54 protein-coding genes and 1 pseudogene are annotated in these 49867 nt (G+C 33.2%); 25 read left to right on the plus strand and 30 right to left on the minus strand.

The features are described from left to right. Positions 1-425: 425 nt before the first annotated feature. From B0A67_RS15965 to B0A67_RS15975, 3 genes and pseudogenes are all read right to left on the minus strand, one after another. Positions 426-831: pseudogene (locus B0A67_RS15965) on the minus strand (helix-turn-helix domain-containing protein). A gap of 99 nt (positions 832-930) precedes the next feature. After that, entirely contained in the window at positions 931-1419 is a 489-nt protein-coding gene (locus B0A67_RS15970; protein ID WP_072963241.1) for a hypothetical protein, read from the minus strand. Between the two features lie 189 nt (positions 1420-1608). Then, a complete protein-coding gene (locus B0A67_RS15975; protein ID WP_072963244.1) occupies positions 1609-2436 on the minus strand; it encodes a carboxylesterase family protein in 828 nt (275 codons plus the stop codon). A 349-nt stretch (positions 2437-2785) separates the two neighbouring features. On the opposite strand from B0A67_RS15975, the gene B0A67_RS15980 reads away from it, so the two are divergent. Further along, positions 2786-3991 (plus strand): PQQ-binding-like beta-propeller repeat protein, encoded by a 1206-nt coding sequence (locus B0A67_RS15980; protein ID WP_072963246.1) that lies wholly within the window; start codon positions 2786-2788, stop codon positions 3989-3991. 86 nt (positions 3992-4077) lie between these two features. Here B0A67_RS15980 and B0A67_RS15985 read toward each other — a convergent pair whose 3' ends face one another. Beyond that, on the minus strand, positions 4078-4641 hold the full coding sequence (locus tag B0A67_RS15985; protein ID WP_072963249.1) for an adenylate kinase family protein: 564 nt from the start codon (positions 4639-4641) through the stop codon (positions 4078-4080). Positions 4642-4904: 263 nt separating this feature from the next. Here B0A67_RS15985 and lepB point away from each other — a divergent pair, with 263 nt between their 5' ends. Further along, the gene (gene lepB / locus B0A67_RS15990; RefSeq protein ID WP_072963253.1) at positions 4905-6512 is read left to right on the plus strand and encodes a signal peptidase I; all 1608 of its coding nucleotides are present in this window, start codon (positions 4905-4907) and stop codon (positions 6510-6512) included. Between the two features lie 110 nt (positions 6513-6622). Here lepB and B0A67_RS15995 read toward each other — a convergent pair whose 3' ends face one another. The 6 genes from B0A67_RS15995 to B0A67_RS16020 all read right to left on the minus strand — a co-directional run bounded on the left by B0A67_RS15995 (position 6623) and on the right by B0A67_RS16020 (position 12715). Beyond that, entirely contained in the window at positions 6623-7150 is a 528-nt protein-coding gene (locus B0A67_RS15995) for a hypothetical protein (protein ID WP_072963580.1), read from the minus strand. 58 nt (positions 7151-7208) lie between these two features. Then, on the minus strand, positions 7209-8006 hold the full coding sequence (locus B0A67_RS16000) for a hypothetical protein (RefSeq protein ID WP_072963255.1): 798 nt from the start codon (positions 8004-8006) through the stop codon (positions 7209-7211). A gap of 67 nt (positions 8007-8073) precedes the next feature. Next, the gene (locus tag B0A67_RS16005; protein WP_072963257.1) at positions 8074-8649 is read right to left on the minus strand and encodes a hypothetical protein; all 576 of its coding nucleotides are present in this window, start codon (positions 8647-8649) and stop codon (positions 8074-8076) included. 150 nt (positions 8650-8799) lie between these two features. Beyond that, a complete protein-coding gene (locus B0A67_RS16010) occupies positions 8800-10365 on the minus strand; it encodes a serine hydrolase (RefSeq protein ID WP_072963260.1) in 1566 nt (521 codons plus the stop codon). A gap of 329 nt (positions 10366-10694) precedes the next feature. Next, complete coding sequence (locus tag B0A67_RS16015; protein WP_123887423.1) at positions 10695-11522, minus strand: hypothetical protein; 828 nt, start codon at positions 11520-11522, stop codon at positions 10695-10697. Positions 11523-11638: 116 nt separating this feature from the next. Continuing rightward, positions 11639-12715, minus strand: a complete 1077-nt coding sequence (locus B0A67_RS16020; protein WP_072963266.1) for a calcium:proton antiporter — start codon at positions 12713-12715, stop codon at positions 11639-11641. A gap of 308 nt (positions 12716-13023) precedes the next feature. Here B0A67_RS16020 and B0A67_RS16025 point away from each other — a divergent pair, with 308 nt between their 5' ends. Beyond that, positions 13024-14094, plus strand: coding sequence for a serine hydrolase domain-containing protein (locus B0A67_RS16025; protein WP_072963269.1), 1071 nt, complete (start codon positions 13024-13026; stop codon positions 14092-14094). Positions 14095-14115: 21 nt separating this feature from the next. Here B0A67_RS16025 and B0A67_RS16030 read toward each other — a convergent pair whose 3' ends face one another. From B0A67_RS16030 to B0A67_RS16090, 13 genes are all read right to left on the minus strand, one after another. Beyond that, entirely contained in the window at positions 14116-14409 is a 294-nt protein-coding gene (locus B0A67_RS16030; protein ID WP_072963272.1) for a hypothetical protein, read from the minus strand. A gap of 45 nt (positions 14410-14454) precedes the next feature. Then, positions 14455-14964: an endonuclease V gene (locus tag B0A67_RS16035; RefSeq protein WP_072963275.1), complete on the minus strand. Its 510-nt coding sequence runs from the start codon at positions 14962-14964 to the stop codon at positions 14455-14457. Between the two features lie 28 nt (positions 14965-14992). Beyond that, positions 14993-15586: a YdeI/OmpD-associated family protein gene (locus tag B0A67_RS16040; RefSeq protein ID WP_072963279.1), complete on the minus strand. Its 594-nt coding sequence runs from the start codon at positions 15584-15586 to the stop codon at positions 14993-14995. Positions 15587-15606: 20 nt separating this feature from the next. Beyond that, the gene (locus tag B0A67_RS16045; RefSeq protein ID WP_089069554.1) at positions 15607-16173 is read right to left on the minus strand and encodes a DUF4256 domain-containing protein; all 567 of its coding nucleotides are present in this window, start codon (positions 16171-16173) and stop codon (positions 15607-15609) included. Between the two features lie 39 nt (positions 16174-16212). Then, the gene (locus B0A67_RS16050) at positions 16213-17268 is read right to left on the minus strand and encodes a linear amide C-N hydrolase (RefSeq protein WP_072963282.1); all 1056 of its coding nucleotides are present in this window, start codon (positions 17266-17268) and stop codon (positions 16213-16215) included. A 281-nt stretch (positions 17269-17549) separates the two neighbouring features. Further along, positions 17550-19139, minus strand: coding sequence for an ABC-F family ATP-binding cassette domain-containing protein (locus B0A67_RS16055; RefSeq protein ID WP_072963285.1), 1590 nt, complete (start codon positions 19137-19139; stop codon positions 17550-17552). Between the two features lie 200 nt (positions 19140-19339). Further along, positions 19340-19708: a hypothetical protein gene (locus tag B0A67_RS16060; RefSeq protein ID WP_072963288.1), complete on the minus strand. Its 369-nt coding sequence runs from the start codon at positions 19706-19708 to the stop codon at positions 19340-19342. A gap of 443 nt (positions 19709-20151) precedes the next feature. Then, the gene (locus tag B0A67_RS16065) at positions 20152-21084 is read right to left on the minus strand and encodes a transglutaminase (protein WP_072963291.1); all 933 of its coding nucleotides are present in this window, start codon (positions 21082-21084) and stop codon (positions 20152-20154) included. Between the two features lie 18 nt (positions 21085-21102). Further along, entirely contained in the window at positions 21103-21954 is an 852-nt protein-coding gene (locus B0A67_RS16070) for a substrate-binding domain-containing protein (RefSeq protein ID WP_072963294.1), read from the minus strand. An 84-nt stretch (positions 21955-22038) separates the two neighbouring features. Then, positions 22039-22515 (minus strand): DUF4265 domain-containing protein, encoded by a 477-nt coding sequence (locus tag B0A67_RS16075; protein ID WP_072963298.1) that lies wholly within the window; start codon positions 22513-22515, stop codon positions 22039-22041. A 40-nt stretch (positions 22516-22555) separates the two neighbouring features. Continuing rightward, the gene (locus B0A67_RS16080; RefSeq protein WP_072963301.1) at positions 22556-23425 is read right to left on the minus strand and encodes a nucleoside phosphorylase; all 870 of its coding nucleotides are present in this window, start codon (positions 23423-23425) and stop codon (positions 22556-22558) included. Positions 23426-23649: 224 nt separating this feature from the next. Further along, on the minus strand, positions 23650-23982 hold the full coding sequence (locus tag B0A67_RS16085) for a translation initiation factor (protein ID WP_072963304.1): 333 nt from the start codon (positions 23980-23982) through the stop codon (positions 23650-23652). A gap of 111 nt (positions 23983-24093) precedes the next feature. Further along, complete coding sequence (locus B0A67_RS16090; RefSeq protein WP_072963307.1) at positions 24094-25044, minus strand: isopenicillin N synthase family dioxygenase; 951 nt, start codon at positions 25042-25044, stop codon at positions 24094-24096. Positions 25045-25216: 172 nt separating this feature from the next. Here B0A67_RS16090 and B0A67_RS16095 point away from each other — a divergent pair, with 172 nt between their 5' ends. Both B0A67_RS16095 and B0A67_RS16100 read left to right on the plus strand, forming a co-directional pair. Further along, entirely contained in the window at positions 25217-27193 is a 1977-nt protein-coding gene (locus B0A67_RS16095) for an alpha-ketoacid dehydrogenase subunit alpha/beta (RefSeq protein ID WP_072963311.1), read from the plus strand. Positions 27194-27261: 68 nt separating this feature from the next. Beyond that, positions 27262-29004, plus strand: coding sequence for a DUF885 domain-containing protein (locus tag B0A67_RS16100; RefSeq protein WP_072963314.1), 1743 nt, complete (start codon positions 27262-27264; stop codon positions 29002-29004). A 420-nt stretch (positions 29005-29424) separates the two neighbouring features. Here B0A67_RS16100 and B0A67_RS16105 read toward each other — a convergent pair whose 3' ends face one another. From B0A67_RS16105 to B0A67_RS16120, 4 genes are all read right to left on the minus strand, one after another. Then, positions 29425-30396 (minus strand): quinone oxidoreductase family protein, encoded by a 972-nt coding sequence (locus tag B0A67_RS16105; protein ID WP_072963318.1) that lies wholly within the window; start codon positions 30394-30396, stop codon positions 29425-29427. Positions 30397-30562: 166 nt separating this feature from the next. Next, positions 30563-31138 carry a Crp/Fnr family transcriptional regulator gene (locus tag B0A67_RS16110; protein WP_072963321.1) on the minus strand — a complete coding sequence of 192 codons (576 nt, stop codon included), beginning with the start codon at positions 31136-31138 and terminating at the stop codon, positions 30563-30565. Positions 31139-31163: 25 nt separating this feature from the next. Continuing rightward, the gene (locus tag B0A67_RS16115) at positions 31164-31640 is read right to left on the minus strand and encodes a hypothetical protein (RefSeq protein WP_072963325.1); all 477 of its coding nucleotides are present in this window, start codon (positions 31638-31640) and stop codon (positions 31164-31166) included. A 9-nt stretch (positions 31641-31649) separates the two neighbouring features. Then, positions 31650-32057, minus strand: coding sequence for a glyoxalase (locus B0A67_RS16120; protein ID WP_072963328.1), 408 nt, complete (start codon positions 32055-32057; stop codon positions 31650-31652). Positions 32058-32117: 60 nt separating this feature from the next. On the opposite strand from B0A67_RS16120, the gene B0A67_RS16125 reads away from it, so the two are divergent. Further along, the gene (locus tag B0A67_RS16125) at positions 32118-32501 is read left to right on the plus strand and encodes an acyl-CoA thioesterase (protein ID WP_072963332.1); all 384 of its coding nucleotides are present in this window, start codon (positions 32118-32120) and stop codon (positions 32499-32501) included. Positions 32502-32587: 86 nt separating this feature from the next. Further along, a complete protein-coding gene (locus B0A67_RS16130) occupies positions 32588-33019 on the plus strand; it encodes a hypothetical protein (protein WP_072963586.1) in 432 nt (143 codons plus the stop codon). 211 nt (positions 33020-33230) lie between these two features. On the opposite strand, the gene B0A67_RS16135 is transcribed toward B0A67_RS16130, so the two are convergent. Then, the gene (locus tag B0A67_RS16135; protein WP_072963336.1) at positions 33231-34487 is read right to left on the minus strand and encodes a mechanosensitive ion channel family protein; all 1257 of its coding nucleotides are present in this window, start codon (positions 34485-34487) and stop codon (positions 33231-33233) included. After that, complete coding sequence (locus B0A67_RS16140; protein WP_072963340.1) at positions 34480-34767, minus strand: DUF3817 domain-containing protein; 288 nt, start codon at positions 34765-34767, stop codon at positions 34480-34482. Before B0A67_RS16140 ends, B0A67_RS16135 begins: the two co-directional genes overlap by 8 nt. A gap of 103 nt (positions 34768-34870) precedes the next feature. On the opposite strand from B0A67_RS16140, the gene B0A67_RS16145 reads away from it, so the two are divergent. The 5 genes from B0A67_RS16145 to B0A67_RS16165 all read left to right on the plus strand — a co-directional run bounded on the left by B0A67_RS16145 (position 34871) and on the right by B0A67_RS16165 (position 40730). Then, entirely contained in the window at positions 34871-35404 is a 534-nt protein-coding gene (locus B0A67_RS16145) for a DUF6155 family protein (protein WP_072963343.1), read from the plus strand. A 108-nt stretch (positions 35405-35512) separates the two neighbouring features. After that, the gene (locus B0A67_RS16150; RefSeq protein WP_072963346.1) at positions 35513-37057 is read left to right on the plus strand and encodes a DEAD/DEAH box helicase; all 1545 of its coding nucleotides are present in this window, start codon (positions 35513-35515) and stop codon (positions 37055-37057) included. A gap of 348 nt (positions 37058-37405) precedes the next feature. Further along, a complete protein-coding gene (locus B0A67_RS16155; RefSeq protein WP_072963588.1) occupies positions 37406-38740 on the plus strand; it encodes a DEAD/DEAH box helicase in 1335 nt (444 codons plus the stop codon). 83 nt (positions 38741-38823) lie between these two features. Continuing rightward, on the plus strand, positions 38824-39348 hold the full coding sequence (locus B0A67_RS16160) for a GNAT family N-acetyltransferase (protein ID WP_072963349.1): 525 nt from the start codon (positions 38824-38826) through the stop codon (positions 39346-39348). Positions 39349-39470: 122 nt separating this feature from the next. Then, the gene (locus tag B0A67_RS16165; RefSeq protein ID WP_072963352.1) at positions 39471-40730 is read left to right on the plus strand and encodes an NAD(P)/FAD-dependent oxidoreductase; all 1260 of its coding nucleotides are present in this window, start codon (positions 39471-39473) and stop codon (positions 40728-40730) included. Between the two features lie 258 nt (positions 40731-40988). Here the strand turns inward: B0A67_RS16165 and B0A67_RS16170 are convergent, their stop codons facing one another. Further along, complete coding sequence (locus B0A67_RS16170; protein ID WP_072963355.1) at positions 40989-42218, minus strand: multidrug effflux MFS transporter; 1230 nt, start codon at positions 42216-42218, stop codon at positions 40989-40991. A 152-nt stretch (positions 42219-42370) separates the two neighbouring features. Between B0A67_RS16170 and B0A67_RS16175 the strand changes: the two genes are divergently transcribed. The 13 genes from B0A67_RS16175 to B0A67_RS25015 all read left to right on the plus strand — a co-directional run. Beyond that, positions 42371-42790 (plus strand): hypothetical protein, encoded by a 420-nt coding sequence (locus B0A67_RS16175; protein WP_072963358.1) that lies wholly within the window; start codon positions 42371-42373, stop codon positions 42788-42790. A gap of 90 nt (positions 42791-42880) precedes the next feature. Further along, on the plus strand, positions 42881-43258 hold the full coding sequence (locus tag B0A67_RS16180; RefSeq protein WP_072963361.1) for a hypothetical protein: 378 nt from the start codon (positions 42881-42883) through the stop codon (positions 43256-43258). Between the two features lie 162 nt (positions 43259-43420). Further along, positions 43421-43762, plus strand: a complete 342-nt coding sequence (locus tag B0A67_RS16185) for a hypothetical protein (protein ID WP_072963365.1) — start codon at positions 43421-43423, stop codon at positions 43760-43762. Beyond that, on the plus strand, positions 43762-44028 hold the full coding sequence (locus B0A67_RS16190) for a hypothetical protein (RefSeq protein WP_072963368.1): 267 nt from the start codon (positions 43762-43764) through the stop codon (positions 44026-44028). The genes B0A67_RS16185 and B0A67_RS16190 overlap by 1 nt, the downstream gene beginning before the upstream one ends. A 61-nt stretch (positions 44029-44089) precedes the next feature. Further along, a complete protein-coding gene (locus tag B0A67_RS16195; protein ID WP_072963371.1) occupies positions 44090-45283 on the plus strand; it encodes a hypothetical protein in 1194 nt (397 codons plus the stop codon). Between the two features lie 284 nt (positions 45284-45567). Further along, positions 45568-46287: a hypothetical protein gene (locus B0A67_RS16200; protein ID WP_072963374.1), complete on the plus strand. Its 720-nt coding sequence runs from the start codon at positions 45568-45570 to the stop codon at positions 46285-46287. A gap of 2 nt (positions 46288-46289) precedes the next feature. Continuing rightward, positions 46290-46766 (plus strand): hypothetical protein, encoded by a 477-nt coding sequence (locus B0A67_RS16205; protein WP_072963376.1) that lies wholly within the window; start codon positions 46290-46292, stop codon positions 46764-46766. 111 nt (positions 46767-46877) lie between these two features. After that, positions 46878-47279, plus strand: a complete 402-nt coding sequence (locus B0A67_RS16210) for a hypothetical protein (RefSeq protein WP_072963379.1) — start codon at positions 46878-46880, stop codon at positions 47277-47279. Between the two features lie 103 nt (positions 47280-47382). Continuing rightward, a complete protein-coding gene (locus B0A67_RS16215; RefSeq protein WP_072963382.1) occupies positions 47383-47580 on the plus strand; it encodes a hypothetical protein in 198 nt (65 codons plus the stop codon). Further along, entirely contained in the window at positions 47573-48118 is a 546-nt protein-coding gene (locus B0A67_RS16220) for a hypothetical protein (protein WP_072963385.1), read from the plus strand. The genes B0A67_RS16215 and B0A67_RS16220 overlap by 8 nt, the downstream gene beginning before the upstream one ends. 158 nt (positions 48119-48276) lie before the next feature. Then, positions 48277-48798: a hypothetical protein gene (locus B0A67_RS16225; protein WP_072963390.1), complete on the plus strand. Its 522-nt coding sequence runs from the start codon at positions 48277-48279 to the stop codon at positions 48796-48798. Between the two features lie 6 nt (positions 48799-48804). After that, positions 48805-49656 carry a hypothetical protein gene (locus B0A67_RS16230; protein ID WP_072963393.1) on the plus strand — a complete coding sequence of 284 codons (852 nt, stop codon included), beginning with the start codon at positions 48805-48807 and terminating at the stop codon, positions 49654-49656. Further along, a partial coding sequence (locus tag B0A67_RS25015) for a hypothetical protein (protein ID WP_207557353.1) occupies positions 49649-49867 on the plus strand: 219 nt, incomplete at its 3' end. The genes B0A67_RS16230 and B0A67_RS25015, both read left to right, overlap by 8 nt.

Consider the following 49867-nt stretch of genomic DNA (forward strand, 5'->3'; position numbering starts at 1 on the left):
AAGTTTTGCACTTCATCCCACAAAAGGAGAAAAGAAGTAAAAAGGAAACTTTATCTGTCTTTTCAAAACCCAAAAATTTCAAAACCTGTAAATCGAAAGATTCACAGGTTTTTTATTTTAAAACTCTTTTCAATCTTCAAATAAAGCTACCGGAAGACATTGATTTTACACAAAATGACTTCTCCAAATAAAAACTTTTATTTAGCTTCTTTTAATGTTGCATAAAATAATTTGTAATCAAGTGCTTAGACACTACAAAGAAACTCATTAAAAAAAAAACAAGGAGTTTCTTTATGTCTTTTAATATTTTACTGTTGCAGGAGCTGATTGCAAATCGATCAGTAGGGCAGTAGAGGATGAAATTATTGTAAAACAACAAAGAGACTTCTAAAGTCTCTTTGTTGTTTTATATCTGCTATAAATAATTATTTAGTGAATAATTTTTCAAGCCTCGTCATCATTTCATCTTTCTCCTTCTAACATCCTTTCATACAAGGCAATCTTTTCTTCGTGTAGTTTAACCAATTGATCTATTTGATTAATAGTAGAATTATAAAATACAGAGGCAGGTTGCTGACAATTGTCAAAAGTATTTGCAATAATATTTATTGCTTGTTCTTCATCAAAATTCTGAAATGCTTCAACAGGAATTTTTAATGCATGTGAGATTTGATCCAGTATATCATCTTCAATTACATCTTTTTGCTCCAGCATAGAAATTTTCTTCTGGTTCGATTCATTTCCCAGATCAAAAGCCAATGCTTCTTGTTTGATGCCCAACATTTCTCTGAAGCGTTTTACGTTTCTTCCCTGGTGTATTTTCTGTTCCATAATGAATATCACTTTTTGTAAAGGCTCAAAGATAAAGCCATTTGGGTAAAAATCCTGAATTTCAAAGATAAAAAAATACCCGGCACAACATCCGTTTTGTCAGATATTATACCTACTTGTTAAATCTTTATCGAGAACAAATTTAAAATCTTTATTTTTCCCGGTAAGCGTGTCATTGTTAATATAATATTTCTGAGCGGGTGCAGAAGCTGTTTTTACTCCGGGAGTAGCAAAGTCTAACCACGCTCTTTTTCTGTGAGCTCTTTCCCTTTTAACCTTGATTTTATTAGAGCTTAAAACAATAAACTCCTCTATAGCACTATTTTTAAATAATTTCCTGACGTTGCTCAAATCAGGTGTTTTATCTCCTTCTTTAAATTCAAATTGAGCATATTGCATCGTTTTTTTGCTCCAGTCAATTTTATAAAACAACCACCAGATTTCATTTTTACCTTTATAGTTAATGAATGCTTTGCTGCTTTTATAACTGTAAATTTTGACTTCCGAATTACTTTTTTGAATATCTTGCGCTTGTACATTGCTTAAAAAACAATGTACAAGAAGAAATAATGCCCATTTAAATTTCATAGTCTGGTGTTTCTCTTTTTTTGATTTTAATATTCAAGTATTATCCTGAATAAGGTTTTCCTGTAAATCAATTAGGTCTTTACTTTTGCGAAAAAAAACCATCGTAACTTTCCTTTTTTGATTTTTGATAATTCTAATGATTTCTTATCGAATATCGGATAACGTTCAAAATTATTAGATGCCGTTTTTTTATTTACGCTTTTCAAACAGCCATTTCGGAATTTCTTCGGTTACTAAAAACGGAATAACAATATTACCATGATTTAAGTTGTTTAAAGTCGTGAAGATCAAATGCTTATTTGAAGATAATTTATCAAACAATTCAACACTTCCGATATAAGGATTCTCGTCATCTTTTTGCCCATGGATAAGCCATATGTTTTTCTTGTTTAATTTTTTAAGATTTGAAAAATCCGGAACAGCGGCAACAGAAACAGTAGCAGCAAATTTATCCGGTGCAATATTTAGTAAATTTTGTGCAGTTGAAGCCCCCATAGAATAACCAACGAGGTAAATTCTGTTTTTATCAATGTTTGGATATTCTTTCTCAACATTTTCAATTAATTCCAGTAAGGCAAAAACATCTTTTGAAGGTTTAGAAACCTGAATACCATCGCTGTTTTTTTCATAAACAGAAGAACGCTCACTGAATTGCGGTGCAATTACGTAGCATTGATATTTGTTATAAATTTCAGGTCTCAGCCAAATTTTAGCAAATGACTCAAGTTGATTTTCATTATCATTCCCAATTCGGCTGGAATTGTGAAAAGTAATTATTAAAGGATATTTCTGATTATTGCTATTATTTTTAGGCGTTAGAAGCCTGTAAGGAATCTGTATATTCTCTTTAGTAAATGTTTTTTTTACAAAGGGATCCGTATTTAGACTGTTTAATATTTTCCTGTTATTGACGAAAGTTGCACTGTCAACAGTCGTTTTCCTAAACTCTTTTTTCTGTGCAAAAGCCAAATTTGCAGTGAAAGCAAAAAAAAGGAGTACTAGATTTCTTTTATACATTTGATTTTTATAAAATTACGGTTCAGCGAAAATATGCAATAAAATTCTAATTCCTGTAAAATTTTAAATCACTTAAAATTCTTATTTAAAACTAAAATATTACTATTAACTTAAATCCCGGATTCGCTTTTTATTTGGGCGAATATAAGAAATACATTATACCATATAAGTGATAAACCAAATATAACAATCTCTAAATCAAACGTTTTTTACTTTCTGCTCATTCTCCTTTTTGATGCTAATTCCTGATTCAGCAGATCAACTTTAACTTCTAAAACGCTGTACTATTTTTTTTACTATATTTGGCCTTGTTAGCAGTTTGCTCAACTAATTCACCCAAATTTTAAAAATGAAAAAAAAACTAATACTTATTTTATTTGTATTTACTGTTATGAATATGTTTGGACAAATGCCAACCATACCAAAACCTGATAAAGCGAACCATTCTAATAATCAGGTTTTAACTCTTAATGATATGGTTTTTAATAAAACCATAAGTCCGCTTAAAAAAGTGCCGTTAGACAAAAATTCAATCTTAGTTTATGATTACGATGGTTCTATTTTTTCATTTAATTTAGAATCTGAAGTAATCAACTGGACAGTAAAAGCTACTGATTCTAACATTGAAATGTGCGCTAATCAGGTAACACTAAAAGATGGAGTGGTATACGTTCCTTTTGTTAACGGTGAAATTTTCGCAATTGACAACCAAACCGGTAAAGTTTTTTGGAAATCAAGGTTAGGAAATATTACGGATCAAATTATACTAAAAAATCAGGTTCCGGTCATCAATAATGGGAAGCTGTATATCACCACTCAAAATCAAAATAGCAACATTTACGCTCTTGATATAAAAGACGGGAGTTTAATCTGGAATTATAAGCTGGATTATCCATACAATCATATTCCGGTTCTCTTTTTCGACAACAAAGTTTTTACTCAAAGCGCTCCATATTTCTATAGCTTTGATGCCAACACGGGAAAACTTCTTAACCGAAAAACTTTTGAGACAGCGATGTACGGAAAACCTGTTACAGATGGTGAAAATGTATTCATAGCAAATGAAAAAGATGAACTTTTTGCCCTAAATCCTAATAGTCTGGATATTTTATGGCAATTTAAAGTAGAAAACAATCAGTTTAATATCAAGGAACGTATCTTTTGCAAAGACAAAAAAGTCTATTTTGCCGCGCAAGGCCCAACAGTTTCATCTGTATATGCCGTAGATTCAAAAACAGGAACCCAGATCTGGAAAACCGATTTTAAAGATGATAATATCGAATACATCATCGAGGAAAGTGATAATATTTGGGGATATACGACTAAAGGAAAACTTTTTCAATTGGACATAACAAACGGTGAAATAGCATTTGAAGTAAAATTAACCACCAAACCTATTTCAAATCTTGAATTTGCAGAGGATGATTTCTTGTTTTATTATTCTGATGCTGCCTTAATTCAATTTGAATTTAAAACAAAAGACGAAAACGAAGTTTACTTACGAACCTCTATTAAGGACGACGCTTATAGTGCATTTGTGAAACTACTTCGATAACAAAAAAGAAGCTGTATCAGTATTGATACAGCTTCTTTTTTTTATTCCAGTTGTTAAAATCAATCAATTATGCTAGTTTTTATTTTTTAAAGACTCGCTTTTATTCGTTCCGTAATCTCATCAATCTTTCCAAGTCCATCAAAAGTGAGTACTTTCATTTTTGACTTCATATATTCAATAGCCGGTCTCGTAGATGCTTCAAAAATTTCTATTCTTTTTAAATGAATCTGAGGGTCTTTGTCGTCTTTTCGATCAGAAGTTTCCGCTCTTTTTTTAGCCCTAATCAATAATTCAGCTTTGGGGACATCAATATTCAAAACCTTTCCAATTGCCATATTTTTCGATTCAACCAGCGCAATTAAATCATCTACCTGAGGTTTCGTTCTGGGATAACCGTCTAAAATTATTCCGGGTTTTGTTTTGTTTTCTTCCAGTATTTTATCAAAAAGATTCTTTATAATAGCGTCAGGAACTAAATCTCCTTTTTCCTCATATTCAGCTATTATTTTTCCTATCTCGGTTTTATTTTTCTTTTCTTCCCTGCATCTGTCTCCGGTAGAAATATGTTCAAAATTAAGAAGCTCTTTCAATACATCACATTGTGTTCCTTTTCCTGAATAAGGCGGTCCGGTTATTATTAATATTTCCATTTATTTTTGAATGTTTTGTTCAAACGAATATAAGAAATATACTGATTAGAATTTGTCTATCTTTTTAGAATAGAAGTCAAAAAAAGGCTTAACGCTATTTTCTTCACATCCTAAAAAAAGTCAGCAAGAAGTCATTTAACAAAAAAGCCAAGCATCAAAAGAATTAAATAAAATTTAATATGAATCTTATGTAACAAATTAAGTAAAAAACTACTTATACAATATTAGCTAATGCAAAAACAACTTATAAAACATAAAGAAATATGAATTTATCAGAATGGCTCATTTTTATTTTAATCCTGCAGATTATTCATGGATTGTCTACATGGAAACTTTATTTAAAAGCAGGGAGAAAGCCTGTAGAATCCTTTATTCCAATTTACAATCTAATCATTTTGATGAAAATCATCAATCGTCCGCGCTGGTGGGTTATCTTGCTTTTTGTCCCTATTATTAATCTTTTGGTAATTCCTGTTGTCTGGATTGAAACTATCCGAAGTTTTGGAAAATATTCTACTCTGGATACTGTATTGGTTGTAATGACATTGGGATTTTATATTACGTATCTAAACTATACGGATAAAAAATTAACTTATATCGAGAATAGGGATTTACAGCCTAAAACAAAAACGGAAGACACTGTAAGCTCTCTTTTATTTGCTATAATTGTCGCTACATTGGTACACACTTATTTTGTACAGCCGTTTACTATTCCGTCTTCCTCAATGGAAAAGACATTATTAATTGGTGATTATTTGTTTGTAAGTAAGATCAATTTCGGGGCAAGAACTCCAATGACTGCAGTTGCATTGCCTATGGTACATGACTCTATTCCGTTTACGGGCACAAAATCATATTTATTTAATGATGATCGCAGCCAAAAAGAAACCTCTTTACAGAATAAATTTCAATTGCCTTATTTTAGATTTCCAGCAATAGAGAATATTAAACGTAATGAAATTGTGGTTTTTAATCAGCCTGCGGATACGCTGCGTGATATGGATAATTTTCATCCCGACCGAAATTATTACAAGCCAATTGATAAAAAAACGAATTTAGTAAAACGATGCGTGGGAGTTCCGGGCGATTCATTAGAAATTCGTGAGGGAAATGTATATATCAATGGCAAAATACCTCAATTACCGAAAAGTGCGGAAACTCAATATAATTTTATTATAGATACACAAGGCGCCACTATTAGCCAGGATGTTTTGGTGCACAGATACGGTGCGAGAGAAGGCATGAAATATGAAAACGGAAGTTTTGCACTTACCAATACGGGAGAATATTATTTGACATTAACAGATAAGGAAGCCGCAGCAATAGCAAATAATCCAGTCGTGAAAAGCGTTAAAAAATATTTGTCACCAAAAGGGAAAGACGAAGGTGTATTTCCTCATGTTCCTTCATTGGGTTGGAATATTGATAATTTTGGACCAATCTATATTCCTAAAAAAGGCGCAACGATAAAACTAGACCTGAAAACACTTCCTTTTTATAAACGAATTATAGAGGAATACGAACAGAATAATATAAAAATTCAGGGCAATGAGATTGTAATAAACGGAAAAACAAGTACCTCTTATACTTTTAAACAAGATTATTACTGGATGATGGGAGACAATCGTCAAAATTCATTAGATGCAAGATTTTGGGGATACGTTCCTTTTGATCACGTAATTGGAAAACCGGTTTTTATTTGGTTCAGCTGGGATAAAGAGGGAAGTGGCATCAACAAGGTAAGATGGAATCGTGTTTTCTCTGTAGTAAATGGGGAAGGGCAGCCTAAATCGTACCTGGTCCATTTTTTAATACTGATCGCTCTTTATATCGCAGGTGACAAAATAATAAAGAAAAGGAGAAAACAATAAAATATCGGTATCTAAAGAAAATAAATAAGCTCCTTAAAAAAGTAAGGAGCTTATTTGCTTTTTTTTATAAATTGGTAAGGATTTGAAAAAGCTTTATCAAAAAGCAATTTTTATTTTAAAGCCACAATATTTTTAATTGCAATTCCTGCAAAGCAATCGTCCATGCAGCCGTTTTCTACATATCCGCATTTTGATATCATGCCGTTATTTTCTGATTCAAAATAGGCATTTGCATTTTTCCTTTTAACCAGCCATTGTGTTTTAGCCTTCTCATAGATTTCATCTAAGGTCAAAGGGCTTGCAGCACCTGAACCTTCATGGGTATTTATTTCGTTCTCTTTTTCTGTCCATTCTAATTTGTCGGAAGGAATATTTTCAGTCTTACCTGTGTATTTGAAATCACGTTGGATTATTTTTCCATTAGATACGGTCAATGTTGTTTCCCAACCATAACTAGTGAATACAGATCCTCCATATACTACATATTTGTAAGAATTATTCGATGATTCTTTAAAATCCAACCATGCTTTTTGACTTTTTTCAAAATCATTCTGATGGTTCAAATCATCATCTGATGAACACGAAAAGAATAAGATGCTGACTAATAATAAGGTTATAAAATAAATTCTGTTTTTCATAATTGTTGGTTTATAATTTAATTGATTGATAGTTAATAATTGTATTCCAGACGTCATATTATTTTAAGTAATCCTGAATTTCATCGGGATTATTATCACTTGATATTAAATGTATAATAATAGGCGTTTTCCCTTTTTTATATAATAGCGCATTTGGCAAATAGTTGTTTATCTTACTTTTTGTATCAATAATTATTGTTCTGTTATTTTCGATTTTAAATTCAAGATATCTCTTTTCATTATAAGAAGACTTTATTCCGTTTTTTTGAAAACTCTCTCTCAATTCATTTGAATAATAGGCCCAATCGTCCATTGCGGTAAAATAGGATTCCGCTTCTACGGAGTTTTCATCATCAAAATGTTTCACTTCCGGATTAAACAGAATTACCTGCGTTGCTTCTATAACTTTAAGATCCTGTGCATTTTTGTTTTTTAGAGTTGAGAAAGAAACAACTTGCTGATTATTGGTTATGTTGTTTCCTTTCAAAATTACCCAATCGGACTTGATTTTTCCAAAATCATCAAAAAACTCAAGAGTATCCTTATCTTCAATTAAATAATTTTCAAAATCCTTGTATTTACCATCCGTACTTGCCACTTTTAGCAATTCTTCTATAAAGTCACCATCAGTATCAAATCTTGCCTGAGATCTTCTTTCTCCGTTTTTCATGTATAAAACCGAGCCTCCATTAGCCACAAACAAATGATTTATATTTTTTTTCTCATTACTGCTGTTTTCTTTTGTAACCTTAGTTTTAGCAGAGCTTATGACCGTGTTCTTTTTCTTTTGATGTTCCTTTTCCTTGCAGGATGCCAGAACTAAAATATAAAAAAATAGAAGAAAAAATTTTCTCATTGTACTTTTTTTGGTTTTGATTTCAGATTTAAAAAGTGGTTTTGCTTTTTATTTTATTTGATTTCACTTATTTTGAATCCACTTTTAACAGTTCAGAATAAATTTCATTCAGAAATTTTTGCTGGCTTTCATTCTCCTTAAAATATCTCTGATAGAGAACACTGCAACTCTCTACATCAGAAATATTTTGGGTGTTAAAAGACCAATCTTCAGTGTTTTTGACTGTAATACCGATATCATTACTACAACTTTGCCACATCTCCGAAAATTTAGTTTTTTTATCCTCAGTTAATTTTTCAAAATCTGCATAAACGGTATATCCACGCATTTCTGAATTGAAAAATTTATCAATCGAAGTTACAGGAACACCGCCCCAAATTATGAATTGCCCCTTTGGAAGTTCTATAGTGATTAATTTTTCTTCATTCAGCATTTTTTCTTGTTTTCCTTCTTTGAAAAATTGTTCTTCGTAAACTAGTTTTGTGCCTGTTGGCACTGCTATTTTTTTTACCACTAATGGTTTTACAGTAATAAAATAAGGATAATTTGGTGTCGAATTTCCGCCTGTAGGATTCATATTTCCAACACATCCTGTTAAAAACAGTAATCCTAGTAAAGAAAAAGAAGATTTGAAAAATTTCATAAGCGTCGTAATTTTATCCTATTGAACCTAATTTGCTAATATAAAGAAACATTTTCAAACCACTTGTTAAAATCTGTTTCCAAAAAGATTTAGAAAAATCACAAAAAAAAAGCCACTATTTCTAATGGCGTTTTTTGTAATTATAGTGCTTTATTTATTGACCCTTTTTAAATCTAAATCCTGAAAATCAAAACTAAAATCAATATTTGGAGAGATGCCTTTCATCAGAATCGATTGTGCTTTTCCGGTCTCATCAAGAGTAAACATGGCAAAAGCATCACAATTCATGGCTTGATATTCCCATTTTATGGCAAAAGTATTGGCGTTATAAAAAGCCAATGGTCCATTTAGTTTAGGCGAACGATACGATTTGAACCATAACTGTTTATTTTTTTCAAATACTTCAATTTCTCCAAACCATTTGTCTGCATAAACCCCTATGAAATCTTCATTTTTTACTTTTACAGCTTTGGATGATTTTACTTTTTCCCAAACTTTTTTAGTCACATCGTCACCTGTATCTCTGCCTTGCTGCATCCATCCAACTATTTTATCCGTCCATCCAAAATCATCTAAGCCTAAGTAACTGTCTGAAATTGTATTTGTAACTGCTGTAAAAAGTCCGCCGCCACCATTTTCAGTATTAGTAAAAATCACAATACCCAGGTTCAGGTCCGGATACATAGTTACAATTGATAACATTCCCGGCAAACCACCTGTATGTGACACTTTTAGATTTCCTTTTGCATCTGATATTCCCCAACCTAAACCATAACCGCTAAAATGAGAATTGTATCTCGGGTTCGGATCAGCTTCTTCTACAGTATGTATACGCCACATTTCGCTATGATTTTTAGACGAGAAAAGTGTTGTTTTCAAATCAGCATCGTATTGACCTTTATTCAGGCACACCAACATCCATTGAGACATATCAGCAACATTCGAGTATATCCCGCCCGCGGCACTATTGATCTGAACATCAAGACCGGCAATTGTTTTTATTGTTCCTGATTCAGATGAATGTGATACAGCAAAATTATTTTTATCCTTTATCAAACTGCTTCCCGCAAAAGAATTCTTCATCTGCAAAGGTTCAATAATGCGTTTTTGCACGAATTCTTCATAACTCATACCGCTAACCTTTGCTATCAGTTCTCCTGCCACTATGTAAAGTAAATTATCATAATCAAATTTAGTTCGAAAAGCAGAAACAGGTTTAAAATGCTGAAAACTGGTCACAACATCCTTAATAGTAAAGTCTGAACCATCAGGAAAAAACATCAAATCCCCAACACCCAATCCAAGTCCGCTGCGGTGCGTCAGTAAATCCTGAATGTTAAAATTCTCTGTCACATAATCGTTATACATTTTGAATTCAGGGATATAGTTTTTTACTTTATCCGTCCACTTCAGTTTGCCTTCATCTTCTAAGATAGAAAGCGCGGCAGTTGTAAATGCTTTACTGTTTGATGCAATTTGAAAATTAGTGTATTCGTTTACTGGTTTTTTAGTTTCTATAGAAGCCACACCGTATCCTTTTTGGTGAATCACTTTTCCATCCTTAACAATCGCAATTGACGCACCGGCCACTTTAAACTTTTTCAGGGCATCTTCCATTAATGCATCAATTTTGGGAGATGTTAACTGGGCAAACATTGCTGTAGAGGTAAAACAAATAAAGAGCAGGGAGGCGAAACGAATAGTTCCTTTTTTCATATTGATTATAATTTTTAGATTGTGGTATTTTGGTATGTTAAAAAAAAATGGCAACAGGAACCCTAAAACACAAGGGATTTCTATTGTAAATTAACATTTTAACAAGGCTAATATAAGAAATATCTTTATTAAAAATAATTTGTTAATAGAGGTTAATCACAGACTTATCAACATTGCCTTCTTCTGAAATTAGAATCTATTTTTAAAGAGTTTTTTTTCTAATCATTTAAAAGACTGGCATAAACAAATAAAAAAACCTCTAAAATCTATGACTTTAGAGGCTCACTTGAGATCTGATATTACGAAATTCTCCGTTTCAAATTGTTTAATTATTTTTTTTGCGCAGTTCCCTGATGTTGCAACACATAACCACTATCAATTAATTCGTTTACAATATTCAAAGCCGTTTTATCTAAGCCTATTTTGTACTGTAAATTAGCTCCTGAACTCTCATATTTGATTTTTATTACTTTGTTATCAAATGTTATCAGCTCTTCATACAAAAATTTATCATAACCAGGATGTTTAGTGCTCATGTTGTACCAGGTTGCGATCAGTTTATTATCTAAATCGTATACTTCGTATTTTTGAACTCCTAAAGCTGTTGTTGATACTACTTTTATATTACCAATCTGTTTATTATTGTTGTTTGCATCTTTTGAAATAGCACTGTAGATAGCTCCTGAATCGTCTATAGTAACCTGATACTTCTCAATACGCTTTTTCTTATCATTAGCACCATTTGCTTCTTCTTTAATTTTACTGGCTACTCCCGAAGATTCGCCGTTTATAAAGTTTTCAATAGCCTCAATGTTTAATCCTTCAGCACTCAGAAAACCTTTATCGATAAAGGCTTCTATTGCACTTTTTTGCTGATTGAGCGGGTTGAATTTTTTATAATCAACTTCATTGGTTTTTCCTGATGTTGCACTTTTTAGCACCATCCATCTTTTTCCTGTAGATTCCAGAAATTTTAATTCTGCATTAACGCTATACTGCTTATCTAGGCTTAAAACATCAAAAACCTGCTTTTTACCTTCAACATAAGCGACTGTTTTATCGTCAAGTTTTACTTCGCCATTTTTGACTTTAATTTCCTGTGCAAAGGCACAAACCGCAAGCATCGATGCTATCACAGTACAAATTGTTTTTTTCATTTTGGGGTTTTGGGTTTAAGTTATAATTCAGCCCAAAAGTATAAAAATAATTCATCAAAAAAACTCCATTATTTCTAATGAAGTTTTCTGTTTATTTGTTTGATGTAAATTTAATATCAAGGATATATCATAAGGAATACAAAAGCAAATAAATTTACTAAAAGTACTACGCCATAAACGATATTTGATTTTCCTTTACTTAACGATAACATTACAGTAAATACGGATAATGCCAGCAATACAATTGATTTTATATCGAGTCCCAGGATAATAGGCATATCCATCATAATACAAACTACAGCCACACTTGGAATCGTTAGTCCTATACTTGCCAGAGCAGAACCTAAAGCTAAATTGATACTCGTTTGCAGTCTGTTTTTTCTTGCCGCTATAATTGCTGCAATAGCTTCCGGCAACAAAATTATAGCTGCAATAACAACACCCACTAACGTTTTTGGCAAATGATAGCTTACAATAATACTTTCAATAGTAGGCGAGAGGGTTTTGGCCAATAATACTACAATACCTAAGCTTATAATAAGAAAAACAAGGCTTGTATAAAAAGTCTTATTATCGATTGGTATTGGTTCAACTGCGTCTTCATTTTCATCATCACCAACGGTAAGAAAATATTGTCTGTACCTGCTGGTTTGTGCAAATAGAAAAGAGCCATAAATAACAAGACATGCAATAGAGGCAAAAACAAGTTGCGGCAGTGAATAATAAGATCCTTTAACGCTTTCGGTAAAAGTAGGGAAGACCAATGTAAACACAATAATAGAAACCAATGAAACCAAACCAATTGTGACAGAAGACACAGAGAAATTTTGCTCGTAATGTTTTAATCCGCCAATTAAAAGACAAAGTCCAATAATACCATTTAGAATTAGCATTGTAGCAGCATATACAGTATCCCTCGCTAATGAAGCTGCTTCAGAGCCTTCTGACAACATTAAGGATACAATAATAGAAACCTCAATAACCGTTATAGAGATCGCCAGAATAATGGTTCCGTAAGGTTCCCCAACTCGTTCTGCTATTATTTCTGAATGATGTACTGCTGACATAACACTAAGAATAAGCAATATGCTGGCTACAACCTGAAAGAAGCTGCTGTTGTCTACTAATCCGCTAAAAAAAAGAATCCAGGCAAGTGCTGGAATAATAATGGTCCACTGTAGTAATTGTTTCATATATAAATATTTTTGCCAATCATTTTTTTATTCTAAAAACCGGCATTTTTAATTTTCCGTAATATAGCACTTTTTACCAGAAATAGCAAGTAAACAGGGGCATCTTTAACGATATACTAACAGAATTGGCTCCAAAAACAGCTAATTTCAATGTTTTTTTTAATCGTATAAATAAAATAAATCAAAAACCAACTTGTAATAAAAACACAAAAGAGGAGTTCTGATATAGTAACTTTTATAACATTATCTTAGCATCTATTACCTTGTTTTATTTTTTAACCAGCACGCTTTTTTAGACAAAAAATTAAATGAAAAAATTTCACTTTTTCTATATCCTGATTTTCTTAAAGATCCTTAATTTATCTGCACAAACGGATTCTAAAATTCAGAAATCTCTTTTACAGCAAATGACAGACTCTATAGCCGGCAATTATTATCCCGGCGTGCATAGCGTGCTTATTTCAAAAGATAAAGAATTAGTATACGAACAGTACTTTAATGGCTACAAAAGAGATTCTCTTCACGATTCGCGCTCTTCATTTAAGTCAATTACAAGTTTGCTGGTTGGAATAGCTATTGATAAAGGGTTTATAAAGGATGTAAATCAAAAAGTGTATGAGTTTTTTCCGGAGTATCCTTCCCTGAAAAAGGATAAACTAAAAAAGCTTCTCACAATTAAAAATCTACTTGAAATGAAATCGGGTTTTGATTGCGAGGAATTCAATGACACAAAAGACTGTGAGGAAGAAATGAGTTCAAGCAAAAACTGGGTAGCATATTCACTTAATCTTCCTATGAAAGACAAACCTGGCGAAGTATGGTCCTACACTTCAGTAGATCCGGTAATACTGAGCGGTATAATAAGCAAAGCGACAAATATGTCTATTATGGATTTTGCGAAAAAATATTTATTTGATCCTCTGGGAATTTCATCTTATCGATGGACGGTTGATCCAAGCGGAAACGGCATGACAGGAGGATCGTTTTATATCAGGCCAATAGATATGCTTAAAATAGGACAACTGGTAAAGAATAAAGGCGTTTGGGAGCGCAAACAGATTATTTCGAAAAAATGGATTTCTCAATCTACTGTTTGTGATATTGCAATTCCGGATTTTTCATTTATGAAATCCAGCAGAAGTAAAATTGGAGTTTCACAGCCTGCGTACTATGGCTATTATTGGTATCGGGAGACTATAAAAACAAAAGACCTGCAGCAAAATTTGCTCTTTGCATCCGGTAACGGCGGGCAGTATATTTTTATAATTGAAAGTTTAAACTTAACGGTTGTTTTCACACAAGGAAACTACGGTTCTTTTAAAGCCAAACAGGCTTTCGAAATTATGGCAAAGTATATTTTACCCAATTTTAAAAACTGAAAGAGATAATTTTTTACGCAGTTATTTTATTCCTTTATCATCAGAACTTTTAGTCAGCCTCACCAGTCGAACCAGTTGATATATAGCATGATTCTCTAGCGATAAAGAACGCGCTATTTCAGGAATTGCCTGCATGTGCGCTTCGCATAAATAACCAAACTCAAGTTCTTTGATTATTTTGCAATGTTTAGAAATGATCTGATTTACGATACTATTTGTCACCGCCAATTCAAGATAAACCAAATAAAAACCTTCTGAATAGTCTAACGGAGAGGCTAAATTCTTTAGAAAAGAACCGTAATTATGATCTTCCATACTATTTTATTTTAAATTAAACACGCTTTCAAAAATCACGAAAACTCAGGATAACAATTCCTTTGTCAGTCGATCCATTTCTTTTAACAAGGTTGGCATTCTAAATTCTCCTGCCATACTTTCAACCTTGCAGAAAGCATCATCCAGATCAATTCCAATAGCAGTTACAAACAATGGCTTTTTACTGTCACCTCTCAATAAAGTTCTTTTGTGTTTTTCGATCGATGCAAAGTTTGTTTTTGCAACACCAATAATCGGAATTTCTTTATTTAGTTTCTCATACAAATGACCACCCAAACCATATTTCAGTTCATCATCTAAATAAACAAATCCGTCAACGACGATATATTGAATATCTTTCAAATCAAATTGGTTTAATAAACTAAGAATACAAGGCAATTCTCTTCTGTAAAATTCACCTGGAATATATTCTTCTACATTCTCAATGATTTCGGTGTGAATTTTAAAATTTTCACTTTGATTCCATTTTGTAAATTCAAGGCAAACCGTCTTTGCTTTTCCGTCATAGTAATATGTATCGAAGGATAGTATCATTAATTATAGATTATTTGGGCTAATATATTTATTTTATTTTAAAATCGTCATTCAATCCCTTTCCTTCCAAAATCTGATCAATAGCTTTCTCCACTCTTGAAGCTCTAGTTTTAGATTGTTTTGGAGAAGAAAAATGCAGTAAGTAAGCTCTTTGTCGTCCGGGAGTTAAAGCTTTGAATGCAGCTTCTAATTTTGAATCCTGATCTAATTTCTTTTGAAATTCTTCTGCAACTTCAAATTCTTTAGTCTTCTTTAATTTCACCTTTAGACCCGATTTTTCAACTTCAATAGCCTGATATATATAAGTTTTTAAAATAATTTTTTGATCTTTAATTTCCTGAAGATTCGTAAACCTTATTTGTCTTGCTGCCTGAACATTTTTAGATTGATGTATCAAAATTCCATCAGTATCGCTTAACAAAGCTCCCTTAAAAAATAAAAGCGCACAATACTCTTTAAAAGAGTGTATCAAGACAATATTACTGTTTTGAAAAGTATAACAAGGAGTTCCCCATTTTAACTCTTCGGTTAACTGACATTCTAATGCAATCTCACGTAGCTCTTCTTGTTCCTTTTGCCATTTTTTGGCTTCATCAAAATAAAAATCAACTTTAGGATTCATAACATTCTATTTTAAATGAATTAAACACGCAACGATCCGCGAAAACCTCTGGCAGCATAATAAGATTCAGCCCCGTTATGATATACAAAAACAGTACTATAACGAAAATCTGAGAATAGGGCACCGCCTAATTTCCTGATATCAGAAGGTGTTTCGATCCAGCTCGAAGTTTTACTGTCAAATTTACCCAGTTGCTGAAGTTCTTTGTATTGTTCTTCGTTAAGGATTCTAATTCCCATTTCTTCCGCCATATTAAGGGCGCTGTCTGCAGGTTTATGTTCTTTTCTTTTTTCTAATGCTTCATGATCATAACAAATGCTTCTTCGTCCTTTTGGACTTTCCGGAGAACAATCAAAGAAAATATATTCATCGGTTTTTGTATCATAAGCTACTACGTCCGGTTCTCCCTCAGTTCTTTCCATTTCATCCAGAGCCCCTAATTTGTCTGGATTGCCCTGAAGTTTCGCCACTACTTTATTCCATTCAATACCTTTATGGCGGTGCATGTTCTTTTCAAAACGGGTTTCTAAAACATTAAGTAATTCTTCTTGTTGTTCAGGTGACAACTTATTTTTAGGAGTATTCATGATGTTTATAATTTTATAGCATGACAAACGTAACTAAATTTAATCTAATCCTGCAAATTGAAACGGCTGTGCAATTTTAAAACTTGCAGACGATTCACCGGAATAGTTTTCATTATTGGCCAGACTTAACTTTTTTACTTTTGCTTTTTCACTAAAATCAAGTTTACTGAAATCAACCCAGACAACATTGGGATTTAATACATTATCAAAATAATAAACAAGATTTTTTTGATCGGCAACGGTTCTCCAGCGTGTTGAAGAAATATTAGGCTCGGTAGCAGATGAAATGCCCAATGGAACAGAGCAATTTCTAATCACTCCAAATACACTGGCAATTGCAGTCCTGATATCAGCTGTTTTGGGAATCGCATCAATATAATACGACGCTCTTGCAAATCGATCTGCAGCTCTGTTTGTACCGGGAAGCATAATTGTACCAGGAATCCCTTTCCAATAACTATTTATAGCCAATTGTTCTTCAAAAATAGGGGAGTTGGTCATGGCAACATATTTTCGATCGTGATGAATAACCAATTTACCATTGATATATTCAAAAATTGCATTATCGCCTGAAGCGTCAGAAACGGATAAGTGAACTGTTGCAAAAATATCTGTTCCCGGAATATGAGCTGATGTTACCGAAAACTCATTTTTTTCTAAGGCACTTACCACTTCTGAAACGGTAGCAAAATTATCCAGCACATATTGAAGCCAGAGCGAAACTGCTAATCCTTTTGCCTTGCTGTTTTTTTCGAATTTAGGAAAAACCGATTCAGCAAGCCACAATAAATTTCCAACAAGACCTTTTTCATTCATACCGTCAGAAGAAGCAATATCCCAGGAACTCGTTATTACGCTTCCGTATTTAGATTTCCATTTTACTGAATTATTTCCAGCCTCGCCATCACGTGCTATTCCTCTGGGAAAAACCCATAAATTGGCAGGAATATCTCCCTTCCAGTCCATAGAACGTGCCGTAATAATAGTTCCGTCTGGACCTTCATAAACAACTCTGGTACATGCAATTGCTTTTCCGCTAAAAATAGCAATACTAAGAAAAGCGGAAAGGGTGAAAATTTTGATTTTTGTTTTCATAGGATATATATTAAGTTTATGGTATTTGAAGTATTCTTAATTCCGGTATAAATTCTAAAATCTTGTTCGTGCGCAATGTATCATGATTCATTTTAACAAGGTTTTACTAATATAGGAAAAATATAAATATAAATAGCAAACAGGTTTTTGCCGGAAAAAGCGGACATTAAGTTACACTGCAACAACCTGAATTAATTTGTATAGCAATAACAGAGCTTAGTAATTCTAACTAAAAAAAAGACCGCATTAAAAAATGTGGTCTTTTAGTATTATTTTAAACTTTATTCCAACACAATACTTCTTTCTATATTGATTTGCTCCAAAAAAGACTCATCATGCGAAACTACAATCAATGTTCCCTGATATTCATTAATCGCTGTTGTTAAAATCTCAACATTCTGAAGATCCAGATTATTTGTTGGCTCATCTAATATAATCATATCCGGAGATTGATTGTTTATAGTTAAACAGCAAAGCATTAAACGCATTTTTTCGCCGCCGCTTAAAGCAAGGCAAGGTTTATCCCAATATTCTTTATCAAATAAAAACCGGTTAAGTCTCATTTTTATTTCATGTTCTTTCAGACCGGAAATATTAAACGCCTGAGCTTGTTCATAAACATTAAGCGCATTGTTTATCAGCGAATAATCCTGATCGATATAAACAGATTGATTCTCTGCAAGATAAACGGTCCCAGTTTTTGCTTCTGTTTTTCCGAGTATTATTTTGATTAACGTTGTTTTTCCGGATCCATTAGAACCCTGAACAGCAATTCGTTCTCCGCTAACTATTTCTATATCTAAATCTTTTTTCCAGAGCAACTGATCTTTGTAAGCATGATTAATGGCATTTGCCTTAAAGAGTATTTTCCCTTTATGCAAAGCCGAATGATCAAAACCAAATTTCATCTGATCGATATCCGGCAAGGCCGAACGCAAATCGCGTAATTCTTTCGAAATACCATCTACTTTTTCAACATGAATACTTTTGAGTTTTGAAGAACTGTTTTCGGCATTGTTACGCAACGTATTCATCATAATACGGGCAACACCGGACTTTTCCTGTTTCTTTTTACCGCGTGCATCTAATTTTTGCTGTCTTTCAATCGTTTCCCGTTCTTTTTCCCTGGCTTTTCGCAAAGCTTTTTCCTTATTCTGCAGATCCTGGTTCAAGGCGTTATTTTCGATCTGTTTCTGTTCGGCATAAAAATCATAATTACCGCCATAAGTTGTAATACCACGTTTACTCATTTCGCAAACCGTCTTTAAAAGATGGAGCAATTTTCGGTCATGGCTCACTACAATCAAACTGCAATTGGCAGAAACAATAAAGTTATAAAGCAATTCTCTAGCTGCTTTGTCAAGATGATTACTTGGTTCGTCTAATAAAACAATTTCAGGTTCATGAATCGAAATTCCGGCCAGAAAAACTTTTGTCTTTTGCCCTCCGCTTAAGGTTTCTATTTTTTGTGTTAAATCTAAATCGTGTAATTCCCAATATTTGAGTGCGTTATTACAACGTTCCTCAATTGTCCAGTCGTCATTTAGAACCGAAAGATTTTCTTCTGTAACATTTCCTTTCAGTATTGCTCCAAGAGCATCGATTTTATGATGAACGCGTAATGCTTCACCAATCGTAAAATGATTGTACTGCCCAAAAATCTGAGGAATATAATAAGGTTCAGAACTGACTTTTAGTTCTCCGTTTGAAGGTTTTAATTCTCCCGCAATAATTTTTAATAATGTTGATTTTCCAACGCCGTTATGGCCAATTAGTGCTATTTTTTCGTGATTGTTTACTGTAAAACTAATATTGTCAAACAATACATCACTGTTCTCGTGTTTATATGAAATGTTTTGTAGAATAAGCATAATTTCTTTCTCTATAAATGAATAAATAGAGTAACCACGATTGTAGTTTACTCTCTAAATTGCCTGAAAGAAATTAATTTTCACATAAATTATTGCTATTACTTAAGACTGCAAATATACGATTGTGTTTTAACTTATAAAAAAAACCACATTGTATTTTAGTACACTGTGGTTAATTTGGTTGATGCGTAAATTGTATACTATATTTTTTTGAGTGTAATTTTCATTTCTTTACTGTCTAATATCAGCTGATCATCTGTTATAGTACTTTCACAAGGATATGGGGTTCCTGTTTCATCTTTTATCACTAAGCTTTTACCACCTTTTGTCAATGCAAAAGTTCCATTATTTATTTCATTTTGCAAATAGCCTGTTACATGTCCATCTTCTGTAAAAGTCAGCGTTCCGTTAGTCAGGATCACATTTTTTAAAGAATCAGAAAGAGGTATTTTAGGTTCAACAGCCGTAATTTTCCAGGAGTTTACCAGTTTATTTCGACCTTTGTGACAAGAAACCATTAATACTGTCAATAATACCATTCCGAACATAAATAAGTTAGATTTTTTCATGATTTTGTGATTAAAGTTAGACAACAGAAAAATACAAAAATATTTTTAATTAAAAACCTAAATATCAAATATTTACAAACGAATCAATAATTAAACCCGTAAACTTGTGTTTTTTATTAGCAATTTTAAGCTTTTGATTGTGTGGAGATTAAGAAATAACCACAAAATCAGGAAAGTTCTGGAGTCAAGTGTTTAGATTGAAAAAAATTAACAGTGAAGAACATTAAGAAGTTTAATTTAAGATTTAATTCCTATATCCACGGCAACGGAGAAAAGCATTGCCTGTAAATCATAGTTTTTGAAATTTGGAATTTTAATAATTTACAATTCTTTTTTTTTCTGCGTCAAACCAGTTCAATCCGCCAAATCCGTGGGCACATAAAACACACTACAGAAAAAAACTTTGTTCCTTTGTCACTTTGAGCCTTTGAACCTAAAAAAAACTATTTCAGCGTCAAAGCCCCCAAAATCTCTTCGTACATAAAAGGGCCGCCCGGATATTTAGCAGTATAATCAAGATTCATCCAGACCTGACCACGTTCATCGATATGATAGTGTATCTGTTTGCCATAACTTTCTTTTACAAAAAGTACATTTTTGATCAAATAATTCACCTTTTCCAGATCAATCAAAGAACCAATCAAAATTTCAGGATAAATGTGCCCTTTTGTATGAATCAATCTTGGAGTTCCGCCAATAGACCGAACTGCAGCCGCCATCAAAATAGAATGATCGTCGCAATCACCTGAAAAATACTCTAAGGATTCACTGGCTGTAGCAATATAATCACCTTCTTTGGGATCGTTTACATAATTCCAACGGCTGTTAATCTCCTTAAAAACCGCAAAACACTGAATAATGGTTCTGTAATCAGAATATCCTTTTATACCTTTAAAATGCTTTGTTGTAGCCATAATGGCAAAATTCCGAACCTTTGGATTCTGGTATTCAATCGCATTTATAATTTTTGATTTATTAGGAAATGGAAGCAATTTTGCCACAATAATATCTTGCGGAAAAGGATTGTCAGACATGGTATAAATCATCGAATTATAATCTTCTGAGATCTCACTAAAACCATAATTTCCAATTACAGTTCCGTAAACAAGAACCAGTAAATAAACTGCAATACACAAAATGATGATCGTGCGCAGATACATTAACAGAAAAAAAATAGCAGCAAAAACAAATAGAAAGATAAATACACGATCTAAATTAAAAGACCATTCTAAATCAATTAAATTTTGATGCAGTATGATAAAAATCGGAATCGTAATCAAAAGACTCAACAGCATAATAATAATCCTGTCCCAGGGTGATTTCACCTGTAATTTGGATTTTAATTGCGGAAAGTCAATTTTAGGAAAATTTATCATAAGAATCAAAAGCAGTATTTACAGCGCTTTTACAGTTTCAACAAAAGTACTTTTTTTATCAATAATTCCCAGATCAAATAACTGATTTTGAATTTTAATAAATGCTTTTTCGCTCAAATTCTTTTGAGACCACTGTGTAAGCTTCAGCCACTCCTGAATATCTTCAATTTTTTGATTGAAAAGTTCTGACAATGTTTTATCTATATTAGGAATCCGGGTAAAATCATGTGTTGTTTTATTTATGATTTCAAGTATTTTTTCAACAACTTTCGGATTCTTTTTCAGGAATTCGTCACGCACCGTAATCACAAATGACGGCCATGGAGTAGGGCAGTCGCCAACTCGCCTGAAAATACCCTGATCAACAAGTGGTTTTGTCATAAAACGCTCCCACATAAAGTAATCTGCAGTTCCTTTGGTCAAAGCTTCAACAGCACCGTCTATAGTATTGATGATTTCAAATTGCAGATTGTCCGTTTTCCAGCCATTTTCATGAGCATTAACATACGCCATTAGCTGAGATCCTGAACCAATTCTCGAAATCGCTACTTTTTTATCCTTAAGATCCTCCACAGTTTGAAAATCTGATTTTGCAGCAACATGAATTCCCCAGATCAAAGGTGATTGCACATAAATCTGAACAATTTTACTAGGATTCCCGGCAACAATATCTTTTACAATTCCTTCGGTTAAAATTACAGCGATATCCGCTTCGCCGTCACGGAGCATCTGACACATTTTACCTGTGCCTTCAGGAATATTATTCCATTGCAAATCAATGTTTTCAGCTTCAAATTCACCATTCTCGATACAGAGATGCCATGGCAAATTGAAGTGTTCCGGAACACCTACAATTTTTACAGTTTTCATTTTTTAGTTAAGTTTAAGTTTGGTAAGCGTATTCTAAGTTTAGTTTTTTTTTAAAATTATCTTATTCTCAAATTGACATAGTATCTAATTTTTCAATAAATCGGTTCTGTGTTTTTCAGAAAGACATGGTTCTGCAAATTCAATTATTGAATTGGATTCATATTCATCCAATAGACTTTTTACAATCAGATAATCTACACTTTTGGTTACTTCAACAGCAAAAAAAGTATCATTTAAGCTTTCTGATATACAATTGACAGTTTTTAATTTCTCTACAATTATTTCCTTGTCGAATTCTTTTTCCAAAACCAAAATCTGAAGAATCGAATTCCCGGAACTTTCTATTGTTTCTTTATGCATCAGGAACTTTTCATTCTCGTCATATTCGGCACGGAAAATATCATCGGTCGCAATCAAAGGCCCAAAAAACGGAATGTTATCCAATTTGAAATATCCTTTCTCCAAATCAACAATTTCTGCCCACATTGTTTCTGAAACAATCTCTTCTAAGTAGGTACTGTAATATTTAAATACTATTTTTTTATGTGTGTCTTCTGCCATCTTTTAAATTATCTCATTTTCTAATTGACTAATTCGCTAATTATTGCTGAGCCAGTTTATTCAACGTGTACGTAATCAATTCATCAACAGCTTTATAAGGATCTTCACTAAAAGTTCCGGATGCACGATTGGCAATAATAGCATTCAATGACAATGCATTATGACCTAAAAGCGCTGAAAGCCCATAAATAGCAGCAGTTTCCATCTCTAAGTTAGTAATTCTTTCGTCATTAAAACTAAAATTATCCATTTTACTGTTTAATTCTGAATCCTGAATATTCAAACGCAAAACACGCCCTTGCGGTCCATAAAAACCTCCCGCAGTCGCAGTAATTCCTTTGAATATTTTACCTGATTCTATTATTTTTTCTAATTCCTCAGAACATGCAATTGCATAAGGTCTTCCTTTTCTAATATCCCAATTGGTATGGTTGATAAAAGCATCTTCAATTGCAGCATTCGCCACTTCATCGATCAGATAAGAGCGAAGCATATTGTCTAATCCCAATCCAAATTTAGACATTACAAAACTATCTACAGGAATATCTTTTTGCAAAGACCCTGAAGTTCCAATTCTGATAATGTTTAGTGAAGTAAGCTCTTCTTTGGGCTGACGGGTTTTTAAATCAATATTTACCAAAGCATCCAATTCATTTACTACAATATCAATATTGTCAGGACCAATTCCGGTCGACATTACAGATATTCTTTTGCCTTTATAAATTCCCGTTTGGGTTTTAAATTCTCTTTTTTGAGTCGAATATTCAATTGAATCAAAAAACTGAGTGATTTTCTCGACTCTGTTTTGGTCTCCAACAAAAATTATATCGTTTGCTATATGCTCAGGCAAAAGGTTTAAGTGATAAACGCTTCCGTCCGGATTAAGTATTAATTCTGAATTTTGTATCATTTTTTTTAAGGTTCTAAGTTACTGAGTGACTAAGGTTCTGAAGTTTTCTTTAGTGTGCAAACTTTTTTTGCCCACGGATTTCACGGATTGTCACAGATTTTTTTTAAAATATTTTTTCTAAAGCTTCTTTTTTTAATTTTAAAATCATGAAAATAAAATATTTAAAGTCCAAAGTTTTGCGTTCTTTGCTGTTAATTTTTTTATCCTTATTCAATCTAAAATTATTATCCCCCAACACGTTTCGTTTTAAATCCCTTTACTTTAAGAATTTCCATTATTTTATCACGATAATCTCCCTGAATGATGATGGATGCATCTTTAAAAGTTCCGCCAACACTTAGTTTGGTTTTAATTTCCTTAGCCAGAATTTTAAAATCCTCGTCGGATCCTTCGTAACCTTCGATAATAGTAGTTGCTTTTCCTTTTCGTTTTTCGAATTTACAAATCATAGGCTCTTTTTGAATAAAAAGCACATGATCCTGCTCCTGAACCACTTCTGGTTCGTTTGATTCGATATGATCCGGAAATAAATTTTTTAATTGATCTTGTAAGTCCATAAATTTTTATGCTAAAAAATAAATTCCAACTATTTAATGTGATTAAAAATTAAATTCCAAATCCCAATCTGAATTGGAATTTGGAATTTTAATATTGAAATTTATTTAAGTTTATTTTTTAATCAAACCTAAATCTACTAAACGTTCGTACAAATAATCTCCCGCAGTAATGTCTTCAAATTTCTTAGGATTTTCAGCATCGATACAGTTTTCTAAACAATCCAGACGCATATCGCTTACAGGATGCATAAAAAACGGAATAGAGTAGCGTGAAGTTCCCCATAATTCTCTTGGCGGGTTTACCACCTGATGAATCGTCGATTTTAGCTTGTTATTCGTATGTCTTGACAACATATCTCCCACATTAATCACCAATTGATCGTCTTCTGCGATAGCATCAATCCATTCGCCATCGTGATTCTGAACTTGTAATCCTTTACCCTGAGCGCCCATCAAAAGTGTAATCAGGTTAATGTCACCGTGAGCTGCTGCGCGAATCGCATTTTCCGGCTCAGAAGTAATAGGCGGGTAATGAATTGGCCTTAAAATAGAGTTTCCTTCATGAGCATACTGGTCAAAATAAAATTCATCTAAACCTAAATGCAAAGCCAGGGCTCTTAACACATAAACACCCGTTTTTTCAAGCATTTGGTACGCCTCTTTACCCACAGCATTAAAACGCGGTAACTCTGCCACTTCTACATTATCCGGATATTCCGAAGCATACTTAGAAGCCGCATCAACATACTGGCCAAAATGCCAGAATTCTTTTAAATCTCCCTCTTTGCGTCCTTTAGCATGTTCTTTTCCAAAAGAAACATAACCTCTTTGTCCGCCAATTCCGGGAATCTCATAATTATGCTTAGTTTCTACTGGCAAAGCGAAAAATTTTCTAATTTCGCTATAAAGCTCGTCTACTAACTGGTCGTCTAAAAAGTGACCTTTTAGGGCTACGAAGCCAATGTTTTCAAATGCACTGCCGATTTCATTTACAAATTTTTGTTTACGTTTCGGGTCGTCCGAAAGGAAATCACGTAAGTCTACACTAGGAATGTTTTGCATACTTTACATTTTTATTTAAAGAATGAAAGGGGTATAAAGGCCTTTCATTAACAAAGGTAGAGAATATTTTAGATTTGAATTTTAAAAGTTATATTAAAATTAAAAAATTATAACAAAAATTAATAAAATTGTTATAATTTTCTATATTTGAAACACTAAAACAACGACCCAAATGATCTTCTACAGACAAAACCTTACTGATGCTCAATTATTAGACTTATATAAAAAAATACTGAAACCTCGTTTGATCGAAGAAAAGATGCTGATCTTGATTCGGCAGGGAAAAGTATCTAAATGGTTTTCCGGAATCGGGCAGGAGGCAATAGCAGTAGGAGTTACAGCTATTTTGGATGAATCTGAATATGTATTGCCAATGCACAGAAACCTGGGCGTTTTTACTACCAGAAACATTCCTTTGCACCGTTTGTTCTCGCAATGGCAGGGTAAAGCAAATGGCTTTACGAAGGGCAGGGACAGAAGCTTTCATTTTGGGACACAAGAATATAAAATTATCGGAATGATATCGCATTTGGGTCCGCAATTAGGGATTGCAGACGGAATAGCATTGGCAGATAAACTTCAGAAAAACAAAAAAATTACCGCTGTTTTTACGGGAGAAGGCGCCACAAGCGAAGGCGATTTTCATGAAGCCCTAAATATTGCTGCCGTTTGGAAATTGCCTGTAATGTTTGTCATCGAAAACAATGGTTACGGACTTTCGACTCCTACAAATGAGCAATATGCCTGCGAAAACTTAGCCGATAAAGGAGTAGGCTACGGGATTGATAGCTATATCATTGACGGCAATAATATCCTCGAAGTTTACAATAAATTATCTCAGTTAAAAAAGCATATGCAGGAAGATCCGCATCCCGTTTTATTAGAGTTTAAAACTTTTAGAATGCGCGGCCATGAAGAGGCGAGCGGTACCAAATATGTTCCGCAGGAATTAATGGACGAATGGGCAGCCAAAGATCCTGTGACCAATTATAGAGATTATTTAACTGAAATTGGTGTGCTTACCGCTGAATATGACGAACAATTGCACGCCGAAATCAAGCAGGAAATCGACGAAAATTTAGCCATTGCAAACGCAGAATCCGAAATTATTCCAACTTATAGCGGAGAATTAGATGATGTTTACAAACCTTATCAATATGAAGAAGTTAGTCCTTCTTCAGAAATAAAAAATGTCCGTTTTATTGATGCTATTAGAAACAGTTTAGAGCAATCGATGTTGCGCCACAATAATCTGGTCATTATGGGGCAGGATATTGCTGAATATGGAGGAGCTTTTAAAATCACAGATGGCTTTGTTGAGTTGTTTGGAAAAGGTCGGGTACGGAACACTCCAATTTGCGAAAGCGCCGTAGTTTCTGCCGGAATGGGATTGTCTATAAACGGTTATAAAGCGATTGTCGAAATGCAGTTTGCCGATTTTGTTTCTACAGGATTCAACCCAATTGTCAATTTATTGGCCAAATCGCATTATCGCTGGAGCGAAAAAGCTGATGTTGTGGTTCGTATGCCTTGTGGCGGCGGAACTCAGGCGGGACCATTTCACTCACAGACTAATGAAGCCTGGTTTACGAAAACTCCGGGATTAAAAGTCGTTTATCCCGCTTTTCCGTATGATGCAAAAGGGTTATTGAATAGTTCTATAAATGACCCAAATCCGGTTTTATTTTTCGAACACAAACAATTGTATCGAAGCGTTTATCAGGATATTCCGGTTGATTATTACACCATTCCGTTAGGAAAAGCAGCTTTACTGAAAGAAGGAAATCAGGTCACCATTATTGCTTTTGGAGCTCCTGTACATTGGGCATTAGACACTTTAGCTAATAATCCCGACATCAAAGCTGACCTCATTGATTTAAGAACATTACAGCCTTTGGATACCGAAACTATCTTTGCTTCTGTAAAAAAGACCGGAAAAGTGATTATTTACCAGGAGGATACTTTGTTTGGCGGAATTGCAAGTGATATTTCTGCTTTAATCATGGAAGAATGTTTTGAATATCTCGATGCTCCCGTAAAAAGAGTAGCCAGTTTAGATTCTCCAATTCCGTTTACAAAAGCACTGGAAGATCAGTTTTTACCTAAAAACCGCTTTGAGGAAGTTTTATCTGATTTATTGAAATATTGATTACAAATAGCAAATAGTTTTGCAGAAAGAACATTTTTTCTATCTTTAAACCATTAAAAAATTAACTTATGAAAAAACTATTTGTTTCAATTTTTACAATTTCTCTGCTTTTTTCGTGTAACAAAAGTACTAAGTCTAACGAAGATAAAGCTTTAGACGGAAAATTTGACAAGTATAAAGACGGTTTTGTAACTTCTTTATGGAAAATTAATCCAGGTTGGGCTTCTGGCGTTGGCTATCATAAATATGACAGTATTTTGTCTGTTCCGGATGCCAATGAAGAAAAAATTCAACTTGAGTTTGTCAACGCACAATTAGACTCCCTAAAACAGTATAATGTTGACAATTTGTCTGATAACAACAAAACTGATTTTTATATGATAAAAAATCAGCTTGAAGCCACTGTTTTCAGTATCAAAGAAATGAAATCATCTGAGTGGAATCCTTCTGAATACAATGTATGCGGATCATTTGCTGAGATTTTAAACGGAAAGTACGATTCTCTGGAAGTTCGTTTACGTGCTTTTAATGCTAAAATGAACAATGTTCCGGCTTATTACGAAGCAGCCAAAAAGAACATCAAAAATCCAACTGTTGAGCATACTGAACTTGCAATCGCGCAAAATCTTGGCGGTTCATCTGTTTTTGATACCGATTTAGCTACTGCTTTAAAACAAAGCAAGCTAACCGAAGCTGAGAAAAAAGAAATGCTTGAAAAAGCAAAAACAGCGAAAAAAGCAATTACAGATTACGCTGACTGGCTAAAAAACTTACCAAACAAAACGCCACGTTCTTTTAGATTAGGTGCTGCATTATATGCTAAAAAATTCAATTTTGATATTCAGTCGAGTTATACGGCTGATGAGATTTTTAAAGTAGCCAACGACCACAAAAAGGATTTGCACGAAAAAATGTTTGTGCTCGCAGATAAACTTTGGACGAAATACAAAGGAAACGAAGCGAAACCAACCAACAAACTGGAATTAATCAAACAAGTTATTGATAAAATCTCGTTGCAGCATACAACTCCTGAGAAGTTTCAGTCTGAAATTGAGAAACAAATTCCGGAATTAACAGCTTATGTAAAAGCAAAAGATTTACTATACATCGATCCGTCTAAACCTCTTGTAGTTCGTAAAGAACCGGCTTATATGGCTGGAGTTGCCGGAGCGTCTATTTCTGCACCCGGACCTTACGACAAAAATGCCAATACTTATTATAACGTAGGAAGTTTGTCAGGCTGGACGGCTGAGAATGCTGAAAGTTATTTAAGAGAATACAACGATTATATCTTACAGATTTTAAACATTCACGAAGCAGTTCCGGGACATTATACGCAATTGGTTTATAGCAATCAATCGCCAAGTATCATTAAGTCTATCTTAGGAAATGGCGCAATGGTTGAAGGCTGGGCCGTTTATGCAGAGAAAATGATGTTGGAGAGCGGCTATAAAAATTCTGATGAAATGTGGTTGATGTATTACAAATGGAATTTAAGAGCCACTTGCAATACCATTTTAGATATTAGTGTTCATACCAAAAACATGTCTAAAGAAGCTGCAATCGATCTATTGACCAAAGAAGCTTTTCAGCAACAAGCAGAAGCAGACGGAAAATGGAAACGCGTGACTTTATCACAAGTTCAATTGTGTTCTTATTTTACAGGATATACTGAAATATATAACCTGAGAGAAGAACTTAAAAAGAAAGAAGGAGATCAATTTAACCTAAAAAAGTTTCATGAGAAATTCTTAAGTTTTGGAAGTGCTCCGGTAAAATACATCAAAGAATTGATGTTGTCTAAAGAGTAAATTTTATTGCAATTTTACTAGAAAAGGTTTGATGAGAGTAATTCTTATCAAACCTTTTTACTTTTAAAGATTTTACAGGATTTTAGTTTTTTTTTATGGAGCTAATCCCGCTATACGTTTCAATCTTTTGCGCCTCCCGATAGCTATCGGGACTGGCAAAAAAGGATTTCCACTTCTATCAGGGCTATGCAATCATTTTCATAAGAATGTTTTAGATGTAATTAGTCAACAAAGATTGGTGAATATCTCAATGGAAATTCTAGTGTGATCTCTCCTTCGTCGAGATGACAAACTTTGTGGTTACTTTTCCAATATAAAATCCTTATAGAATAATAAGAAAATAAGAGAGGAAATCCGTTTTTATCCGCGTTTTGCTTTAGCAATCCGTTTCATCCGCGTTCAATACAACAATATCTATTTTTAAATAATCACAACTAACCTTTTACCATCCGCAACTTCAATGTTCCAGGCTTTTTCAATATCAACTAAAGAAACAGTTTCAATATTTACTTTTAATTGATTTTGCGCAGCCAGAAGAAACATTTCCGGTAATATCTCTGAGAATAACAATTTCACTTCATCTTTGGTCCAGCTTCCCAAACCGGAACCTGACAATTGTAAATCTACACTTCGTAAAACTGAGGCAGATAATTGTATGCTATCACCTGACATCGCTCCAATAGAAACATAACGTACTCTATGCGTAAAATTTCCTTTTCCTTTTAAAAAAGAAAAAATTAATTCTGCCGTATGTCCCCACAAATAATCCAGAATAATATCGACAGGCGTATTTTCCTGAATAGCTTTAAGCTGAGCTATAATCGCCTGATCGTCCTGTTTTAAAGAGATAATTTCATCAGCACCAATTGCTAAAAGATTTTGAAGCGTTTCTTCGTTTCTTCCGGTAACAATTACTTTTTTTGCGCCATAATGTTTCGCCATCTGAACCGCCATTTGACTTGTAAAGCCAGTCGCACCGTTGATCAAAACCGTTTCCCCAGATTTTATTTGTGCTCTAAATCTCAACGCCATTGCAGAACCTGCCACTGCATTTGGCATTGCTGCCGCTGTTGCATCGCTCAATCCTGCAGGCAACGGAATCATTCTGTTTTTTTCTACAAGGGCTTTTTCTGCAATTGTTCCGCTAATGCCCCGCGCGTAAACTCTTGTTCCGTTTTCTAAAATACCAATACCGTCACTGCCAATTACAGTTCCGTTTTGATTTTCACTTTCAGATGAATAGTGATCTCCGCTTGCAATTCCTTTATCAAGATTGGTAATCGCTACAGCTTTAACCGAAATTAAAACTTCATTCTCATTTTGCACAATTGGCTCTGTAAATTCTGCATATTTTGGCAATTCGCCTTTTTTATAAATAACTGCTGCTTTCATAATGATTAAATTTTATAAAGCAAAATTACAGAGTCGGTTAGGGGTAGACGATAACATTTGTTATCAAATATTTTTTTTAAATCATATAAGCTATATAAGTTAATTTAAATTTGACTAATAATTTCTTATATAAGTTATATGGTGAAAATATTACGGTGATAATTAATTATTTCTTGTGAACCAGTTTACTTTTGATTCTGCTTAAATGAACCGTTGTCACACCAAGATAAGAAGCAATATAATGCTGGGGAACACGCTGAATGATTTGAGGTCTTTCTTTAATTAAATTAAGATAACGCTGAGCAGGAGAGTCCTTTATAAAAGAAACAAAATATTTCATATAATCGAATGTACGCTCAAAAAGCATATCAATCAAACGATCTCTTAATTCCGGAATCTCTTTGATTTCTTCTAAAATTGTATCCAGATCATTTTTATGAATCCAACATAGAATCGAAGGTTCGATAGTTTCTACAAAAGCCTGACTTGGAAATTTTTTCATGAAACTTTCGATTGAAGCCACACTCTGATTTTCGAAAAAAAACTGAGTCGTTAGATCTTTTCCGTTATTATTGAACCAAACTCTGATACAGCCTTTTTCGATTATAAAAAGCTTTTTTGAGATTTCACCTTCTTCTAAAAGAGTTGTTTTTGCAGGAACTTCAATCCGATTGAAATAGCTGGTATATTCGAGCCATTTTTCATCGGTTAATGGAAATTTATTTCGGAATTGGTTAAACATTTATTACTTTACTTTAAATAAATTATTATACTGAATTGGAATTATATCCAGTTCTAGTTGATAAAATATGAATAATGATGTTGTTTAGAAACTCTCCTTTTTCAACATCTGTTTTTAGAGACATTTTTTGCGAGGAACTCCAAAATTTCTCTTTTACATCCGCTATTGTATTTCCTTCTAAGAAATAAGAAAAACTATTATTTAAAGAAAAATAATTCGCTGTTGTCCTTCTTATAATTTTATTATGGTCAGATATATAGACTCCAGTAATTTCAATTATATCTTTTGTCTTTTCTTTATTTTGAAATAAAATTTCATATTTAGCAGAACCGAAAGGAGATTCATAACTTAGAAGTTCTAAAATAAGATCATCATTAAAATCAAAAATTTTAATTAAATTTTTTCTTAGCCAATTAAATTTAATTGTCGAATAAAACAATAACTCATCATCTTTATAAGCATATAAACTTTGCTTTTTATTCTCTACAAATTCTATATCCATCTATAAAAACTAATTCGAATTCGACTCCAATTCAAACAACTGTACCTGACTTTTCAATCGATCCACTAATAAGTTCATCATTCTTTTATTTAAACTTGAGGAGTTCTGAATATAGATATCGTATTCTTCAATCGTAAAAAGTGCCATGATGATCCCTTTTAGAGAATTTCTGAACTTAATATCCTTCTGAATGGAATTTTCGATTGTCTGCAATTTCTTTTCAACGGTATAAGAATAAAAATCGGCTTTATTTTTATTGACATAATTAATAAAAACCGCAATAAACAAATCATTCTGAAGTTTTAAAATAGGCCTAATTGTCTGATTTTGAAACAATTCATCAGGTGAAGATTGAGCACTTACAGTTCCTAAAGTCTCTCCTCTGAATTCTCTTAAAAAAGCGTCTCTATCTTCCATGTTTTTTCTTTAAATTTAGAAAAAATTCCAATACAAAATTCTTTTACCTAAATTAAAATTATGAGATTTCATACCAGAAAATGGGTTAAACCCGAAGATTTAAATCCAAACGGCACTTTATTTGGCGGGAAATTATTAGCCTGGATAGACGAAGAACTGGCGTTGTACACCATCATTCAATTAGAGAATACCAGAGTAGTGACCAAATACATGTCTGAAATCAATTTTAAGAGCTCGGCCAGACAGGGAGATATTGTCGAAATTGGAATTGACGTTGTAAAATTCGGAAATACTTCTTTGGTTTTAACCTGTGCCGTCAGAAACATGATGACACGCGAAATCATCATTACAATTGATCAGACGACAATGGTTAATTTAGACGAAAACGGAAAACCAAAAGCGCATGGTAAAACGCAAATCGAATTTGTAAAAGACCGAATATAAATTTCTGCCATATAAGTGATATTAGTTCATTTAAAAACAAGCTTAGATTTTCTTACTTCACTTAAATGGTTAAAAAAAAAACACTAATGAATATCAAAACTTTATTTTTCCTTTTTCTAGTTTTAACGCTTGCTTTTTCATGCAATTCTAAAGATGAGAAGAGCCAATACAAACAGATAACTTATTACGCTGTGAACGGAAAAGATACTGCAATTTTGGCGATTAATATCAACGACAAACGGTTTTACGGTCGCTATGAAATAGTGTACCATAAAATAGGAAAGGATTCTGGAGATGTCAGAGGAGATATAAAAGGAGATACTTTAAGAGGTGATTTTCATTATATCTCCAACGGAGGCAGCTGGAAAAGAATCCCGCTGGCACTATTAAAAAAAGAAAACAAATTGTTTTTAGGAAGTGGGGTAATAGGCATATATTTCAACCTTCCGTGTTTTATGCCCGGAACTCCAATAGAATACAATAATTCGAAGTTTGTTTTTGAAGAAGTGAAAAAATAGTTTCAGGTTTTCTTTGTTTCAGGTTTCAAGTGATTAACCGCAAAGAACGCCAAGGTTTACGCAAGGTTCGCTAAGTATTTGTTCTATTCATAGACACAAAGCTTTGCGAACTTTACTTTTTCTAAAACATTAAACAGATTAAAATCTTAGCATTCTTTGCGGTAAAAATTATGTTCAAAGTTAAGTAACCTGAAACAAAGAAAACCTGAAACTAATTAAGTGGTCCAATTGTCGACGGTAATTCGAATATTTCAAGATCAAAATAGATGACAGAAGCCATCACATGATCAAAAATATCGGCCATTATATATTCGTAGTTTGCCCAGCGCTTATCGCTTGAAAAAGCATAAATTTCTAACGGAACCCCGTGTGCCGTTGATTGTAACTGACGACACATCATGTGCATGTCTTTATTCAGACCGGGATGCGTTATCAGATATTGAATAATATATTTTCTAAACAATCCCAGGTTTGTCATATTTCGGCCATTAAGCGACAGCGATTTATCGACATCACGCAAATCATTGTATTTTTCGATTTCAGCTTGTCTGGTTTCAATATACGAACTGATCAGCTGTACACGTTTCATGTGATTGAGATCATCATTATTCAAAAAACGAATACTGCTGCTTTTAATCAGAATATGTCTTTTGATACGCCTTCCGTCAGACTTTTGCATACCGCGCCAGTTCTGAAACGAATCTGAACTCAAGGCATAAGTAGGAATCGTGGTAATCGTATTATCAAAATTTCGAACTTTTACCGTTGTCAAATTGATCTCGATAACATCTCCGTCAGCACCAAATTTATCCATAGTAATCCAGTCTCCAATACGAACCATATCATTTATGGCCACCTGAACACTCGAAACAAACCCTAAAATTGTATCCCTGAAAATCAAGATAATAATTGCAGAAAGCGTTCCTAAAATCGTTAATAATTCACCTTGTTTGATTCCGAATAAAGTCGAAATAATAAGTGCTACACCAAAAATCCAGAGGACAATCATAATAACCTGAATGAAACTGTCAATTGGTTTGTCGCTGTATTCCGGCTTTTGTTTTAAATAATCGCGTAAAGCATTAAAAATCGTTCTGATGATCCATAATGAGATCAAAACGATATAGACACCCACTATTTTTCCGAAAACCGATTCCCAATACTCATACTTATCCAAAATAATAGGAACAGCTTTGTAGATAAAGAAAAACGGAATTAAATACGCAGTGTATTTTGTTGTTTTATTATGAATTAAATAATCGTCAAACTTTGTTTTGGTTTTTTGCGCAAAAATAGCCGTCAAAGTAACCAAAACAAATTTTGCGATATAATAAATGGCAAAAGCCAAAGCCACGAGAATGACTATATTAAGAATGAGGCTGATATAAGACGCAAAATTGCGGCTCATTCCCCAATCTCTGAAAAGAGGGTATAAAAAATTAAATATCTTATCCAAAAGCTTATGCATTACTTTCTAAATATTTTTTCTCAATATAAAAAGTTCCAAACGGAATAAGAGAAGCAATTTGTATGATTGCAAAAGTTTTCAAGTCCCAGTTTTGTGGTTTTCTAAGCAAAAATGCCAACAAAACATACCCTATAAACAAAATGCCATGAGCCATCCCTAACGGACGCAATAAAGTATGGTACAGTTCCGGATTATTGTTTTTGATAACGAGCATATTAGCAAATAATACTAAATAAGAGATTCCTTCTAAAATTGCGGTAACTTTGAAAATCCTGAGCATGTATATATTTTTTTAAATTTAATCAGGCAAAATTAAGTATTATGGTTGGTTTTTGCGGTATGAATCAAGAAAGTAATTTACTTTTGTAGTTATAAACTTTGATATGAGCAAACGCGATTTAAAAAAATATTTGACTGAATTAAGCAAAGAACAACTTGAAGAGCAAATTATCGAGTTGTACGAAAAATTCAGTCCCGTAAAAGTCTATTATGATTTTGCCTTCAATCCTAAAGAAGATAAACTTCTCCAGGAATCCAAGGTTAAAATTTCGCACGAGTATTTCCCCATCAGGAAACCAAATGCAAAATGGCGTCCAAAAGCAAAAATGCGTCGTTCCGTTGCACAGAAATACATCAAACATTTTATAGCATTAGGAGTTGATCCTTTTGTAATTGCTGATATTATGCTTTACAATATCGAAATAGCACAAACTTATGCATCAAATAATTTTATTAAACAGGAATTATTCTACAAAAGCATGCTGAACTCGTTCGAACAAGCTGTGAATTTCGCAATTTCTAACGGAATTTTAAGTGATTTTAGGGACCGGATTTTTGCGATTCAACAAGAAACTATTCAACAAAAATGGAAAAACAAGTATGATTTTGAGGCTATTTTAGAGAAAATTGACTTATAAAGACTTTTCTCATAAAAAATCTTATTTAAAAAAATCATTTATTTTACGTTAAAATAAGATGAATAACTGTTTTTTCGGTGTATTTTTGCAAAAATCCAAAAATAAACAATGTCTCAAAACACTTTAGAAATAGAAAGAGAAGAGAAAAAAGAACTTTATGCATACCAAAAAGGCGATATCGATGCCATTTTTGAACGTTTAGACAATGCTCCTTCGAAACATCATTTATTGTACCAATTACCTACTGGTGGCGGAAAAACAGTTATTTTTTCTGAAATCGTACGTCGTTATTTAGCCAATAATGATAAAAAGGTAGTGGTTTTAACGCACCGTATCGAACTTTGCAAACAAACCTCAAAAATGTTAAAAGGGTTTGGTGTTTCTAACAAAATCATTAACAGTAAAGTAAAGGAATTACCTGATCAAAACGAATTTTCTTGTTTTGTTGCCATGGTAGAGACTTTAAAAAACCGTATCAATGACGAAAAGTTACATCTTGACAACATTGGTTTGGTTATTATCGATGAAGCACATTACAATTCATTCAGAAAATTATTAAATTCATTCAAAAATGCTTTTATCCTAGGGGTAACAGCAACACCTTTGAGTTCGAATATAAAATTACCAATGCACCAGAGTTACGATGAACTTATTGTGGGAGACACCATTAGTTCATTGATCGACAAAGGTTTCCTTGCCAGAGCAACAACTTACAGTTATGATGTTGGATTGACATCCCTAAAAGTAGGTATCAACGGAGATTATACCGTAAAATCATCAGATGATCTTTATACGAATACCATCATGCAGGAAAAATTGCTGCACGCGTATACAGAACGTTCGTTAGGCAAAAAAACGCTGATTTTCAACAATGGTATCCATACTTCATTATATGTGTATGAAACGTTTAGAGAGGCAGGTTACGACATCAGACACCTTGATAATACAAGCAGTTCTGAAGAACGTAAAGATATTTTGGCCTGGTTCAAGAAAACACCGGATGCAATTTTGACATCTGTTGGAATCTTAACTACCGGTTTCGATGAACCTACAGTTGAAACTATTATTCTTAACAGAGCAACAAAATCACTGACATTGTATTACCAAATGATTGGTCGTGGATCCCGTAAATTACCTGGTAAAGACGAGTTTACAGTGATTGATTTAGGTAATAATGCAGCACGTTTTGGTTTATGGAGTGAGCCTGTAAACTGGCAGCATATCTTTAAATCACCTGAGTTTTATTTAGAAAACCTTCGTGATGATACTGAAATCGAATTGTACTTCAAATACAGTATGCCACCGGAATTGCGTGCTAAATTCGCCAAAACAGCAGATGTTACTTTTGATGTTGATGAAGAACACAAACTCATCATCAAGCAAAATTTACGTTCAAAAGTAGTTTTAGACAAATCATTAGAACAACACGCAGCAATGTGTGTCGATAATACAGAAACGCTGCAAGAAGCAAAATCATTAGGAAAAGAACTTGACGATGATATCGATTGCCGTATCAAGCGCTATTCTAAATGTTTAAGCCAATGTAGTAAAAATTACCGAGAATGGCTGGTTGACGATTATAAGCTAAAACTAGTACTTTTAATAGGTAAAAAGTATCGCGAAAAAATCATGAACGAACCGGACGAAGATTAAAAAATCTGTTTCAAGTTTTTATTCTGAACGTTTTTTAGTTTCAAGTTTCAAGTTTCAGGTTTCAGGTTTCAGGTTGTCACGCTGAGCGATCCCGATAGCTATCTGGAGAATCGTGCGTTCCAATTGGAATTTGGGATTTCAATAATTAAGAAGCTATTCCTGCTGTCCACTGTGTCTTTTTCCGGCTAAAGAAGCCAAAAAAAGGATGCCGCTCCCATCAGGGCTAGGGGCTTAGGATTCATAATAAGTAACATCATCCCGATAGCTATCGGGACTAAAATTTAAAAGTTTCAGGTTTCATGTTTCANNTGAAACATGAAACCTGAAACAAAAAAACAAAAATATAGTATGTCTAAACAATTCTCATCATTAGGAATTTCAGCACCAATTTTAAAAGCGTTAAGCGAATTGAACATTGTTGAACCAACAGAAATTCAACAAAAAACAATTCCATTGCTTTTATCTGAAAGCCATGATGTTGTAGGTTTAGCTAAAACCGGAACCGGTAAAACGGCCGCTTTTGGATTACCGTTATTACAACTAATCGATACTGAATCTTCAATTGTTCAGGCTGTAATTTTGGTACCAACCAGAGAACTTGGACAACAGATATTCAGAAATTTAGAAGATTTCGGAAAACACATTCCAAACATTTCTATAGCTGCAACTTGTGGCGGAATCCCAATAAAACCTCAAATAGAGCGTTTATCACAACCTACACATATTGTTGTAGCAACACCGGGACGTTTAATCGATTTGATTCAGCGTAAAGCAATCAACTTAAAACAAACCCAATATTTAGTATTAGACGAAGCCGATGAAATGGTTTCGATTCTAAAAGAAAGTTTGGACGAAATAGTAGCCGAACTTCCTGAAAAACACCGCACCTTGCTGTTCTCTGCTACTTTGCCGGGAACAATCAAGCAATTAATTCAAAACTACTTAGACAAAAATGTAGTTCAGGTTAGCGCCGATATGGAAACTGTAGGAAACCAGGGAATCGATCACGAATATATTGTAGTAGATCCGATTGAAAAGCTGGATGTATTAATGCATTTTTTGAATTCTAAAGAAGGAGAACGCGGAATTATCTTCTGCAAAACCAAAGCGGCAGTAAACAAATTAGCTAAAAACTTAGCGATTAATCGTTTTTCTTCAGGAGCACTTCACGGTAGTTTATCGCAGGGAATTCGTGACAGAATCATGGAACAATTTCGTGAAGGACATATCAATATTCTGGTTGCAACCGATTTAGCAGCAAGAGGAATCGACGTAAAAGAAATCTCTTATGTCGTAAATTATCATTTGCCGGATACGTATGAAAATTACGTTCACCGTAGCGGAAGAACGGCAAGGGCAGGGGCAAAAGGCCTTTCTTTAACCGTCTTACAAGAAGAAGAAACAGCTGAAATCCCGGAATTCGAAAAAGAATTAGGTATTAAATTTACCCAGTTCCAAAAACCTTCGGTAGTAAGTTTAGAAGAAAACAATACACTTTTGTGGGCGAAACAAATCTTCAAAACAAAACCCAATCACGATATTTCAGATGATTTAAAAACAAAGGTAAAAACTGTTTTTCATCATCTTACCAAAGATGAATTAATTGAAAAATTGCTTGCCAGTTATGTTTTACAAAACAAAGTCGAAGTAATCGAAAAACCTGTTAAAAAATTCAAAAAGTAACATTCTAAATTATTATTCTTCATAGTTTCTGTTGTATTTTTATAGGGTATTCTAAACCTTAAAAAAACAACAGAAAGTTACCTATGGAAACTATTGAAATAAAAAGAATAACAGTACAGGAGCTCGATCAATTGAAAGAAATTGGCCGAAAAACTTTTCATGAAACATTTTCAGAATCAAATGATGACGAAAACATGAAAAAGTATCTCGATGAAAAATTTTCCAGTGATAAACTAATAGAAGAACTTAACAACACTGATTCTGAATTTTATTTTGCTACGCTTGAGAATGATGTAATTGGTTATTTAAAAGTAAACTTCGGAGAATCCCAAACCGAATTAAAAGACGATACAGCACTGGAAATTGAAAGAATCTACGTTTCAAAAGAATTTCACGGAAAAAAAGTCGGGCAATTACTTTACGAAAAAGCAATACAGATAGCAAAAGACAAAAATGTTCACTATGTATGGTTAGGTGTTTGGGAGAATAATGTGAGAGCAATTTCTTTTTATACAAAAAATGGTTTTGTCGAATTTGACAAGCATATTTTTAAATTAGGAGATGATGAGCAAATTGACATTATGATGAGATTAGAATTGGCCAATTAATTCCATGAAAATTTAAAAGAAAACTCAAATTGGGTTTTGTATATGGAATTATAATGTTAAATTTATAGGTCTGCTCAGGCAGGACAATTTTAATCACGAATCCTACTTAAAAAACAATACATATGAAGATAGTCATCATAGGAGGTGGTTTTGCAGGAATAAATCTCGCAAAAGAGCTTGTAAACCATCCTCAGATCCAAGTAACACTAGTAGACAAAAACAATTACAACTTTTTTCCACCACTTATATATCAGGTTGCTACCGCTTTTTTAGAACCATCAAGTATCAGTTATCCATTTAGAAAATTCTTTGCAGGCAAAAAAAACCTGCAATTTCGTTTGGGCGAATTACTTTCTGTAGTTCCTGCTGAAAATAAAATAATCCTCAACAACGGTGAATTAACTTACGATCACCTGGTTTTTGCTACAGGAGCTGAAACCAGTTATTTTGGTATGGAAAACGTGATGAAAAACGCTATTCCGATGAAAACCTTAAACGATGCCATCGAAATGCGTAATACACTGCTTAAAAACCTTGAAAAAGCTGCCATTACCAAAGACATACGCAAACGCCGTAAACTATTAACGATTGTTGTTGCCGGGGGAGGACCGACAGGAGTAGAGGTTTCAGGAATGTTTGCCGAAATGCGTAAAAATATCCTTCTAAAGGAATATCCGGAGTTAGAAACATCAGCCAGTAATGTGTATTTGGTCGATGGGGGAGACGCACTACTCGCTCCGATGAGCAAAGCTTCGCAAGAAGACACATTAGATGCCCTTACCAAATTAGGAGTTGTAGTCAAACTGCACACCCGCGTAGTAGATTATGTTGATGATACGGTACATTTTGAAAATGGAGAAACCATCAAAACCAAAAATCTAATTTGGGCTGCCGGAGTTTCGGCTAAAATATTTGAAGGAATCCCAAAAGAAAGTTACGGCCGCGGACGACGCATGGCAACAGATCAGTATAATAAAGTTGACGGGCTTATTAATATTTATGCCATTGGTGATACCGCAATTACAGCCGGAGACAAAAACTTTCCGGACGGACATCCGCAAGTTGCTCAGGTAGCCATTCAGCAAGGATTAAACTTAGCTAAAAACTTTAAAGCATTAGCTCAGAACAAACCATTAAAACCATTTGCCTACAACGACAAAGGCTCTATGGCAATCATTGGAAAAAATAAAGCCGTAGTTGATTTACCAAGTCCAAAATGGCATTTTAAAGGTTTTTTTGCATGGGTTATCTGGCTGTTTATCCACTTGATATCTTTAATTACTTACAGAAACAGATTAAACACATTCTGGAACTGGATGGTTGCTTATTTTGCAAGAGACCAATCACTGAGAATGATCATCAGACCGGACAAGAGATCTTAGAAATTTATAAATTCTAATTTTTTGAAATTGCTTCGCCTGTTCGCTATCGTCTGGGCCCAAATTCTGAAAGATTGAGAATGTTAATTGAACATAAAAAAGCCAGAATTATTAAAATTCTGGCTTTTTTTCATACTGTTTAGAATATAACTTAAAGAACCTAATTCGTCCAGTTTATCATTTCTACCAAAGGAGAAATCAGACTAGTTTACTTATTTTTTTATTGGATTTTATTATCGAATCCCTTCGAATTTATTTTCTTTAGTGTACAACCAAAACGTCATCATCAGCTGAAACTTCAACTTTTTCTTTGATAAAACGTTTTCCGATATTCAAAACAATAAACGCTATAATTGTGGTTGTCGTCATAATTAGAACCATTGGTGCTACAGAATCTTTTACAAAAATTCCAACCGCAAACGAAGCCAAAGCTCCTAAACCTAACTGAATCGCTCCCATTAAAGCTGAAGCACTTCCTGCGTTTTTAGCAAAAGGAGCCATTGTAAGTCCGGCAGTATTGGGATTTGAAATTCCCAGACATCCTAAAAACAAAAAAAGCATTGCAATAGTTTCGTACAATCCCAATAGATTATTTACGGAAAGTATCAGGAAAACAACAGCAACCACAGATTGTGTAATCAGCGCCCCGAAAATCATCTGTTCACTTGAAAACTTTTTCAATAATACAGAATTCAACTGACTGGAACCAATAAAACTAACGGACATAAAAGCAAAAATCCATCCGTAGGTTTTAGCATCTACGTGGTAAATATCCATAAAAATGATAGGGGAGGCCGCGACATATGTAAATAAGCCTGAAAAAGCAATAGAACCCGTAAACGCATAAGTGAAAAACTGAGGCTCTTTAAGTACTTTTAGGAAATTTGCAACAATAGGTTTTGGTTTTAACGAAATGGAAGTATCAGGTTTATAACTGTTTGGTAATCCAACCATGGCAGCAATTAAGATAGCAATTCCCATACACATTAAAATAAAAAATACGGTATGCCATCCATAATCTTCTGTAACATAACCGCCAATTGTTGGTGCCAACATTGGAGAAAGCCCCAAAACCAGCATTAATAAAGAGAAAACTTTCGGAATATCTTTTACCGGAAACAAATCCCTGACCATTGCCACAGAAGCAACTGTTGCTGCACAACTACCAATAGCCTGAACGAATCGTAAAAGAATAAACGAATCAATATCAGTTACATAAACACAGCCCAGCGAAGCTAATATATAAACCAAAAGCCCAATAAATAAAGGTTTTTTTCGCCCAAAACGATCTAATAATGGTCCGTAAAGTAATTGTCCGGCTGAAATTCCGATAAAATAACTGGATAAACTCATAGAAACTTTTGCGACCGTAGTGTGTAAATCCTTTGCTATTCCTGAGAAACCAGGCAAATACATATCGATTGAAAAAGGGCCAAGTGCAGTCAAAGAACCTAAAATAAGTATAAGTTTAATGTATTTTTTTGTTGTCATTTTCTTAAAAAGTTGCATTTCATTTCCTGCAAAGGTAAATATTTACTACCTTGTTATATAATTAAACGTCTTTTTATATAAATAGCGCGTTAAATGCAATACCACTTGAATTTCAAAACTAATTCAGTATTAATCCTAAAATTTAAAAATTTATGAAAAATTTCACTTTACTATTAGCCCTTATTTTTACGTCAATTTCATTTGCTCAGACGATTACGTCTAAAAAAGAAGATGCAAGCCCTGAACAATATGCGCTTCTTCAAAAAGTTAACCAATATTATCCGGATATAACTTTAAACAAATCAGTTACTAATTTTTATGCTGACGGCACAATTATCGACACACAGCAGGAATTCAATCTGGACACCTCTAAATTTTCAAGCTACAAAATTGGAATTGAGCCGGATAACAAAAAATTATTATTCGAATACGTTTCTGACGAAACCGGAAAAGTTTACGGAGATGTTACCATTTTTAAAGGAAACGCACTGAGAACTACTTTTTCGGAAAAAAACAATGAAATAAACGTAGCATTAAATGGAAAATCAGTTTATTTGAAAAAAATCAAGTAATATAATTTTTACTTAAAAGAAAAGCATTCGCCATAGCGAATGCTTTTTTGCTTTATATTTGAAACCATATTTATTTAATAAATGATTATAATGAAAAAAGTTATTTTATTGCTGTTAATTTCTATTTCAACATACGCTCAAACCAATAGATTCACAGGAACATGGAGCACGGAAAATTGTAAAGACTGCAGCAAAGAATATGTTTTAAAACTGAATATGGCGCAATCAAACAGCAAAATTTTCGGAACTGCAGAAATTACAAGTGACAATGAAAAATTTGTTACCGGCGTTATGGAAATTACCGGATATGTATACGCGCTTGGCGAAAAAGCCCAAATTAACATCAAATCAGCAAATGGCGCTGTAAGCGCGGTTCTTTATGCAAAAGAAGGAGTTCTGCAATTTACTAAACGCGGCGGTTCAGATTTAGTTCCTAAAGAAACGATTCTCACAAAGTTATACGATTAAAAAGCATGAATTCGACTCGAAAGCCCCTCTTTAATAAGATAGCATAATTTGAACTATAATTTATAGAATGTACCACTAAATCTACACTTTGCCACTTTTTGGCAACAAAAACGAAACAATTTCTTACATCATAGACTTATTTTTTAATTAAAATAAACCACTATGACCCAAAGACAATTATTACAGGCTCAAACCAAAATTGAGCTTAATTATCAAGATTTTTTATTAAAAGTTCAGGCAATGAACCATAATAAGAAGATTGATATTAAAAATTTCACAAGAACAATCTCCCCGTTCTTTAAAACAGTTCAATTAAAAAACTTATTCTTCATTCGATTTAAAGGAACTGAAAATTCTATTAGACTTCAATTATTACCTCTTACGTGTAATAATATGCATGTTTTAGAAATAACTTCTGCAAAACACAGAACTAAGGTTTTTACATTCTGTGTGCAATCTCACAAGCATTTACTTGAAAAACTAATTAAACACGATCTAGTGTAATGATTGAGTTTTTAAAACCTTTTGTTCCAGTTGATTATCAATTGAACGAAAAAACGTTTTACCACTACTTAAAAACGTTAGCGCAAAAAGAGTACACGAGCCACATGTTAAGCCTTACCACTTATGAAAAAGGTTTATCGCTAATTGTATATCATCCAAAAACTACAGTAGTAAACTACTATAAATGGATAGATGTAAAAGACATAATAGATGTTTATTTCAATAAACGATATGTTGTTTTAAAACAATTAGAAATACAATTTTAGTTCAAAAAAAGTTGCCGTAGGGTATAACGGCAACCAACTCACTCAAACCTACGCAAAAACCATGATTACATATAAGGAACGTCACCAATTAAGGAAACGTCAAAAAAACCAGCCCCAAGAAAATACGCTAATAAATATCGATTATCTCATTGTCAATTTAGACGGTCAACCTTTCGGAGAGTTTCCCGAATTATCAGATTTCAAAATGCAACCCTATGACTATGGTACAAAAATATTTTCTATCCGTTCAGATGTATATTACAAAAACGAGAAAATAGGGCAATACTTAGCAAGTCCTAGAAGTGCAATTATTGATGCAAATTTGGCTCAACTACAATTTGAAAACCATTTATTCTATACTAAAACCCCAAACGAATTAAGAGAATTATTAGAAAACTTCTGTGATGAAACAAACTACAATTTCAAATCAATTAACCGCTTGGACATCTGCCTTGATAAGTCTGATCTCAACAATAGCTATCGTAATTTATATAATAATATCATGTCAGGTAATTACCTTATTTCAGGGCGTCCGAAAAATATTCAATCCTATTTTGAAACGTTTAAAGGTAAATCCATACTTAACGGCTTTCAAGTCGGAAAAAGAACATCTGATAAAATAATTCGATGCTACAATAAAACACTTTCGTTACAATTAACAGAAAAGCCATATATCAATGAGTATTACGCAAGTAATGGCTTGAAAAACGATAACGTTTGGCGTTTTGAATACCAGTTAAATAGTGCATTTTTTAGAGGTCTGCAAGAAAATTCAAAAGCGGATTTAACTACAAGTCAAGCTATGACTTGGAATATATTCGATAAAAATATGCTTTATGAATTGTTGCAAATTGCAAACAAAGGCTTTTTCGAATTACGAGAGAATACAGGCAAAAGTCAAATAAACAAAGAAAAAGAAATAGTGCTTTTCGATTTCCAATTTCTACAAAAACAGATAGCTAAATTTTCTCCAATTGTAAAACGCTACAAGAAAATTCATTTATCTACAACAACAATTAAAAAACGTCTTGCAAAATCTCTATTTAGAGAATATTACTCTAACAATCAAGAAGTAAGTTTCATTGTAGCATTAAATCTTTTATTAGAAGATATTGACCTTACAAGCGATAAAAAACTTTTAAACTGGTTCAATAACAAGTGTAGATTCTATCTACATGAATTTAGAACTAAAGAAAAAATACAAAATATTTTTGATTTTAAATTATTTGAAGAACATCAACTTTTATTTCTATAAGCCATGAAAACACAAAATACAAGCCAAAAAGTTACAAAAACTCAGTTAATGCACATTCTTGAAGTTAGTTATCCAACTGCAAGAAAAGAGTATCAAATTATATTAGATAGTCTAGCACTAAAAAGGAAATACTTAATGATTTCTGATTTAATTGAGTACAAAATTCTTTCTTGAAATGGAAAAAAATGAAAAAAAATAGAAAGGAATAGAAAGAATTAGAAAACGTCAAATGATAGTTGCAATAACCTTTGTGAAAGAAATTAAACAAATAAAATTTATAACAAATGAAAATTGCAACTATTACAGGCGTAACAAAATCGCCAGAATTAACGGTAACAAAATCAATCGGCTCTTTGATTATTTCAAGCGATTTGGCTTTATCGGGTTTAACTACTGAAAAAATCAGTGTTTATATTGAGCGTGGAAACGGTTCAAATGTCATTTTAGCAAACAAAGTGTTGCTTAAAGATTTCATTTTAGCAAGTACTTACGGTACTGAAAACACTCAATCTGACGACGATAACGCTCTAATTGCTTTATGTGAAATAGCGGACGAAGGTTCAGTTTTTCTTGCTGAAAAAGAAAGTATTAAAATAGTTTTAGAGGATTTAATTGCAGGCAAACGTTACGATTTGCACGGAATTGAAGAGCCTGTAGCTACTAACAACTTGTATTTTTTCGAACAAAAAACAGTTGCTTCTGAGGAATTTAACAAAAAAATCGATGTTCAGGGATTTGATTTAGCAATCATGACAGTTGATGAAACAGTAAGTGATTTGTCTTATCAATTTCAAAACGGTCAAGTTGTAAAATATCTTCCATTTGAATTGCAAACATTAAGTCGTGATATCGACCCAATTCAGGCAGTTCTTGCAGATGGAAAAGTTTTACAAGGCTTATCTGATAGACTAACATTGCCTTTAGTGGCTGTGGTTGGTATTGAGATTAATAAATCTCAGGGAGCGGTTATTAATTTCGTCGTAAGGGCGCTTAAAACAGTATAATTATGGGATTTTTTAAAAAAATTGGAACAGCGATTAAGAAAAACGTTTCGTTTAAAAATCTTGTAAAAGTCGCTACTCCTATAATGGGTGCTATTCCTTTTGTAGGTGGCGCAGTTCAAAGCATATCACAGAATTTGCAAGATGCTCACGAAGCCAAAAAAGCAAATAATCAAGCGCAAGCTGAATATAATCAGCAACAAGCTTTAGCTGTCGCAAGTCAAACGGCTGGTGCTGTAGCAAATGCAGGTGCTAATATTTTCGGTAAAGCTGTGATGACTGGTGTAAATGATGGACTTTCAGCAGGATTTGTCGAGGGTAGCGGTCAGGTTGGTTCTACCATTGTAACCAGTACTATAAAAGTATGGTTTCAAAGAAATTGGAAAATTGTTCTTGGTGCTGTCGCTGGTCTTATAGCATTGATTTGGTTTATAAGAAGCGACCGTAACAATTCAGGAAAAAGAGTTGCAAAAAGACGATAAGCCAAAAAATTACTATCGAATCTATCTTTTAGTATTCTTGATAGATTCGGCAGTAATAATCTTAAAAAAATTGGCGGAAATCATACTATTAATTAAACACATTATAAAGTAATGGCACAAGGTAAGAAAAGCTATAATTCTAATAATCAGAATTATAACAACAACAATAATCAACAAAAAGTAAAGCACTCAGGTGCTAAAAATACAACTTATACACCGTCAACGGGTCCGAATAAAGGAGTTGAGCAACATTTAACAACTGGTTGGAGATTGTCAAAAGGCGAATTGATTTCAATCAAATGTGTAACAACTTCAAAATCTCAACTTTCAGAAAAAGGTTGGTTTGGTTCTGTAGCATGTACATTCACTAATACCAAAACTGGTGTTCAATCATTTCATTGGGGAACTATGCAAAAAAATGGTGGTAAGGTAGTAATTGACGGAATGGCATTTGTCATTAATCCACGTGCAAAAAACGGAGGTTACGCAGGTACATTTTTACGCTCGAACTAATGTTTAAGGTAATATTAAAATTTCTCCCTCTGATACTTCATGAGGGGGTTGATTTACTCAAAGAGTATTTAGAAAAAAGAAAACAACTTAAAGAAACTAAAAAATGAAAAGTTTAAAAACGATTTTATCCGTTATAGGAATTATAGTAAAATATGGTGCTGTTGTTACTGCAATTTTGAAAGGTATTCAGGTTGTATCTGACGAATTGGAAAAACTTGATTTAGGTAAAGAAGAAACTAAAACTTCTTCTCGTCCTCTACAAGTACAGGACGAATCTTTAATAACTGAAACACATGAGTAGTTATTTAGGTAGAAAAGATTTATCAAGAGGTGTTAGAAATAACAATCCGGGTAACTTGGTTTTAACCAATATTGCTTGGCAAGGAAAAATTCCAAACAGTCAAAATACTGATAAGCATTTTGAGCAGTTTACAGAAGTGAAATTTGGTATTCGTGCAATGTTGCGAGATTTAACAAATGACATTGATAAAGGCAAAAATACTGTTAGAAAATTGATAACAGAATATGCTCCGCCTTTCGAAAACGATACTCAAAAATATATAGAAGTAATTTCTAAAGCAGTTGGATTAGCACCTGACCAAACGATTAAAATTGTAGATGCAAAATTCTACCTAGTAATTGCAAGGGCTATTATAGTGCATGAAAACGGTGCGGATGCTTCTTTAATTTACGATTCAGACATTCAGGATGCTATTGACATTATGGGAGATTATAACCTTTCAGGTGTTACAGTAACAGCCAAAAAGAAATTCAAATTCAATTATTTGATTATTCCTGTACTACTTTTTTTTTATACTGTTTACAGCGTTACAGTCTAAACAAACGCCCAAAAAGATAAAAATTATTAATTCAAAATTTAAACAAGATGTTAGATAAAATCAAACTTTTTTACGCAAACAATAAAACTATTGCAAATGTTGTACTAGTTGCTTTAGCAGGGTTTTTAGCTTATAAATTATTCAAGAAAAAATAAGCAATGGCTCAAAGAGAGATAACAAATAGAACAAAGAGCCAAGCCAATACAGTTTGGCTCTTTGACTTTCTGCAAAAATATTGGATTCTTATTACTGGTATAATTGTGTTTTATCCATTATTAAAAAAATGGTACGATAAGTTTACACAAGATGCTGAGGAAAAAGAACTTGAAAACGCAGAAAAGGATTTAAAAATTGCTGTTTCGAATCCAATCACTAAAGAAATTGAATTGAACAAAATTACAAATCGTAAAGAAGTTCATGACATAGCAGAATCTTTAGCGGTATGGTTAGGTACAAATAAGCAAACAAAAGATTCTCCTTGGTATACTTGGATAACTGAACCAATGTCAAATTTCGAAAACGAAAAGGAGACTATAAACGAGTTATTGAAAGTAAGACAGACAACTACAGTTCCTTTAGTTATAGCTTGTTATTATGTGATTACAAGACGTGATTTAAAAGCGGATTTGAAAAAATATTTATCAACTTCGGACTTGAAGAAAGTTCCATTATTTAATTAAAACGATATGAATTTTATACAATATATTGACGACAGTTATGCTGTAAAAGTAAAGGAAATTCCTTACTACGATGAACAGGGCTACGCCGTAAAAGATATTGAAACACCATTTTTTATTTTATCGTTATTCATTGATAATAAACGTGTTAACGGTGTTCGTTTCAATAATTACGATAGCTTACCTATGCTCTCAGTTATAAATGATTTAGGTAATGTCGACTTAAACGTAATTCCCGAAAATTATTTTGCTACAGCTTACACAGAGATTTTTCTTGCCGTTCCTTATAGTGCTGGCGCAGGTGTTGAAATTTCAAACTTTAATGACTTTCAAAAGAAGCCATTACGTTTTTTAAAAGAATACAAATTACCTCAATTTAGATTGGATGGTAGATTTTCACAAGGTTCAGGCTATGCCTACGATAGTAGAGTTTATTCTTTACTTAAATTGAGTACAATTCAATCTGATAATAAATTCTATACAGCATTTTATGATACATATAGAAATGGTACTCATGTTGATAATTTAGAGTTTCAAGGAGATAATCCAAATTATATTAGAAACGGCTATGATTTAGTTACGTCTTTCCCAGTTCAGAATAACGGTAATATTGTTCAGTTTGGAGATTTTTATGTAAAAATGACTACAACTAAACCGTATCCTTATGGTCTTAGTGTATTTTTATTCACAGATATAAGAACTAATGAATTTTGGTTTTATGTAAATTATATAGAGCAGGGGACTAGCATTATTAAAAAAGGGGAGTTCGATATGTCAACATTTGTTTGTGTAAATGGAGGTTTTAAAATTAAAAATCTCATGCATGAGGTAGAGATACAAATCACAAATATTTATGGCTAATAATACTCCAACGCCTTACAGCTGTACAATCTTTAATAAAGATAAATCTATAAGACCTATAAAAGTTGAGTTTTGTAAATCAATCTTTTATCTGCATAATTGGTGTAAAAATGTTGGATTTGATTATCATTACATTAATATTTACAACCGGAAAACAGGTAATTATATTGCTAGACAATATTTCAATGATTATATAATAGATAAGCCTTTG

The organism is Flavobacterium aquidurense (genome assembly GCF_002217195.1).
GTDB lineage: Bacteria > Bacteroidota > Bacteroidia > Flavobacteriales > Flavobacteriaceae > Flavobacterium > Flavobacterium frigidimaris.

Coding starts and splice junctions, on each gene's coding strand:
- B0A67_RS16120 (WP_072963328.1), bottom strand. CDS start 32,057: ATGGAAGATAGAGACGCTTTTTTAAGAGAATTCAGAGGAGAGACTTTA.
- B0A67_RS15985 (WP_072963249.1), bottom strand. CDS start 4,641: ATGGAAATATTAATAATAACCGGACCGCCTTATTCAGGAAAAGGAACA.
- B0A67_RS16180 (WP_072963361.1), top strand. CDS start 42,881: ATGAAAAAAGTTATTTTATTGCTGTTAATTTCTATTTCAACATACGCT.
- B0A67_RS16090 (WP_072963307.1), bottom strand. CDS start 25,044: ATGCAAAACATTCCTAGTGTAGACTTACGTGATTTCCTTTCGGACGAC.
- B0A67_RS16160 (WP_072963349.1), top strand. CDS start 38,824: ATGGAAACTATTGAAATAAAAAGAATAACAGTACAGGAGCTCGATCAA.
- B0A67_RS16105 (WP_072963318.1), bottom strand. CDS start 30,396: ATGAAAGCAGCAGTTATTTATAAAAAAGGCGAATTGCCAAAATATGCA.
- B0A67_RS16030 (WP_072963272.1), bottom strand. CDS start 14,409: ATGGAAGATCATAATTACGGTTCTTTTCTAAAGAATTTAGCCTCTCCG.
- B0A67_RS16115 (WP_072963325.1), bottom strand. CDS start 31,640: ATGGATATAGAATTTGTAGAGAATAAAAAGCAAAGTTTATATGCTTAT.
- B0A67_RS16010 (WP_072963260.1), bottom strand. CDS start 10,365: ATGAAAAAAGGAACTATTCGTTTCGCCTCCCTGCTCTTTATTTGTTTT.
- B0A67_RS16210 (WP_072963379.1), top strand. CDS start 46,878: ATGGCACAAGGTAAGAAAAGCTATAATTCTAATAATCAGAATTATAAC.
- B0A67_RS16065 (WP_072963291.1), bottom strand. CDS start 21,084: ATGATAAATTTTCCTAAAATTGACTTTCCGCAATTAAAATCCAAATTA.
- B0A67_RS16215 (WP_072963382.1), top strand. CDS start 47,383: ATGAAAAGTTTAAAAACGATTTTATCCGTTATAGGAATTATAGTAAAA.
- B0A67_RS16195 (WP_072963371.1), top strand. CDS start 44,090: ATGATTACATATAAGGAACGTCACCAATTAAGGAAACGTCAAAAAAAC.
- B0A67_RS16135 (WP_072963336.1), bottom strand. CDS start 34,487: ATGCATAAGCTTTTGGATAAGATATTTAATTTTTTATACCCTCTTTTC.
- B0A67_RS16035 (WP_072963275.1), bottom strand. CDS start 14,964: ATGATACTATCCTTCGATACATATTACTATGACGGAAAAGCAAAGACG.
- B0A67_RS16225 (WP_072963390.1), top strand. CDS start 48,277: ATGGCTCAAAGAGAGATAACAAATAGAACAAAGAGCCAAGCCAATACA.
- B0A67_RS16205 (WP_072963376.1), top strand. CDS start 46,290: ATGGGATTTTTTAAAAAAATTGGAACAGCGATTAAGAAAAACGTTTCG.
- B0A67_RS16140 (WP_072963340.1), bottom strand. CDS start 34,767: ATGCTCAGGATTTTCAAAGTTACCGCAATTTTAGAAGGAATCTCTTAT.
- B0A67_RS16085 (WP_072963304.1), bottom strand. CDS start 23,982: ATGGACTTACAAGATCAATTAAAAAATTTATTTCCGGATCATATCGAA.
- B0A67_RS16110 (WP_072963321.1), bottom strand. CDS start 31,138: ATGTTTAACCAATTCCGAAATAAATTTCCATTAACCGATGAAAAATGG.
- B0A67_RS16005 (WP_072963257.1), bottom strand. CDS start 8,649: ATGAAATTTTTCAAATCTTCTTTTTCTTTACTAGGATTACTGTTTTTA.
- B0A67_RS16125 (WP_072963332.1), top strand. CDS start 32,118: ATGAGATTTCATACCAGAAAATGGGTTAAACCCGAAGATTTAAATCCA.
- B0A67_RS16175 (WP_072963358.1), top strand. CDS start 42,371: ATGAAAAATTTCACTTTACTATTAGCCCTTATTTTTACGTCAATTTCA.
- B0A67_RS15980 (WP_072963246.1), top strand. CDS start 2,786: ATGAAAAAAAAACTAATACTTATTTTATTTGTATTTACTGTTATGAAT.
- B0A67_RS16050 (WP_072963282.1), bottom strand. CDS start 17,268: ATGAAAACAAAAATCAAAATTTTCACCCTTTCCGCTTTTCTTAGTATT.
- B0A67_RS16060 (WP_072963288.1), bottom strand. CDS start 19,708: ATGAAAAAATCTAACTTATTTATGTTCGGAATGGTATTATTGACAGTA.
- B0A67_RS16000 (WP_072963255.1), bottom strand. CDS start 8,006: ATGAGAAAATTTTTTCTTCTATTTTTTTATATTTTAGTTCTGGCATCC.
- B0A67_RS16155 (WP_072963588.1), top strand. CDS start 37,406: ATGTCTAAACAATTCTCATCATTAGGAATTTCAGCACCAATTTTAAAA.
- B0A67_RS16145 (WP_072963343.1), top strand. CDS start 34,871: ATGAGCAAACGCGATTTAAAAAAATATTTGACTGAATTAAGCAAAGAA.
- B0A67_RS16185 (WP_072963365.1), top strand. CDS start 43,421: ATGACCCAAAGACAATTATTACAGGCTCAAACCAAAATTGAGCTTAAT.
- B0A67_RS16020 (WP_072963266.1), bottom strand. CDS start 12,715: ATGAAACAATTACTACAGTGGACCATTATTATTCCAGCACTTGCCTGG.
- B0A67_RS16165 (WP_072963352.1), top strand. CDS start 39,471: ATGAAGATAGTCATCATAGGAGGTGGTTTTGCAGGAATAAATCTCGCA.
- B0A67_RS15995 (WP_072963580.1), bottom strand. CDS start 7,150: ATGAAAAACAGAATTTATTTTATAACCTTATTATTAGTCAGCATCTTA.
- B0A67_RS16170 (WP_072963355.1), bottom strand. CDS start 42,218: ATGACAACAAAAAAATACATTAAACTTATACTTATTTTAGGTTCTTTG.
- B0A67_RS16190 (WP_072963368.1), top strand. CDS start 43,762: ATGATTGAGTTTTTAAAACCTTTTGTTCCAGTTGATTATCAATTGAAC.
- B0A67_RS16230 (WP_072963393.1), top strand. CDS start 48,805: ATGAATTTTATACAATATATTGACGACAGTTATGCTGTAAAAGTAAAG.
- B0A67_RS16200 (WP_072963374.1), top strand. CDS start 45,568: ATGAAAATTGCAACTATTACAGGCGTAACAAAATCGCCAGAATTAACG.
- B0A67_RS15970 (WP_072963241.1), bottom strand. CDS start 1,419: ATGAAATTTAAATGGGCATTATTTCTTCTTGTACATTGTTTTTTAAGC.
- B0A67_RS16040 (WP_072963279.1), bottom strand. CDS start 15,586: ATGAATCCTAAAGTTGATTTTTATTTTGATGAAGCCAAAAAATGGCAA.
- B0A67_RS16075 (WP_072963298.1), bottom strand. CDS start 22,515: ATGGCAGAAGACACACATAAAAAAATAGTATTTAAATATTACAGTACC.
- B0A67_RS15975 (WP_072963244.1), bottom strand. CDS start 2,436: ATGTATAAAAGAAATCTAGTACTCCTTTTTTTTGCTTTCACTGCAAAT.
- B0A67_RS16095 (WP_072963311.1), top strand. CDS start 25,217: ATGATCTTCTACAGACAAAACCTTACTGATGCTCAATTATTAGACTTA.
- B0A67_RS16045 (WP_089069554.1), bottom strand. CDS start 16,173: ATGAATACTCCTAAAAATAAGTTGTCACCTGAACAACAAGAAGAATTA.
- B0A67_RS16150 (WP_072963346.1), top strand. CDS start 35,513: ATGTCTCAAAACACTTTAGAAATAGAAAGAGAAGAGAAAAAAGAACTT.
- B0A67_RS16220 (WP_072963385.1), top strand. CDS start 47,573: ATGAGTAGTTATTTAGGTAGAAAAGATTTATCAAGAGGTGTTAGAAAT.
- B0A67_RS16015 (WP_123887423.1), bottom strand. CDS start 11,522: ATGAAAAAAACAATTTGTACTGTGATAGCATCGATGCTTGCGGTTTGT.
- B0A67_RS16055 (WP_072963285.1), bottom strand. CDS start 19,139: ATGCTTATTCTACAAAACATTTCATATAAACACGAGAACAGTGATGTA.
- lepB (WP_072963253.1), top strand. CDS start 4,905: ATGAATTTATCAGAATGGCTCATTTTTATTTTAATCCTGCAGATTATT.
- B0A67_RS16080 (WP_072963301.1), bottom strand. CDS start 23,425: ATGATACAAAATTCAGAATTAATACTTAATCCGGACGGAAGCGTTTAT.
- B0A67_RS16025 (WP_072963269.1), top strand. CDS start 13,024: ATGAAAAAATTTCACTTTTTCTATATCCTGATTTTCTTAAAGATCCTT.
- B0A67_RS16130 (WP_072963586.1), top strand. CDS start 32,588: ATGAATATCAAAACTTTATTTTTCCTTTTTCTAGTTTTAACGCTTGCT.
- B0A67_RS16070 (WP_072963294.1), bottom strand. CDS start 21,954: ATGAAAACTGTAAAAATTGTAGGTGTTCCGGAACACTTCAATTTGCCA.
- B0A67_RS16100 (WP_072963314.1), top strand. CDS start 27,262: ATGAAAAAACTATTTGTTTCAATTTTTACAATTTCTCTGCTTTTTTCG.